This is a genomic window from Jeongeupia naejangsanensis (assembly GCF_016865585.1).
Lineage (GTDB): Bacteria > Pseudomonadota > Gammaproteobacteria > Burkholderiales > Chitinibacteraceae > Jeongeupia > Jeongeupia naejangsanensis.
This window is the reverse complement of record NZ_JAESND010000002.1, coordinates 169,276-226,946: the sequence shown is the minus strand read 5'-3', so window position 1 is coordinate 226,946 and position 57,671 is coordinate 169,276. Positions and strand designations below refer to the sequence as shown.

Sequence of the window (57,671 nt, the reverse complement as noted above, 5' to 3'; positions counted from 1 at the left end):
CAGCCTTCTGCCAGATCGCGTACATCGCCGCGTCGTACTTCAGGCTGGACAGCCCGCGGGAGCCGTGTCGGGCGACGAGTTCGGTGTACACCGGGCTGAAGCCGGCCGGCGGCACCTCGTAGCTCGCCGTATCCTGCTTCGGCGAATACGGCGTCTTGGTCGTGTACCAGGTTTGCGGCACCGGTGTCGGTGTCGGAACCGGGGTCGGTGCGGGCGTGGGGGCCGGGGTCGGTACCGGCGCAGGTGTCGGGCCGGCATTGTCGCTGCCGCCCCCGCAGGCGCTCAGGTTGGCCAGCAGTGCGCCGGCAAACGCGGTTGCTACGATCTTCCTCACCTTGCTGCTCTCTTGTCGTGATCGGTCAAGGAGCGGCAGCCTACGAGCCCGAGGTGACGTTGCTATGACACGCTGATTGCCGCCTGCAACGCCGGCAGGCCGTGGCGCGCGCGGGCATCGTTACAGCGCTCGTCGCCCTCGCTGAACTCGTGGCAGGTGCTGGAGCGCTGCGAGTAGATGCTGCAGCCGACCGAGACACCGACCTCGCCCAGCAAGGCGATGCACTTCACCGGCGCGACCTCGGTGCCGCGCATCGCCACGCGCCATGGATTGATCGGCGTCGTCAGATCCGCGGGTACCGTCCCGCCCGGACAGGCGTCGGTTTCGCCCCAGTAGAACGAAACGCGAAAACTGGCGCAGCAGGCGCCGCAGGACTGGCAGGCGGAGGACATTTCGGAACACCGGTGAGCGGTGCACCACGCACCGCGGCGGCGATCATAGCCAGCGTGTGTCCATCCCAGCCATTGCAATCGGTATGGCATCATTCAGTGTTGCGTGTTTGCAGCACCGGGGCTGACGCGACCGCCCTGTGCCCCTTATCCAGCCACCGCCACCGTACAGGATTTCCCATGGCGTACCTTCATCACCTCACCATCGTCGTCCCGCCGGGCGGGACCGACGCGGTCGTCGCCTTCTACGCCGAGGTGCTCGGTTTTGCCCGCATTCCCAAGAAAAGCAAAAGCGAGCACGTTACCGGCGCGTGGCTGCAGCTCACGCCGACAGTGCAACTGCACCTGTCCGAAAGCGATCTGCCTCCCCACCCCAGCGTCCACTTTGCCCTCGTGGTCGACGATCTGGCCGCCGTGCTCGACAAACTGGCAGCGCGTGGCGCGTGCTGGCACACGCAATCCGATGTGCTCGGCAGCCCGCGCGGGTTCACCATCGACCCGGCCGGCAACCGCGTCGAACTGATCCAGGCCGCCGACACGTTGCCAGCGGCTGCCGGTTAAGCCGGCCCCAGAATCTGCTCCGCCAGCCCGAACGACACGCTCATGCCGATACCGCAGGTAATCGCCACCGCGGTCACCCCGGGCGCCGGCTCCCGGACCAGGTAACCATCCGGCCCGCTGGCATACACGCCCTGCCAGCGCTCCAGCACCGTCAACGGCCGCCCGAGCAGTGACCCGGCCAGCTGCAGCAGGCGTGCGTCGATTGCCTCGCTGTTGAACGGCCCGACCGACTCGCCGTAGCGGTGCGAATCGCCGATCAGCAACTCGCCCGACGCGCCGACCTGCTGGACGATCAGGTGGATGCCCTCATTGAGCCAGACCGGGTCGGACTCGTCGAGCTGACGCCGCAACGCGGCCAGCGTCTCCAGCCCGGCAAACGAGCTGTAGCGCAGCGTCGACATCCCGGTCATGAACGCCGGCCCCAGCATCACGCCCGGATTGGCAACGCGCAGCATCTGCAGTGCGCAACGCTGCAGCGGCGGCTGGGCATAAGCGTCGGGAAACAGCGTCTGGAAATCGTGGCCGGCGCAGACGATGGCCCGCTCGGCCTGCCAGACACCACGGCTGGTCGTCACCGTCGGCAGGTCGATCGCGTTGACCTGCGCGCCGAACACGAACTCGACGCCATGCACCTCGGCCAGCCAGGCGACGATACGCGGCAGCGCCACGCGCGATTCGAACGCGATCTCGTCGCCGCTGTAGAGCCCCCCGGTCACCTGCCCGATCGGCAAACCAAACGTGCCGACCTCGGCCGGGCTCAGCAGACGCGTACCGTATTCATGACCACGCAAGGCCTGGAATTCGTCGAGCACCGCCTGCTCGACCGCGTTGCGCGCCACGGTCACGCTGCCCTGCGTCTTGTGCCAGCAGCCGGCCTTCGGCAGGACGTCGAGCCAGATCTCGCGGCTGGTACGCGCCAGCGCGTGCATCTCGCCCTGCGCCTGTCCGAGGACGAGACCGAGGCCGAAGTTGCGGACCGACGCACCGAGCGGCTGGCTGTCGCGCTCGAACACCGTCACGGTGTGGCCGCGCTTGACCGCGGCCAGCGCGTGCGCCAGTCCGACGATGCCGGCGCCGACGATGGCAATATCGCACCGCTTTGCCGTGTTCATGGGCGCTCGCCGCGGGCGAGGCGCGCATTGATCTCGTCGATCACGGCCGGCAGATCGGCAATGCTGTCGACGACGAAATGCGCGCCGGCAGCGTAGAGCTTGGCTTCGGCCGGTGCCCGACGGGCAGCCTGTTCCGCCGGACTCAGCGCTGTCCATTCCTCGTGCGTCAGCCCGACTTCGTTGCCCGACGCAGACAGACCGATCGTCCACATCCCGGCCGCGAGTCCTTCGGCAATGCCCGGCACTGTGTCGTCAACCTTGACGCAGGCGGCGACGTCGGCGATAGCCAGCCGGTTGACGTTCTCCAGCGCCATCCAGGGGCCCGGCCGGCCGCCGGCCGGCAAATCGTCGGTCGCGATGGTGCAATCGGGCGAATAGCCGCGCTCGCGGGCGATCGGCAGCAGCGTGTCCATCACGATGCGCGGATAGCCCGAGCACGAACCGATCCTGATGCCCTGCGCCCGCAGCACGGCGATCGTCTCGAGCGCACCGGGGATCAGTTGCGAGTACTGGCCGACACGCGCCACCTGCAGCGGCATGAAAGCTTCGTACACCGCATCGACATCGCCGTTGCTCATCGCGCGGCCGTACCTGGTCTGCCAGCGTGCGGCGACCTGCGGCATGTCGCCCAGCGCGCGGATGTGGTCCCACTTTGCCAGTCCCATCGGCACGCGGGCTTCGGCCAGATGGACGTCGATGCCGAAGCCGGCCAGTGCATCGATCAGCACCTGCGTCGGTGCAAACGAGCCGAAATCGACGACGGTGCCGGCCCAGTCGAAGATAACGGCCTGCAGCTTGCCGGCGTAGCGGCGGGTATAGCGGTAGTTCATGGTGTGCTCCTGTTGGAGGGTGGGACACAGTACGGCGACGACGCGCACTGGCCTGAATCTGACTTGTGGGCGCGGATCGGAGCTGCTGACACAACCCGGCGCAGCGGTGCTGGCAATGCATCCGCACACGTCCCACAGGGACTCCCTGCGGTCGCAGCAGTGCGAGCAGTAAGGCAAGCGAGCACAACGCAGCCAGCAGGGTTTTGTTGGTCGCTGTTAGTGGATCCAGCCGAGTTCGGCGAGTGCATCGGCGATCGCAGCGACGGCCTGACCGATCTCGGCCGAGTCGATGGCGCCAATGCAGCCGACGCGGAAGGTCTCGACCTCGGTGAGCTTGCCCGGATAGAGCACGAAGCCGCGAGCGCGCACCGCCTCGTAGAAGCGCTTGAACTCGTAGTCGGGATGGTTCGGCGCATGAACGGTAACGATGATCGGTGCCTGCAGCGAGGGCTCGAGAAGCGGCCGCAGCCCGAGCCGGGCCAGCCCCGAGACCAGCTGACGGCAATTGGCTGCATAGCGCCCCAGCCGCGCGGGCTGGCCCCCCTCAAGCCGGTACTGTTCAAGGGCCGACGCCAGCGCGGCGACGACGTGGGTCGGCGGCGTGAAACGCCACTGACCGGTTTTCTGCAGGTAGAGGTACTGGTCGACAAGATCGAGCGCCAGCGAATGGCTGTTGCCGCTGGCCGCCAGCAGCGCTTCCCGCCGGGCAATGACGAAGCCGACACCGGGCACGCCTTCGAGGCACTTGTTGCTGGTTGCGATCAGCGCATCGAAACGGAGTTCGCGTGCATCGACCGGCAGCGCACCGAAGGCGCTCATCGCGTCGATGATCAGCCGGCGTCCGGCCCGTTCGACCACGTCGGCAATCGCCGCCAGCGGATTGAGGATGCCGGTGCTGGTTTCGCAATGGATCGCCCCGACGTGGGTGATCGCCGGATCGGCTGCCAGCCGGGCTGCAATTTCGGCCGGATCGGCGGGCTGATCGTCGGCGGTTTCGTACACCTCGACCTGACGGCCAATGACCCGGGTCAGTTGTGCCATCCGGCGGCCATATGCACCGTTGACGAGCACCAGCAGCTTGCCGTCCTTGGGCACCAGCGTGCCGATCGTGGCTTCGACGGCAAACGTGCCCGAACCCTGCAGCGGTACGCAGACATGCGTTTCGCCGCCGTGGACGATGTTGACCAGATCGTTGCAGACACCCGCCGTCAGCGCGTTGAACGCCGAATCCCACGACCCCCAGTCGGTCAGCATTGCGGTCTTGGTCGCCAGGCTGGTCGTCAGCGGCCCCGGGGTGAGCAAAATGGCTTCTCTCATCGTTCTCTCTCAGTCATCTAGACGAATTTTTCATCACTAAAAAACCGGGGCACCGCCCCGGCCAACCCACCATCAGCGTATCCGCCACGCCTGCGTCCGGCGGCTCAGCCACCAGCTCGCCACGCTGAAAACCAGGCAGATCAGCGCCGACGCGGCGACGATCAGCGTCGCCATCGCGGCGGCGGCGGCGGTATCACCGGCGTCATCCATGTTCAGTACAGCCACCGAGGCCAGCACGGTATCGGGCGTGTAGATGAAAATCACCGCCGAGACCGTGCACATCGCCGACACGAAATAGAACCGGGCGATATCCAGCATTGCCGGCAGGCAGACCGGCAGCGTCACCCGCCACAGCGTCGTCCAGAACGGCACCTTGAGCGATGCGGCAACGGCCTCGAATTCGGCGTCGAGCTGCTTCAGCGCCGTCGTCGCGGTCAGGTTCGCCGTGGTGTAGAAGTGCATGACCGAGCACAGCACCAGCGCCGTCATCGAGCCGTAGAGGAAATGCAGCGGATTGGCCGGATTGTTGAAAAAGAGGATGTAGCCGAGGCCGAGCACCAGCCCCGGCACCGCCATCGGAATGATGGCAAGCAGTTTCAGCAGTTGCCGCGCAACCGGCGCCGCGCGGGTTTTCTCGGCCAGATAGGCCCCGCCGAACACCATCAGCGTGCCGATCACCGAGGTCGCCAGCGCCATCTTCATGCTGTTGTAGAACGCCGCCCAGCCGCCGCCATCCATATTGTCGAAGTCGAAATGCGCCAGCGTCAGGCTGAGGTTGTACGGCCACAACCTGATGAAGGCCGCCGCAACCGCCGTCGCGATAATGACCAGCAGGGCGCCGCCGATGGCCGCGCATGCCACGGTACTCAGCACGTCGACCCACGCTTGCGGCCGGACCACCAAGGGTTGCGCCCGGGCCGTGAGCAACGCGCGCTGACGGCGTTGCAGCAGGTGATCGATGACGAACGCGAGCACCGCCGGCAGCAGCAGCAGCATGCCGATCACCGCGCCCTTGGGGAAGTTCTGCTGGCCGATCACCTGCTTGTACACCTCGACCGCGAGGACGTTGTACTGGCCGCCGATCACCTTGGGCGCACCGAAATCGACGATGACCAGCGTGAACACGACCAGTGCCGACGAGATCAGGCCGTAGCGGGCCGCCGGCAGCGTCACGGTGACGAAGCGGCGGATTCGGCCGGCACCGAGTGCGGTTGCCGCTTCGTACAGGCGCGCATCGGCCACCGACAGCGCCGTCACCAGAATCATCAGCGCGTGCGGAAACGTGAAGAAGACCTCGGCAATGACGATGCCCCAGAAGCCGTAGATGCTGCCGTCCGGAAACCATGCCTTCAGCAGGCCCTGGTTGCCGAACAGGTAAACCAGCGCGATGCCGGGCAGCAGTGACGGCGCCAGCAGCGGCGTCAGCGCCAGCGCGCGGAACAGCGGCTTGGCCGGCATGCAGGTACGCGTCAGCGCTGCGGCAAACACATAAGCCAGCGGCAACACGATCATCGTAGTCGTCAGCGAGACCGCCAGACTGTTGGATACCGCATCCCAGAAGCGCGCTTCGCCGACGATCGCGGCGAACTGGGCCAGACCGGCAAAACGGCCATCGTCGCCGGTCAGCGCCTTGCCGAGAATCGCGGCCAGCGGCAGCGCGAGTCCCAGCACCAGCGCAGCCGCCAGCAACCAGAGCAGGCCGGCGGCCACCTGCTGGCTACGGTCGGCCGCGATACGCCCGCCTGCACGCAGCGCGATCATGCCGCAGCTCCGGTTGACGGACCGAAGGCCCGCAGGCGATTGGCCGGCAGCGACACCGGCACCATGCGCTCCAGCGACAGGTTCAGCCGTTCGAACTCGCTGCGCACCACGTCGGCCAGCAGCTGCTGACCGCCCCAGCCCGGTACGCTCAGCGCGATCCGGTAAAAGCCGCCGAGCAGTTCGATCTTGCGCACGTGCGCCAGCGCCGTGTTGACGATCTGGGCCTCGACCGGGCTCCAGCTCGCGTGCAGTTGCACGTCCTCGGGCCGGATGAACAGTTCGAGCGGATGGCCGTCCGGTCGTGGCGGCGTCACCGTGGCGCCGAGCAAGGCATCACCGAGCAGGACCTGGCCGATGCCGGCCGACGTCGCAGCCAGCCAGTTCGACTGTCCGACGAATTCGGCCACGAAACGGTTTGCAGGCCGCGTATAGATTTCCTCGGGCGTACCGATCTGCTCGATCACGCCGTGATTCATCACCACGATGCGGTCGGCCATCGTCAAGGCTTCTTCCTGATCGTGCGTCACCATCACCGTGGTGACACCGAGCTTTTGCTGCAGCGATTTGATTTCACGGCGCAGGTGCTCGCGCACACGGGCGTCGAGCGCCGACAGCGGCTCGTCGAGCAACAGCAACGACGGGCTCGTCGCCAGCGCTCGCGCCAGTGCGACGCGCTGCTGCTGGCCACCGGACAGCTGCGACGGATACTTGTGTTCGATGCCGGGCAGGCCGATCTGCGCCAGCAGCGCGGTAACCCGCAAGTCCTTGTCCTCGCGCCTGCCCTTGAGGCCGTAGGCAATGTTCTGTGCGACGTTCAGGTTCGGAAACAGCGCATAGCTCTGGAACACGATGCCGTAATCGCGCTGCGATGCCGGCAGGCGCGTGACGTCGCGTTCGGCATCGCCGGCGGCCATGAACAGCGCGCCGTCGCTGGCGGCTTCCAGCCCGGCGATGATGCGCAGCAAGGTCGTCTTGCCGCAGCCCGACGGGCCGAGCAGACAGAGGAACTCGCCTTTTTTCACCGACAGCGACACGCCGTCAAGTGCGGTGAACGCGCCGAAACGCTTGGCGACCCGTTCGACACGCAATGCGTCGATCACCGCGCCGGTTGCTTGCCAGTCGCGGTTCATTGCAATGCTCCAGCCGTGGTCCGCGCAGCACCACGGGCGATGGCGAGGTAGTGCCCGAGCGTCGGCGTGGTCTTGCCGACAACCTTGGCCTCGTCGTCCCAGCGTCGCAGTGCGATGGCCGCAGCAGCGTGCGGATTGCGGTCGAAACGTTCGGCTTCCGCCGTGGTCATCACCCCGCCCTGCAGTGCCAGCGACAGGCACGATGCCGGCGAGAGCTCGGCCAGATAGGTCGGCTCGACCGCGCACAGATAACGCTTGGCCGCGACATGCAGTGCGATCGGCGCCAGCACGTCGTCGCCGAACAACCCGCGCAGTGCGGCGATGCCGATCTGTTCGTGACGATCATCAATGCCGTTGGCCAGATCGTCATCCGCCTGCCCGCTCACCAGATGCCCGAGGTCATGCAGCAGGGCGGCAGTCGTCAGCGCCGCCGAGGCCCCGTCGCGCTCGGCGCACTCGGCGCTTTGCAGGGCATGTTCAAGCTGGCTGATGGCCTCGCCGCCGTACAGCGAATGGCCGGCATTACACAACAGGCTTTCCAGCCCGGCCCAGTCCAGGATCATGATGTTTCCGTCCGCTTTTGACATGGCGCCACTCTAGACGGCTAGTGTTACGCACCCATGACGTCTAGACGACTTTGATCGACCTTATCGCGGCCCCGAATGCAAACAGCCCCGCGAGTGCGGGGCTGTCTGGGGAACGGAACGCGGGCTTACTTCTTCGGCTCGGACTTGGCGTCGTAACGCTTGGTCCATTCGGCCAGGATCTTGTCGCGGTTGGTCGCCGACCACTTCAGGTCCTGCTTGATCAGCAACTGCTCGTAGTTGCCCGGAATGTGCGCATTCGGCTTGGCCACGCCCGGCATCGCGACGATGGCGAAGTTCTTCTCGTACAGCTCGTTGGCCGAGCGCGACGCCGACCAGTCGGCCAGCTTCTTCGCCGCATCGGCGTTCTTGGTGCCCTTCATGATCGCCGTGGCCTCGACGTCCCAGCCCAGACCTTCCTTCGGGAACACGAGGTCGATCGGCGCACCGCCTTCCTTGAGCTTGGCCGCACGGTACTCGAACGAGATGCCGACCGGGAACTCGCCGGCGGCCGCCTGCTTGCACGGCTTCGAGCCCGAATGCGTGTACTGGGCGATGTTGTCGTGCAGCTTGTCCATATAGGTCCAGCCGTCCTTCTCGCCGAAGACCTTGAGCCAGGCCGAGACGTCGAAGTAGCCGGTGCCGCTCGATGCCGGGTTCGGCATCACGATCCTGCCCTTGTATTCGGGCTTGGTCAGGTCATGCCAGCTTTCCGGCTTCTTCAGGCCCAGCTTGGCCGCTTCGACGGTATTGAAACAGATCGTTGCGCCCCAGACGTCCATGCCGACCCAGGCGGGCGGGTTGGCCGAGTCGACATAGGCCTTCGACAGCTTGTCGACACCCTTCGGGGCATAGCCCTGCAGCATGCCTTCCTTCTCGAGCACCAGCAGCGACGAGGCGGCAACGCCCATCACCACATCGGCCTGCGGATTGGCTTTTTCAGCCAGCAGCTTGGCGGTGATGATGCCGGTCGAATCGCGCACCCACTTGATCTTGATGCCGGGATTTTCTTCCTCGAACTTCTGCTGGTAGGCCTTGAGCTGATCGGCTTCCAGCGCGGTGTACACGGTAAGCGTGGTATCGGCGAACGCGCTGCCGGCCATTGCGCAGGCAAGGCCCAGAGCGATACGGTTGACGAGTTTCATGGCTGCGATCCTTGTGCGATCCGGTGGGTGGGAAATCGCAGCGGATTCTAGGCAGCGCTTATTACGAGGTTGTGACGTCTAGACCTATTCCGGAAGTCAGCGCCTGAATGCCCGCCGGCATTCAGGCCGACAGCACCGGCGCCATGTTCGTCACCGGCGGCGGAACGTCGAAGCCTTTTTCCAGCCAGCGGGTCAGTTCGTCGGCGGGCATCGGTCTGGCAATCAGGTAGCCCTGCGCCTCGTCACAGCCCATGACCACCAGGGCCTGCCAGATCGCAGGGGTTTCCACACCTTCGGCCACCACATCAAGGCCGAGAATGTGGCCGAGCTCGATGATCGAGCGAACGATGGAGACATTTTCGAAATTGTGTTCGAGTCGTTCGATGAAGGTCCGGTCGATTTTCAGTTCGTGCACCGGCATCTGCGCCAGATAGCCAAACGACGAATAACCGTTACCAAAGTCGTCGATCGACAATTGCACGCCCAACTGGCGCAGACGGTCCAGGTTGACGAGCAATTGTTTCGGCCGGTGCATCATGCCGGTTTCGGTAATCTCGAGGCACAGCTGCGACGGATTGATGCCATGACGTCGCAAGGCGCGATCGACGAAAGCCACAAAGGTATCGTCCTCGACGTCGCTCATGCCGACGTTCACCGACACGCACAGCGTCAGCCCTTCCTCGCGCCAGTACGCCAGCTGGCAGGTCACCGTGTCGACCACCCAGTGCGTGATGGCCCGCAGCCGCCCCGTCTGCTCGGCAAACGGGATGAATTCATCCGGGCCGATCCAGCCACGTTCGGGGTGCGCCCAGCGCACCAGCGCTTCGGCCTTGGTCACCGATCCGTCGCGCAGCAAAGCCTTGGGCTGGTAATGCACACGCAGCTGCCCCCCTTCGATCGCTTCACGCAGGTCGGCCAGCAAGGCCGTGCGATTGCGGCGGTGCGCCTCTGTCTCGGTGCAATAGACTGCATAGGCGGCATGGTCACGCTTGGCGAGATACATTGCCACTTCGGCATGGCGCAACAGCAATTCGGCACTCTCGCCGTGTTCGGGATAGGCTGCGACACCGATGCCGACACTCAGATCAAGCCGCTGGCCGCTGACAATGACGGGGTCAACCAGCGCGGACTCCAGACGCGCCAGCAGCCGCGGCAAACCGTCGATACGTGCATTCGGGAACAACAAGGCAAATTCGTCACCGGGCAGCCGGGCACACAATTCGCCGTGCAGGTGCATGAGGCTGGCCAGGCGCTTTGCCAGCGCCACCAGCATCGCGTCACCGGTTTGATAACCGAGGTAATCGTTGACGTACTTGAACTGGTTGATGTCGATCAGCAGCACGACGAATGGCGTGCCATCGGTCACGATATGCGCCTGCATCAACTCCAGCATGTGGCTCCGGTTGGGCAAGCCGGTCAGCCCGTCCTCGAAGGCCTGACGCAGGATCAGCCTTTGCCGCTCGGCCACCGCCTCGCTCATCGCGTTGAAATTGCTCGCCAGTTCCTGCAGTTCGCCGCGCCCCTTGAGTCGCAGCCTTGTGCTGTAGTCACCGCCGCGCATGCGCCGCACCGCGGCGAGCAGTTGCGTCACCGGTGCAGCCAGCCAGTAGGCGAGCAGCCAGGACAGCAGCAGCCCGGTCAGCACCATCAGCACCCCGACACCGGCGGATTCGATTCTGGCCTGCTGCAAATCCCGGTCAAGCCCCTCACCTGCGGTCATGACCGCGATGAGGTAACGATTGGCACTGTTGGGCGGTCCCGGCACAAACAGCACCCGGGCCGACCGGCCTTGAAACCGTGTTTCGACCGCTTGGCTTGTGTCTCCGGCCTGTACCGGCGCGTACAGCTCGACCGGAATGCGGCCTTGTGCAAGCGCATTGACCGTCGCGCCGGCAATCCATCGCGGCGCGTCACCCTCGAAAGCATAGAAACCCAGGCCGTCGATGCCGGCAAGGCGGCAGTAGCGCGCCATCGCGAGGCGGGCCTGAGCCGGATCGCGTGGCGCGTCGTCGACGAACAGCGCATCGTGTGAAATCAGGCTCGCGGGCAGCAGACGCTCGGCGGCAGCAGCGGCGGCTTGCATGCGGCCGTCGATACCGGCGCGAACAGCGGTGGCCTTCAGCTGGTAGACATAAGTCGCACCCGCACCGCTGATGACCAGGGAAATCAGCAGCAGTACAAGCAGCATCCGGTTGCGCAAGCTGAAAAGCCAACCCGATCCGGGCAGGGGCAGATACATGCGGACGTCCGTGTTGGGCTACCCCTTCAATTTACACACGCCCACAAGAACTTACCAAAAACTTAATTCATTCATCCAGCCACGATAAGCGTAATGGGTACGCCCCCGCCTCCCGCAGCTTCAGTCCCCATGTATCGGCCTGGGCGAGCTGCAGCGGCAAGGTACGTTCGATCAGTTCGTCACGCCGGAAAGCATGGACATGCACCTTGGCGCCTGCCGGATAACTCGCCAGCACGCCATCGAAGCTGCCCGCGCCGACACGCAGCCCGTCGAACGCGACCAGCACGTCGCCGGCAGCCAGACCGGCCGCTCTGGCCGCACCACCATCGAACACCTGGGTCAGCTTGATGCCGGCCGGATCGGCTGCGATCCGGGCACCGATGCTGATGCCGGCGGAGATGGTACCGCCCCGCCAGCCGCCCTTGTCGCTGCCGCCCAGCGGTGGCCGCTGCTGCACGTCGACACCGAATGCGTCGAGCAGGCTGACCACCGGCAAGTCCTCGGTCGAACGCAAAGCCTGATCGAAGAAGGCCTTGAGGTCGAACCCCGCAACATCGCTCGCAACGGCCTCCCATTCGGTTTCGCCAACCCCCTGCCCATCCCGGTCGAAATCGCGACCAAAACGCTGCCACAAGGCGCGCATCACGTCATCGAGGCTCCTGGCACCGTCGGTGCGCAGGCGGATCGTCAGGTCGAGGCAGAGTGCGGCCAGCGCGCCCTTGGTGTAATAGCTGACCAGCGCATTCGGGCTGTTCTCGTCCTGCCGGTAATACTTGACCCATGCATCGAGGCTGGCGTCTTCCAGCGTCTGTTGCCGGCGCCCAGGGGTGCGCTCGACACCGGTCAGCGTTTGCGCCAGCAGATCGAGGTATTGCTGCGGCGTCAGGATGCCGGCGCGCAGCAGCATCAGATCGTCGTAGTACGAGGTGATCCCCTCGAACGCCCACAACAGTCGCGTATAGGCTTCGCGGTCCAGCGGATATGGCGCGTACGCCGCAGGCTTGATCCGCTTGACGTTCCAGCTGTGGAAATACTCGTGGCTGCACAGGCCGAGGTACTGGATGTAGCCGGTCTTCCGGTCGGTTTCGTGTGCCAGCGGCAGGTCCGGGCGGCTGGTGATCAGCGCGGTCGAAGCCCGGTGTTCGAGGCCGCCGTAGCCGTCGCCGGTCACCATGGTCATGAACAGGTAGCGGTCGAACGGCGCCGGCTCGCCGAACAGCCTGATCTGCGCTTCACAGATTTTCTTCAGGTCTTTCTTCAGCCGCTTGAAATCGGTCCGGTGCCGGCCGGCGATGACGATGTCGTGCGGGACACCGCAAGCCTTGAAGGACTCCTGATCGAAAGTGCCGAGTTCGACCGGATGATCGATCAGTTCGTCGTAATTGCGTGCGCGATAGCGGCCGAATCCGCCGTCCTTGACCTTCACCGCCGGCAGCGTCGTCGCCACGCGCCAGCGCTTGGCGGCCTCGCCGCGCGGCGCGGCGATGTCGACGTCGCACGATTGCGACTCCTGGCCGGCCACGGCCAGAAAGACGCTGGTGCCGTTGAAAAAGCCCCGCGTGTCGTCCAGATACGCCCCGCGTACCGACAGATCGAAGGCGTAGACGCGGTACTCGAGTTCCAGCGGTCCGGCCACCGGCACAGCCTGCCAGCGGTGTTTGTCGAGCTTGCGCAGTTCGACCGGCTTTTTACCGCTGTACGCGGCAATACCGGTGATATTGCGCGCAAATTCACGGATCAGGTAACTGCCGGGAATCCACACCGGCAGCCAGACGATCTGGCCGTCGGCGGCCGGTTCGTCGATCGTCAGCGTGACGTCGAAATAGTGACCGGCCAGATCGGCCGGGCGGATGCGGTAGTGCAGAGCGGACATGTTTTTCCTTTTATCGCGCCAGACCGACCTGATTCCGGCCGGCCGCCTTGGCCTGGTAGAGCGCCGCATCGGCGGTTTCGATCAGTTGTTCGGTCTGCATGCCGTTGCCCAGTTGGGCAACACCGGCGCTGAACGAAATCGTCAACGGCTCGCCATTGCCGCTGATATGGCAAAGCTCGCTGAAACGCTGCCGCAGATCGTCGACCTGCTGCGCGGCACGCAACAGCGATGCGTCGGGGAAAATGATCGAGAATTCCTCGCCGCCGTAGCGACCGACGAGATCGGCGCCGGGGAAGTTCTGCCGCAGCAACCGCGCCAGACTCTTGATCACCCGGTCACCCACGGCATGGCCGTAGCGGTCGTTGACCGACTTGAAGTGATCGATGTCGATCATTGCGAATGCCAGCGGACGCACGGTCTCGTGCGCGCGCGCCACCTCCTGCAGCAATCGCTCGATCAGGTGGGTATGGTTCAGCAGCCGGGTCAGGCTGTCGCGGGTCATCAGCTCGCGCAAGCGGCGATACCGGTCGACCATCATCGCCACGATGTCGATCAGTTCGTCCGGATCGTTGTTCTTCACCAGAAAATCGTCCCCGCCCATGCGGCGTGCCGACAACTGCCTGCCCCGTTGCGTTTCGCTCGACAGGAAGACGATGGGGATGCCATCGAAGGCCGGGTTCTGCCGCAACACCTTGGCCAGCTCGTCCCCGGTACATTCGGGCATGTACATGTCGAGCAGGATCAGCTCGGGCTTCTCCAGCGCCACCAGCTGCGGCACTTTCAGCGGATTCTTGACGCTGCGCACGCGCATCCCGGCCATCGTCAGCACATTGCTCGCCCAGTGGGTCAGCGTCTCCGAGTCATCGACGATCAGCACGCGCGCCGGTTGCGGCGACTGGGCTTCGAGCATCCGGTCGATCTGGTCGATGAGCCGGTGGCTGTCGAACGGTTTGGGCAGGAAATCGGTCACGCCGGCGCGGGCCAGTTCGATCTGCTCCTGCGCAGCCATCGGCAGCGACAGGTAGACCAGCGGGCCGCTGTTCAGCCGGGCAATCATCGGCAGCACCTGCGTCAGCATCATGTCCTCACAGCCGGCCTCGTCGACCAGCACCGCCAGCGGCGCCTCGCCGTGTATCGCGGCAAGCAGCGCGCTGGCGCGCGGGAAAGCAACGGCACGCAGGCCGAACATCGCCAGTTGCTGGCTGACCGTCGCGGCGTAATCGCCATTGCGGCACAACAGGTAGATCGGGGCGGTGGATGTATCGGAAACCATCGGTCTCAGCCTTGCTGCTTGCGCGAAAAATCATGGAGTTGCCGGCGCCACTTCTTGGTCGGCCGGCCTTTGGACAGCGGATGCTCGAACGTCGGGACCAGCTCGCGATCCTGTGCCTGTTGCGCCCTTCGCGCTTCGCTTTCGGGGGTTTCCGCGTACAGCGTGCGTGCGACCTCGGCCGGACCGCGCCGGTCGGACAGCGCCTGCACGACCAGTTCGAACTCGCCGTGTGCGGCCAGCACGCGCAGCCGGTCGCCGACCTTGATGGTCCGCGCCGGCTTGGCGCGATCGCCGTTCAGATGCACGTGACCGGCGTCGATCGCCTCGGTCGCCATCGAACGGGTCTTGAAGAAACGGGCAGCCCAGAGCCATTTGTCCAGCCGGACCTTGGCCAAGGCCTCGTCATGTGCGGGCATGATGTCGTGAAGGTGGTGAGATGGCGTAAATGTTACTACGCGTTCAGCCGCACCGCCCGGGATACGCAACTGCGCCGGCCGAAAACGAGGACGATTGTCTGTTGTCGCCACAGCCGGCATGGTGCACGCTGAAAAGCCCGTTCATGCAGGAGAAAGCCATGATCGTCGTTGTCACCGGTGCCAGTGCCGGATTTGGTCAGGCCATCGCTCGCCGCTTCGTTGCCGAAGGCCACCGCGTCGTCGCCACCGCACGGCGGATCGACCGCCTCAACGCGCTTGCGGCGGAACTCGGCCCGGCGCTGCTGCCGCTGCAGCTCGACGTAACCGACCGCGATGCGGTCGCCGCCGCCTTCGCGGCTCTCCCCGCCGGCTTCGCCGCGGTCGATCTGCTGGTCAACAACGCCGGCCTCGCGCTCGGACTCGAACCGGCGCAGCGTGCCGATCTCGATGACTGGGAACGGATGATCGACACCAACATCAAGGGCCTCGTCTACTGCACCCGGGCGCTGCTGCCGGGCATGGTCGAGCGCGGCCGCGGCCACGTCGTCAACCTGGGCTCGACCGCCGGCGAATGGCCCTATCCGGGCGGCAATGTCTACGGTGCAACCAAGGCCTTCGTCCATCAGCTGAGCTACAACCTGCGCGCCGACCTGATCGGTACACCGGTACGCGTGACCAATATCGAACCCGGGCTGGCTGGCGGTACCGAGTTCTCCAACGTGCGTTTTCACGGCGACGACGCCAAGGCCGGTGCGGTGTACCAGAACGTCCAGCCGCTGACCGCCGACGATATCGCCGATACGGTCTACTGGACGGCCAGCCGGCCGGCGCACGTCAACATCAACAACATCCAGCTGATGCCGGTCTGTCAGGCCAACGGACCGCTCGCGGTGCATCGCAGCTGAGCCTGCCGCCGAAACAACAAACCCGCCGATGGCGGGTTTGTTGTTCCTGGTACCGGGTCAGAGCCAGGGCTCGCTCAGCTCGATCCATTTCTGGCCGTTGTCGAGTCGCAGTGGCGAATACACCTGGAAATACACGTCCAGCAGGCTGCCCGCGAGCGGGTCGACGTTCGTACCGATGTAGCCGCGTGCCTTGTAGTAGTGGTACACGCCACTGGCATCGACGCGGAACACCAGACTGTTCTGCGCATAGGTCTTGCCGGTCTGCCACTGGCTGTAGCCGACGATCGGATCGTTGTACGGCGGCGGCGTCTTCAGGGTGTCGACCAGCGCCAGCGGACTGGCCGTCGAGACGCGGAAGTCGTCGAAGTAAGCGTACTGGTCACTGGCCGGCGCCCAGTCGGTGCTCGAGCCGCCGAAGAAGGTATCCATCTTGATCGCCGACACGCCAACCGACGCACCATTGCGCAGCAGCAGTCCGCTTTGCTGCAGCACCAGCTTGCCGTCGACCCACTGGCGGAACTGGCCGTTGGCCTGACCTGCGTCGCCGAGCACGACCTGCTGCGTCAACGTGTACCACACGCCCGGTTTGAACTTGGTGGCCACCGCATAGTAGTCGCCGCACTCCTCCTTCTTGCCCGGGTAGTACTGGTAGCTGAAGCCGACGCCGTTCTCGCGCCACATCATCCGCGTGGTGAAGCCGTCGAATGTCCCGTTCTGGATGCAGCCGGTCGGCGTATCGCCACCGCCCAGACCCGGCAGCTTGCCGCCCTTGACCCAGGTAAAGGCATTGTCGAAACGCAGCTTGTACTGCAGCCATAGCTGGCCGTAATTGCCCCCCAGCGGCGCGTCGAAAGTCATGGCCGAGTTGCCGCCGATCTGGCCGGCCTTGTAGGTGACACGCAGCACCCTGTTCGCCTGGTTGTCCGGGTCGCCGACGATGGACAGCCGCCCCGCTGCGACACCGGTCGACTCGCCCGGCGCGATGCCCCAGTCCGACTGGAACGCCGATGCGGTGTAGAGGCCGACAGCGTCGTTCTCGAAGGTGTTCTGCAGCACCCAACCGCCCGGAACCGGTGTCGGTGTCGGTGTCGGTGTCGGTGTCGGTGTCGGTGTCGGTGTCGGTGTCGGTGTCGGCGACGGTACTGGCGTTGGCGTTGGCGTTGGCGTTGGCGTTGGCGTTGGCGTTGGCGTTGGCGTTGGCGTTGGCGTTGGCGTTGGCGTTGGCGTTGGCGTTGGCGTTGGCGAGGGTGTCGGGGTCGGCGCGGTGCCGCAAGTCCCGCCAACCGACCACAAGGTCGGCGTCGCGGCCGGATTCCAGCCGGTACCGACGTAGGCGGTGTGCGTGCTGCGCGCGGTGTAGACCGTGCCGCTGTAGACCACGGTATCGCCCGCGGTATAGGTAGTGCCTTCGGCCCAGTTACCGCGACAGGCGGCGTGGCCGAGCACACTCAGCCCCAGAAGCGCGGCGAACGCCACGCCATGCATTGTCTTCATCGCTCTCTCCATCCCAGGCGTCCGGCGCCTTGTGTGATTGCCGGCCTCAAAACCGGTCGTCGAAAACGATAAGGTTCAGCCTTGCAACGAACAAGCGGCCGGCGGCAGACGTCGTGATGGATGCGACAGACGGACAAAAAAAACGGAGCCGCTCGGGCTCCGTTCTTTTCAGGCAAGGCCGAATCAGCCTTCCGACTTGGCCGCACGGCGGCGTTCGTGTTCCTGCAGGTGACGCTTGCGGATACGAATCGACTTCGGAGTGATTTCGACCAGTTCGTCGTCGTCGATGAACTCGACCGCCGATTCCAGCGACAGCTTGATCGGGGTGGTCAGGCGAACGGCTTCGTCGGTACCCGAAGCACGAACGTTGGTCAGCTGCTTGCCCTTGATCGGGTTCACGACCAGATCGTTGTCGCGGCTGTGGATGCCGATGATCATGCCTTCGTACAGCTTGTCGCCCGGCGACACGAACATGCGGCCGCGGTCTTCCAGCTTCCACAGTGCGTAGGCCACGGCTTCGCCGTTGTCCTGCGAGATCAGCACGCCGTTGTGGCGACCCGGCATGTCCGGCTTCACCGGTGCGTAGTCATCGAACACGTGGCTCATCAGGCCGGTGCCGCGGGTCATGGTCATGAAGTCCGACTGGAAGCCGATCAGGCCGCGTGCCGGGATATGGTATTCGAGGCGGGTACGACCCTGGCCGTCGGATTCCATATTGGTCAGTTCGCCGCGACGACGACCGATTTCTTCCATGATGCCGCCCTGGTGTTCGTCTTCCAGGTCGATGGTCAGGTTTTCGTACGGCTCGCATTTCTGGCCGTCGATGTCCTTGTAAACGACGCGCGGCTTGGCCACGGCCATTTCGAAGCCTTCACGGCGCATGTTTTCCAGCAGGATCGTCAGGTGCAGCTCGCCGCGGCCCGACACGCGGAAGATGTCGGCATCGGCCGTGTCTTCGACGCGCAGCGCGACGTTGGTCAGCAGCTCCTTGGTCAGGCGATCGCGGATCTGGCGCGAAGTGACGAACTTGCCTTCGGTACCTGCCAGCGGCGAGGTGTTGACCATGAAGTCCATGTTCAGCGTCGGCTCGTCGACGCCGAGGACCGGCAGGCCGATCGGGTTTTCCTTGTCGCAGATCGTGACACCGATACCGATGTCGTCCAGACCCGAGATGATGATGATGTCACCGGCTTCGGCGCCTTCGACCGGCACGCGATCCAGACCCTTGTAACCGAGCACCTGGTTGATGCGACCGGTGGCGACTTGCTCGTCATGGTTCATCACCACGACTTGCTGGCCCGGCTTGATGCGGCCGTTGATGACCTTGCCGACGCCAAGACGGCCGGTGTAGGTCGAGTAGTCCAGTGCCGACAGCTGCATTTGCAGCGGCGCATCCGGGTCACCCGGCGGCGTCGGCACGTGCTTGAGCACCACTTCGAACAGCGGACGCATGTTGTCCGATTCTTCGGCCAGATCGAGCTTGGCGAAGCCGTTCAGGCCCGAAGCGTAGATGATCGGGAAGTCGAGCTGTTCGTCGGTTGCGCCCAGCTTGTCGAACAGGTCGAACGTCTGGTCGACGACCCAGTCCGGACGCGCGCCCGGACGGTCGACCTTGTTGATCACGACGATCGGCTTCAGACCCAGCGCCAGCGCTTTCTTGGTCACGAAGCGGGTTTGCGGCATCGGGCCTTCGACCGAGTCGACCAGCAGCAGCACGCCGTCGACCATGCCGAGCACGCGCTCGACTTCACCACCGAAGTCGGCGTGCCCCGGGGTGTCGACGATGTTGATGTGGGTGCCTTCGTATTCGATGGCGGTGTTCTTGGCCAGAATCGTGATGCCACGTTCCTTTTCAAGATCGTTCGAGTCCATCACGCGCTCGTCAACCTGCTGGTTGTCGCGGAAGGTGCCGGATTGGCGCAGGAGTTGGTCGACCAGGGTGGTTTTGCCGTGGTCGACGTGGGCAATGATGGCGATGTTGCGAAGGGCGCGTGTCATGGAATGCTGCGAAGGTTTGGGTAAACCGGGGATTCTACCACGCGATCATGACGTTACGCTTTGGGCACAATGACCGTCCGGCACAAATTGCATCCGGTTCTACCCTGCCCGCCCAGCGAGGGCGCGGGTTGCAGCCAATAAAAACGCCAGCTTCAAGCCGGCGTTTTTTTCTGCGCGTGGGCACTGGCCTAGCGGGCAGCGTCCATCTGTGCAGCCTGAATGGCCGTCAGCGCGATCGTGAACACGATGTCGTCGACCAGCGCGCCGCGCGACAGGTCGTTCACCGGCTTTCTTAGGCCCTGCAGCATCGGACCGACGCTGACGACATGGGCGCTGCGCTGCACCGCCTTGTACGTGGTATTGCCGGTATTCAGGTCCGGGAACACGAACACGGTCGCCTGACCGGCCACCTTGCTGCCCGGCGCCTTCTGCGCGGCGACGTCGGCGACCGATGCGGCGTCGTACTGCAGCGGACCGTCGAGTACCAGTTGCGGGTACTTTTCGCGCGCCAGTTCGGCCGCAGCACGCACCTTGTCGACATCGGCACCGGCGCCGGACTTGCCGGTGCTGTAGCTGATCATCGCAACCTTCGGATCGACACCGAATGCCTGGGCGCTGTCGGCACTCTGCTTGGCGATTTCGGCCAGCTGTTCGGCGGTCGGGTTCGGATTGATCGCGCAGTCGCCGTAGACCAGCACCTGGTCCGGCATCAGCATGAAGAACACCGACGAGACGATCGACGAACCCGGGGCGGTCTTGATCAGCTGCAGCGCCGGGCGGACGGTGCTGGCGGTCGTATGCACGGCGCCGGACACCAGACCGTCGACCTTGTCGACCGCCAGCATCATCGTGCCGAGCACGACGGTATCGGCCAGCTGTTCAAGCGCCTGGCCTTCGGTCAGGCCCTTGCTCTTGCGCAGTTCGACCATCGGCGCGACGTACTCCTGACGGACCAGATCCGGGTCGAGGATTTCCAGCGACGCCGGCAGCGTCACGCCCTGCGCGGCGGCGATCGATTCGATCGTGGCGCGTTTGCCCAGCAGCACGCAGCTGGCGATGCCCTTCTCTTCGCAGATCACAGCAGCCTTGATCGTGCGCGGCTCGTCGCCTTCCGGCAGTACGATGCGCTTCTTCGCTGCGCGGGCCTTGCTGATCAGCTGGTAGCGGAACGCCGGCGGCGACATCCGCCCCGAAGCCGGGACGCGCACACCGGCGGCCAGCGATTCGGCCGAGAGCTGTTCGGCCACTGCATCGAGTACGGCATTCATCCGTTCGATGTCGTCGGCCGCCACGGCCGGCGGCACCTGGGCAATGCGTGCGGCGGTGCCGAAGCTGTCGGTGTCGGTCTGCAGCACCGGAATGCCGCTGTTGAGGGCCATCGCCGCAAAATCGCGGATGCGCTGGTCCGGCAGGCTCGAGTGCGTCAGCAGCAGTCCGGCGAGCTGTACGCCGTTCTTTGCCGCCAGCGCGGTCGCCAGCATGATGTCGTCGCGATCGCCTGCACTGACGACCAGCGCGCCCGGCACCAGCCGTTCGACCACTTCGGTCACCGAACGGGCGGCGATCACGGTATCGCGGACACGGCGCTTGGCGATCTCGCCCTCGATGAGCACCTGTGCATTCAGGTGGCGCGCGACGTCGAGCGTGCGCGGCGCCAGCAGCAGCGCGTCATAGCGGACGACGCCCCAGACCGGGATGCCGTCGATGGCCGGCTGCGCGGCGGCATCGAACGTGGCCGGCGCCTTGTTGAAAATCACCCCGGCGACATTCAGTCCGTCATGCCGGAGCTGGGCGGCCAGCACCTTGACCTCGTTGACCGCGCCCGGCGCACCGGCGTTGGCCACCAGCACGGTTTCGGCCTGCATCGCGCGGGCGATGCCGGCGTTCAGGCCGGCGGTAAACGCGTTGTTCGGATCGACATGCAGACCTTCGACCACCAGCACGTCGGCGCCTTGCGATGCACGCATACACAGGCTGACGATGTCTTCCATCAGCTCGTCATTCTGCCCCGATGCAACGCGGGCGATCACCTGGCCGGTCGATAGGCCGTTCGGCGTGTCGATCTGGCAGATTTCGCGGGCGAAATGCGTCGAGCGCTCGACCTCGTGGTGATCCTGCGAGACCGGCTTGACGAAGCCGACCTTCAGCCCCTGGCGCTGCAGCGCCCGGACGACGCCGAGCGACACCGAGGTCAGGCCGACGTTCTGTCGTGTCGGCGCAATGAAGAATGTCTGCATGTGTGTTTCCTTTGCAATGGCGCCACGGCGCCTGAGCTACTGATTCGGTTCGGTCCGGATTCTGGCTTGAGCGCGCAGCACGCGGACTGAGAGCACGGAGGTCTGATGCGGGAAATGTAGTCCATCGACCTCGCCCCGTGGCGGTACTTGTTACGCCGCCAGCATGAAATTTGCGTGATGTCACAACGCTGTTTCGCGGGCATTGACACCGCCCGGATGTTTAAGTCAACAATTTTGACTATATGTCCTGCTTCTGCCGGAGACGGCGGGGCTGCTGCCGCGCCTCTATCCGTGGCAACAACCGCAGATAGATCATCGCCCCCACGCCGCAGACGAGGCAGCCCACCACGGTGTCCGCCATCCGTGCCAGCGCGAAATCGGTCGCCGACATGCTGCCGCGCAGGATGCCGAAATCGAGCAGCACCATCACCAGCGCGGTGATCGGAATCACCGCCACCCAGTAGTTGCGCGCCTGTGCCGCCGGCAGCCACGCCGCCATTGCCGTCACGCACAGTGCCAGCGCCCATTCGGCACGAACGAAATGCACAATCAGCGCGCCGAGCACCGCACCGAGCAGCGAACCGGCCAGCCGCTGGATCAGCTTGTGAATGCTGTGGCGCGGATCGTAAACGGTGACGATGACGATGGTCAGCGGCACCCAGTACGCACGGGTCAAGCCAAGCCAGTGACCGACGGCATAACCGACGACGACCAACACCATGAAATAGAAAGTGAACGCACCATTGGTGTGGCGGCGACGCAAAAGGTGCCGCGCCGCATCGCGCAACATCGGCGCACTCTGCGGCTCGGGCCGGCGCGCGATGATCAGGTCGACCAGCACCGCGAACATCCCCGCCAGACCACCGACAATCAGATATGTTCCGCACAAGGGCGGCAGATCGGGCGCGCTGTCACCGAACAGAAAGGCGATCAGCCAGTACTTGCCGATGAACTCGACCGCACTGCCGGCGCCTTGCAGCCAGCCGGCCACGGCGGTGAAACCGAGGAGCAGCACCAGCGACGCACCGGGCACATAGTGGCCGACAACGCCGGCAATCCCGGCCAGCAGCATGCCGACCGTCATGTACAGAATCGCGGCCAGTCGCTCGCCGGTATCGCCGCCACTGTCGACGAACAGCGTATAGAAGCCGGCGACCGCACCATAAACGGCAGGCAGGAACTCGCCGCGCACCAGCGCAATCGCCAGTGGCAAGCCGACCGCAATCACCGCGCGCAACATCCGTCGCCGGTTGATCGGTGCGCGCTGCAAGGTCAGGGCAGGATGAAGGAACATGACGGGTCGGGGAAGCGCAGGCTCGGAAGCGGCGAATGTACGGATAGAATAGCCAATTGGCATTGGTAATGATGACGTAGTGCTGCAAGTTCGCTTACACGGAATACCAATTTCTTGCGAATCCAGACAATCAACTGCAAGCGTACTTGCATAACCCGGTGATTAATCGAAGCACAATGCAAGAAATTGGCGCTAATTACAGCGTGCTTTGAATACCGGAATGACCATCGAGATACAACCCGGTCATTACAAGTTTGTTTAATGTGCGAAAAACGGTTTAATTGTCTCCAACCCCCTCAATGCAATCCGACCGCCAATGCCTGTTCCCCTTGCCGACCGGCGCCTCCGCGCCGCCATATTCATCCTGTTGATGCTCAGCATTGCCCTGCTTGTGTGGCAGCATCTGGGCTTGAATCGGGTGTTGCGGCTCGATGGCGAAAGCACGTATCAGATCACCGCGCTGTCCGACCGGGACGAAGGCGGGGCTTCGGTGGCCACGCTGCAACGGCAGGGCCAGCGCCTCCTTTTCGATTGCAAACTGAAGCCCGATTACGAATGGCCCTATTGCGAACTGCGCGTCTCGTTCAGCAATGATCCGCATCAGGGCATCGACTTCTCCCGTTTCTCGCACATCGCGCTCAAGGTCTCGGCCAGCGGTACCGGTGCGCAGCGACTGCGCCTGTTCCTGCGCGACTTCGATATCGGCAGCGCGAAGGCCGACGACCCTCTGACCTGGCGGCTCAACGAGCTGCAATTCGAGCCGCGTGCCGACGGCAGTGAAATCAAGGTGCCGATGCGGGCATTCAACGTGGCCTCGTGGTGGCTGAACAACAACAACATTCCGATCGAGCGCGCGGCGGTCGAAATGCAGAACGTGCCCATGCTGTTGCTGGATACGGCCGGCGTGCGCGAGAAGGCCGACTTGCAATTCAAGATCGACTACATCGAATTTCGCGGCAAATGGGTCAGCGCCGGCGAGATGGCGCTGTTCATCGTGGCCCTGTGGCTGTGTGCCGCTATTACGTATCTGGCGCACTGGCAATTGCGCATGCGCAGCACGCTGGCGCACAGCCGCGAGCGCGAAGCAGAGCTGCAGGAGCTCAACGCGGCACTGATGCTGGAAAACGCCAAGATCGGCGAAAAAGCCAAGCGCGATCCGCTGACCGGCGCGCTCAACCGCGCGGGCATCCGCGACGCCCTGCTCGACGAGGCAGCCAGAGCGCTGGACGAAGAACGGCCGCTGGCGGTCATCTTTTGCGACATCGACCATTTCAAGCGCGTCAACGACGAGCATGGTCATGCAATGGGCGACACGGTCCTGCAGCAATTTTCCGCCCTGCTGCGCAAGCGCATCCGCCAGCGCGACTATCTGGTGCGCTGGGGCGGTGAAGAGTTCGTTCTGCTTTGCCCCGACACCTCGCTCGAGCACGCGGGGCAACTGGCGCAATCGCTCCGCTACAGCACCGAGGCCAACACGTGGCCCACCGGCCAGACGATGACGGCAAGTTTCGGCGTCACGACACTCGCTACCGAGCCGCTGGCAACCTTTCTCGAACGTGCCGATCGCGCGCTCTATGAAGCCAAGCACCGCGGCCGCAACACCGTCGTCACGCTGCCGCCGCCGGTCTAAGGCTCAACACGCACAATAGTTGCCTATTACAACGTAATAAAGGTACGGAAACAAATGGAATCCGCGCTTAGTATTTCGTAGCATTACTACGAAATACCGAGCGAGGCTCCCCGCCTCCCCGGTAGGGAAGGCTGAAATGAGTACCGAACAAGCCCCATCATCGACGCGCTGGCTGCTCTGGCTGGTGGCGATCGGTTTCTTCATGGAAACGCTCGACGCCACCATCGTCAACACGGCGCTGCCGTCGATGGCGCACAGCCTCGGCGAAAATCCGCTGCGGATGCAGTCGGTCGCCATTGCCTACATCCTCACCGTGGCCATCCTGCTGCCCGCCAGCGGCTGGCTGGCAGACCGCTTCGGCGTGCGCCGCATCTTCCTTTGCGCCATCGCGCTGTTCACCACCGGCTCGCTCGCCTGCGCGCTGGCTCCCAACCTGAGCACGCTGGTGTTCGCACGGATCCTGCAAGGTGCCGGCGGCGCGATGATGGTGCCGGTCGGCCGGCTGACGGTGTTCAAGGCGGTGCCGCGCAAGGACTTCATGGCGGCGATGAACTTCGTCACCCTGCCCGGCCTGATCGGCCCGCTTGTGGGGCCGACGCTTGGCGGCTTTCTGGTCGAATACGTCTCCTGGCACTGGATTTTCCTGATCAATCTACCGATCGGGCTGCTGGGCATGCTGGCCACCTGGAAGCTGATGCCCAACTTCGCGCTCGAACGCGTGCCTCGCTTCGACTTCGGTGGATTCATCCTGATTGCCACCTCGATGGCGATGCTGACGTTGGCGCTCGAAGGCGCGGGTGAACTGCACCTGACCATGACCACGGTCGTACCGATGCTTGCCTTCGGTTTTTGCGCGCTGATGCTGTACTGGCAGCACGCCAATCGCGCCGAAGCACCACTGTTCAATCCGCGCCTGCTCAAGGTTCCCAGCTTTGCCATGGGCGCTGCGGGCAGCTTCTTCGGACGCATCGGCACCGGCGCCCTCCCGCTGCTGACGCCGCTCTTCCTGCAAATGGGCCTCGGCTTCAGTCCGATGCACGCAGGGATGATGTCGATTCCCACCGTGATCGGTTCAATGTCGATGAAGCGTGTCGTCGTCGGTACAGTGCAGCATTTCGGCTACCGGCGGGTGCTGAGCTGGACCACCGTCCTGCTTGGCCTGACCGTTGTCGGCATCGGACTGTGCGGTCTTGCCGGCTATTACCCGTTGATGATCCCACTCATGGTGCTGCAAGGCGGCCTCAACGCGACCCGGTTCTCGGCGATGAACACCTACATGCTCAAGGATCTCGACAACAGCCTTGCCGGCAGCGGCAACAGCATGATGTCGATGATCATGCAACTGACGATGAGTCTGGGGGCTGCGCTGGTCGGGCTGTTGCTGGTGGCCTTCGGTGGCCACTTTGCCACCGAAGCGCATGAGCTGCATACGATGTTCCTTGCCACCTATCTGTGCGTGGGCGCGGCGCTGATCGCACCAGCACTGCTGTTTGTCCGCATCGACGACCGCCCGGCGCCGGTAGTGGACGACCTGCCCGACACCGGCAACGCCAGAGTGCAAAGTGCAAGCAATACCCATTGAGCAGCCAAGGACTACGCGCTTGAAATGGCCCGCAGCCGCTCCATCTAGCATGCATACAGAACTTCTGCCTGCGAGGAGAACCCATGCGATTCGACAAACTCACCACCAAATTCCAGGCCGCCTTTGCCGATGCCCAAAGTCTGGCGCTCGGCCATGACGCCGGCTTCATCGAACCGGTCCACCTGTTTGCTGCACTGCTGAACGACAGCGACTCTGGTACGGCTGCGCTGCTGTCGCGCGCCGGCGTCAACGTGCCGCCACTGAAAGCCGCTGTGAACACCGCGCTCGAACGCCAGGCCAAGGTCGAAGGCAACGGCGGCGAGATCAATGTCTCGCGCGATCTGGCCAACCTGCTGAACCTGACCGACAAGGCCGCGATCAAGCGTGGCGACGCTTTCATCTCGAGCGAGCTGTTCCTGCTCGCACTGTGCGACGACAAGGGCGAAGCCGGCCGGCTACTCAAGCAGCACGGTGGCAACAAGACGGCGATCGAAGCCGCGATTGACGCCGTACGCGGCGGCGCAAACGTCAACGACGCCAATGCCGAGGAACAACGCGAAGCGCTGTCCAAGTACACGATCGACCTGACCGAGCGCGCCCGCGCCGGCAAGCTCGACCCGGTGATCGGCCGCGACGACGAAATCCGCCGCGCGATCCAGGTGCTGCAACGCCGCACCAAGAACAACCCGGTGCTGATCGGCGAACCCGGCGTCGGCAAGACCGCGATCGTCGAAGGCTTGGCGCAGCGCATCGTCAACGGCGAAGTGCCCGAGTCGCTGAAGCACAAGCGGCTGCTGGTACTCGATCTGGCCGCCCTGCTCGCCGGCGCCAAGTATCGCGGCGAGTTCGAGGAACGGCTCAAGGCCGTGCTGAACGACATCGCCAAGGATGAAGGCAACACCATCATCTTCATCGACGAGATCCACACCATGGTTGGCGCCGGCAAGGCCGAAGGCGCCATGGACGCCGGCAACATGCTCAAGCCGGCGCTGTCGCGCGGCGAGCTGCACTGCCTTGGCGCGACCACGCTCGACGAGTACCGCAAGTACATCGAGAAGGACGCCGCGCTCGAACGCCGCTTCCAGAAGGTGCTGGTCGACGAGCCGAGCGTCGAGGCGACGATCGCCATCCTGCGCGGGCTGCAGGAGAAGTACGAGATCCACCACGGTGTCGACATCACCGACCCGGCCATCGTTGCCGCGGCCGAACTTTCGCACCGCTACATCACCGACCGCTTCCTGCCCGACAAGGCAATCGACCTGATCGACGAGGCCGCGGCCAAGATCAAGATGGAAATCGACTCCAAGCCGGAATCGATGGACAAGCTCGAGCGCCGGATCATCCAGCTCAAGATCGAGCGCGAAGCGGTCAAGCGCGAGAAGGACGAAGCATCGCAGCGCCGTCTGGGCCTGATCGAGGAAGAGATCGGCACGCTGGAAAAAGAGTATTCGGATCTCGAGGAAATCTGGAAGGCCGAGAAGGCCGCCGTGCTCGGTTCGCAGTCGATCAAGGAAGAGATCGAGCAGGTGCGCAACGCGATGGACGCAGCGCAGCGCCGGGGAGAATGGGACAAGGCGAGCGAGCTGCAGTACGGCAAGCTGCCCGAGCTGGAAGCCAAGCTCAAGGCCGCCGAAGCCGCCGAAGGTCAGGACAAGCCGACCCGGCTGCTGCGTACGCAAGTCGGTGCAGAGGAAATCGCCGAGGTCGTATCGCGCGCCACCGGGATTCCGGTCAGCAAGATGATGTCGGGCGAGCGCGAGAAGCTCTTGAACATGGAGGACGCACTGCACAAGCGCGTCGTCGGTCAGGACGAGGCGATCACCGTCGTGTCGGACGCGATCCGCCGGTCGCGCTCGGGGCTGGCCGATCCGAACCGCCCGTACGGTTCCTTCCTGTTCCTCGGGCCGACCGGCGTCGGCAAGACCGAACTGACCAAGGCGCTGGCCGAGTTCCTGTTCGATACCGACGAGCACATCATCCGGCTCGACATGTCCGAGTTCATGGAGAAGCACAGCGTCGCGCGGCTGATCGGCGCGCCGCCGGGCTATGTCGGCTATGACGAAGGCGGCTATCTGACCGAGGCGGTACGGCGCAAACCGTACAGCGTGATCCTGCTCGACGAGGTCGAGAAGGCGCATCCGGACGTATTCAACGTGCTCTTGCAGGTACTCGACGACGGTCGCCTGACCGATGGCCAGGGCCGCACGGTCGACTTCAAGAACACGGTGATCGTGATGACGTCGAACCTCGGCAGCCAGCAGATCCAGATGATGGCCGGCGAGGATTACCAGCTGACCAAAATCGCCGTGCTCGCCGAAGTGAAGGCGCATTTCCGTCCGGAGTTCGTCAACCGGATCGACGAGATCGTCGTCTTCCACGCGCTGGCGGCCGAGCAGATCAAGGGCATTGCCGCGATCCAGCTCAAACGCCTCGAAGGCCGGCTGGCCGCGCTGGAGATCGGTCTGGAAGTCAGCGATGCGGCACTGGCGCAGATTTCCGAGGCCGGTTTCGATCCGGTCTACGGCGCACGGCCTCTGAAACGGGCGATCCAGAGCGAGATCGAAAACCCGCTGGCCAAGCGCATTCTGGCCGGCGAGTTCGGTGCCAAGGACGTGGTCCATGTCGACGCGGTCGACGGCAGGGTCGTATTCCAGCGCTGATCCTGCGTGCCTTCACCGACACACCCCGCTTCGGCGGGGTGTTTTTTTTCCGGCGACAGCAGGCACAATTTCCGCTTGAATCGATGCGAATGCCCCCGATGTCTGAGGGAAGACCCCGCACCCGACCGGAGACCTCATGCCCCAAGCCAGCGCCAACGGACTACAGATCGAATACGAACAATTCGGTGACGCCAGCGACCCGGCGGTGATGCTGATCATGGGTCTGGGCATGCAGTTGATCGGCTGGCCGGACGAATTCTGCCAGTCGCTGGCCGGTACCGGCTTTCGTGTCATCCGCTTCGACAACCGCGACATCGGCCTGTCGAGCTATCTGGATGATCTGGGCGCACCCAGCCTGCCGTGGAACCTGCTCAAACGACGCATGGGACTGGCGATCAGGGCACCCTACTCGCTTGACGACATGGCCACCGACACGCTGGCGCTGATGGATGCGCTCGGCATCGATGCGGCCCATGTCGCCGGCGTATCGATGGGCGGCATGATTGCCCAGCTTGTCGCCGCACGGGCACCGCAGCGCGTACTGAGCCTGACCAGCATCATGAGCACCAGCGGAGCCGGCGGCCTGCCCGGGCCGACCCGCGCGGCGCTGGCGGCGCTGGTTCGCCGGCCGCCGCGCAATGCCTACGCGCCGGACCATCGCGACACGCTGATCGACTGGATGATGCGCAATTTTGCGGTGATCCAGAGCCCCGGTTTTCCCACGCCGGCCGAAGTGCAGCGGGCACGGCTGCAACGCAGCCTCTCGCGGGCCATCCACCCGTCCGGCGTGCTGCGCCAGTTGTTCGCCGTCGCCGCCGCGCCTGACCGCAGCCCGCTGCTGGCATCCATCGAAGTACCCAGCCTGATCATTCACGGCAGCCACGATCCGCTGATCCGGCCGGCCTGCGGCCGCGATTGCGCTGCCAAGATCCCGAGCGCACGGCTGGTCGAAATCGACGGCATGGGTCACGACATGGCACCGGGCGTTTGCGCACGACTGCTCGAACTCCTGCCACCCCATTTTCACGCGGCCACGGTCGAGCTCGCGACAGCCTGAGCTGCGGGTACGTCCCGCAGCGCCGTCAGAGCGACTTTTCGAACTGCTGCAGCATCGCGTGCAGCTCGCTCGCGACGTCGGACAGCGTCTCGGCGGCACCGCTCATGCCGGCAATCGCGACGCCGTTCTCCTCGGTCAGCGTGCTGATCCGCTCCATTCTGGCCGCCACTTCGCCGGCCGCCTGCGACTGCTGACGCAGCATGCCGTCGACCTCGTGCGCGGCACGTTCGACGCCGCTGCTCGCTTCGCATATCTGCTGCAGCGTCCGTTCGCAATCGTCGATCATCGCCGTACCGTGATGAACCGCATCGACGGCCTGCGCCATGCTCGCCAGTGCCAGTCCGGAGCGTTCGGCCATCGTTGCTATCGTCGCGCTGATGTCGCCGGTGCTCCGGCTGGTCCGCTCGGCCAGCTTGCGTACCTCGTCGGCGACGACGGCAAAGCCACGCCCCTGCTCGCCGGCGCGCGCCGCCTCGATCGCCGCATTCAGCGCGAGCAGATTGGTCTGGTCGGCGATCTCGCGAATCGTCTGCGTCACGATATCGATGCTGTGGACGGCATCGGACAGCGCTTCGAGCGTGGCGCGCGCTTCGCCGACCACGCCGACCACCTGCTGCGTCGCCCCCTGCGCGGCGCGCATCTCGATGCTGCCGCGCCGGGCCAGTTCGCCTGCATGATCGGCATGCGCGGCGCTTTGCCGCGTCGAATCGTGGATTTCGTCGACCGACACGGTCAGCTGTTCGAGTGCAGCGGCCACGCCGGTCACGCCATCGGACTGGCTGCGCGCCCGTTCGGTCATCGCCACCGATGAGGCCGCGACGGCGCCAGCGCGTGTGCCCACGGTATCCGCAGCCGAAACGACGTCGGCGATCACCGCGCGCAAATTGATGCGCATGCCTTCGATCTGCAACAGCAGACGCGCGCATTCGCTCGGTGCCCGGGTCTGGGTGTCGAAACGGAAATTGCCTTCGGCCAGCTGTGCGACCGCTTCGCTCGCGGCATTCAGCGGCGCCAGCCAGCTCGACCGCATCCAGGCCCAACCGGCAAGCGCAACACCGGTTGCGGCGAGCAGACAGTAGAGCGGCTGGACCCACAGCGCAGCACAGGACAGCGCAAGCAGCGTCGCGAACACCAGCGCAAGGCGCCATTGCAGCGCGAGCGTGCTCGGCCAGCGCGTTTCGGCCAGGGTCGCTCGCCCTTCGTTCACGGCTGCGTACTGACGCTCGGCTTCGCGAATCTGCGCAGAACTGGGCGTATTGCGCACCGACATGTAGCCGGTCTTTCTGCCGCCGTTCAGCAAGGGAGTCACGAAGGCTTCGACCCAGTAATGGTCGCCGTTCTTGGCTCGGTTCTTGACGATGCCCCGCCACGGCAGGTCGGCTTTCAGCGTGCGCCACATGTCGGCAAACGCCGCTGCGGGCATCTCCGGATGGCGGACGAGATTGTGCGGACTGCCCAGCAGCTCGTCGCGATCGAAGCCGCTGATGTCAGTAAAGGCGGGATTGGCGTAGACGATCTGCCCCTTCAGATCGGTTTTGCTGACGAGGGGGCGGCGTGGATCGACCTTGATCTCGTTTCCACTGACCGGTTCGTTGCGGCGCATCTCAATACCCCTAATTTTTTTATGGTTATCTTGATGACGCGCATATTACATCAAATATTACCGAACCCTTATAGGTGAAGTCGTCAGCCAATGCATCCGCTTGCCCGACCGGTTTGCGTACTACTACTCAGGGCAGGGCCGCAGCCGAAATCAGTGATCGGGTGTAAGGATGTGCCGGCTCGGCAAACACGGCGTCCACCGTCCCCTGCTCGACCACTTCGCCCGACTTCAGGACCATGACGCGATGCGCCAGCGCGCGCACGACCGCCAGATCATGGGTGATCAACAGGTAGCCGATGCCACGGCGGCGCTGCAACTCGGCCAGCAAACCCAGCACCTGCACCGCCACGTGTGCATCCAGCGCCGATGTCGGCTCGTCGAGCACCAGGACATCGGGCGAGACGATCAGCGCCCGTGCGATGGCGACCCGTTGCCGCTGGCCACCGGAAAACGCATGCGGATAGCGATCGGCGACCTCGGCGCCGAGACCGACCTCGGCCAGCGCGGCAATCACCCGGCGTCGCCGCTCGACCGGATCGAGTTCGGGCTGGTGAACCCGCAAGCCCTCGCCGACGACGTCGCCGATCGTGAGCCGGGGTGACAGTGACGCAAACGGATCCTGCAGCACAACCTGCAAATGGCGACGCATCCGCCGCAGCGATGGGCCGGCAAGCCGCGAGAAGGCCACGGCGCCGCTGCCGGCATGGAAATCCACATCGCCCTTCGCCTCGCGCAAGAGCCGGAGCACCGCCAGGCCGAGCGTGGTTTTGCCCGAACCGGACGCACCGACGATGCCGAGTGTTTCGCCACGCGCCAGTTCGAAATCGGTCGGCTTCAGCGCATCGAAATGCTCCGCGGCGCGAAACCAGCCCCGCGAGCGCCGGTAGCGGCAATGCAAGCCACGCGCCTGCAGCAGGACGGCGCGGTCCTGCGGGAGCGGCGCCGCCAGCCGCGCACTGCGCGCCGCCAGCAAGGCACGCGTGTAGTCGTGCTTCGGCGCGCCGAACAGCGACGCGGTCTCGCCGGTCTCGACGATGCGGCCTTCGTGCATCACCGCGACCCGATCGGCGAAATCGCGCACCAGCGGCAAATCGTGCGAAATCAGCAGCAAGCCCATACCCGACTCGCGCGCCAGCGATTTGAGCAGGACGAGCACCTGAAGACGCAGATGCGCATCCAGCGCCGTCGTCGGCTCGTCGGCCACCAACAGTTTCGGCGACCCAGCCAATGCAATGGCAATCAGTACGCGCTGGCGCTGGCCACCCGAAAGCTGGTGCGGAAAACTCGCCAGCATCCGCTGCGCATCGTCGAGGCCGACCCGCTGCAGCAGGCTCGCCATTTCCGCCTGCGCGGCCTTGCCGGACAAACCGCGCTGCAGCACCAGCGCTTCAGCCAGCTGCGCGCCGACGCTCATCACCGGATTCAGTGCCGACAACGGCTCCTGGAACACCATGCCGATGCCGCCCCCCCGCAAGGCACACAACTGGCGTGCCGACATGCCCAGTACATCGTCGCCGGAGAAACGGATTGCGCCGCCGTAGCCGGCGTCGGGATCGAGCCGCATCAGTGCCCTGGCGGTCACGCTCTTGCCGGAGCCTGATCCGCCGACGATGGCCAGCGTTTCGCCTGCCGCAACGGAGAAACTGATGGCGTCGACCGCCGGCGCGGCGGAATCGGGATAACGCACGCTGAGCGCATGCACATCAAGAAGCGGGGGCTGGGTTTGCGGCATCATGGAACCATCTTATGTTACAAATCAGCATCGCCCCAGCACCGTGCCGTGCCCTGCATCACACCTGAAACGCAGTGGCCGGCCGCCGGGGAACTTTCATGCCGCCCGCTTTTCTGGTTTCCGATGGGACAACTCAATTACTGGCTGCTGCTCGGCAGCTTTCTGCTTTTGCTCGCCACCTTGTCGAGCACGATTACCGCCCGCCTCGGCCTTCCGCTGCTGCTCGTGTTTCTCGGCGTCGGCATGCTCGCCGGCGACAGCGGCCCGGGGCAGATCCAGTTCAGCAACTATCCGCTGGCGTTCGGCGTCGGCAACGTCGCGCTGGCCGTGATTCTGCTTGCCGGTGGCCTGCAGACGCGGATCGACAGCTTCCGTGTTGCGCTCAAACCGGCGCTGTCGCTGGCCACCGTCGGCGTCGTCGTATCGGCCGGGCTGGCAGGGGCGTTCGCCGCCTGGCTGCTGGGACTGCCGTGGCTGCACGCGATGCTGCTCGGCGCCATTGTCGGCTCGACCGATGCCGCGGCGGTCTTTGCGCAGCTGCGCTATGGCGGCGTCCGCCTGAACGAGCGCGTCGGCGCAACGCTGGAAATCGAATCCGGTGCCAACGATCCGATGGCGATTTTCCTCGTCATCACCCTGTTGAGCATCATGACCGGCGAGAGCCAGCCGGATACGCTCAGCATGCTGGGCGAGTTCATGCGCCAGTTCGGATTCGGCGCGGTCGGCGGGCTCGCCGGCGGCTGGCTGCTTTCGCGTGCAGCAGCACGCTTCACGCTCGCCGAAAGCCTGTATCCATTGCTGGTTCTCGGTGGTGGCCTGATGATTTTCGCCGCGGTCAACAGCGCCGGTGGCAGCGGTTTTCTGGCGATCTATCTCGCCGGCCTCGTGATCGGCAATCGCCCACTGCCAGCCAGTGAAAGCGTACGCGGCATGATGGACGGCCTCGCCTGGCTGGCGCAGGCCGGCATGTTCCTGCTGCTCGGCCTGCTGGTCACGCCAAGCCGGCTGCTGCCCGAAATCGGCCCCAGCCTCGCGTTTGCCGCTTTCCTGATGTTCATTGCCAGGCCGATTGCCGTTGCGCTCTGTCTGGTACCGCTGAAATTCAACCGGCGCGAAATCATTTTTGTCAGCTGGGTCGGCCTGCGCGGCGCCGTACCGATCGTGCTGGCCACGTTCCCGATCATGGCCGGCGTCAGCGGTGCCGTGGCGCTGTTCGACATCGCCTTTGCCGTCGTTCTGGCCTCGCTGCTCGTCCAGGGCACGCTGGTGCCGTGGATGGCCAAACGCTGCAAGGTCGAAGTGCCCGACTATCCCGAACCGCTGGCGCGGCACGGCCTGCGCCAGCCGGGTCGGGCCGACTGGCAGATCGTCCAGTATCGCGTCGCCACCGATGCCCCCGGCGAGCACAGCATCGCCCATGCCGCCCCGCATCTGGAACACGGCCGCGCCAAACCACTGGCGGTACTGCGTGGCATCCGGCTGGCGCTGCCGCGCCAAGCCGAACGCCTGCGCGCCGGGGACCTGATCGTGCTGGCGTCGACCGAGGACGCACTCCCCGAACTGGGCCGCTGGTACGGCGAGGCCCAGAACCAGCGCATGGCGTACGAGCGGCGCTTCTTCGGCGATTTCGTTCTGGATGGCGACGCGCCGCTCGTGGCACTGGCCGAACTGTACGATTTCCCGATCACCGAAAGCGAATCCGGTTTCGATGTCGCCGCACTGATCCGCTCGCGCCTGCATCGCCCGGCCGTGGTCGGCGACCAGATTGCCTTCGGCAACGTGACGCTGATCGTGCGCGAACTCGAACGCGACCGGATCACCCGCGTCGGCCTGAAACTCGACCGTTAGTACGATGTGAACCAGTACACAGCGCCATCCGGTGCCAGCTTGCTAGACTGCGTTCATTACATTTGCATGGGACAGACCCGTGAAAAAACTGCTCATCACCGGACTGCTTGCCGCCTTGCCCCTCGCGGCGCCACTCTTTGCCCACGCGTCCGACGTCAACATCGGCATTTCGGTACCGGGCGTTTCGGTCTACATCGGCGACCGCGATGACCGCGGCTACTACTGGTACGACGGCCGCTACCGCGATCCGTCCTGGTGGAACGCCCACCCGCAGTATCACCCCAAGTACGGCTACCGCAACCCGCGTGGCTATTACTGGGATGGCGGGCGCTACCGGGACGAGAAGTGGTGGAAGAAAAACGGCAAGTACGACAGCAAGCACAAGCATCACGACCATGACGATGACCGCGGTTACCACTGTCCTCCGGGGCAGGCCAAGAAAGGCAACTGCTGAACACTGTCATGATGAAAAAACCGGCCTCCGGCCGGTTTTTTCATGCGTCCGCCCGGGGATCGAGTGCGGCGCGCAACGCCTCGCCGATGAAGACCAGCAAGAGCAGCATGCCGACCAGCACCGCAAAGGTCGGCAGCGAAATCCACCATGCATCGAGGTTGGCCTTGCCCTGTGCCAGCAGCTCGCCCAGCGACGGCGTCGACGCCGGCACGCCGAGGCCGAGGAAATCGAAGCTCGTCAGCGCCAGCACCGCGCCGGACATCCGGAACGGCAGGAAGGCAATCACCGCCGTCAGCGAATTGGGCAGCAAATGGCGCCAGATGATCTGCCAGTCCGACAAACCGAGCGCCCGCGCCGCCAGCACGTATTCGAGATTCCGGTTGCGCAGGAATTCGGCGCGCACATAGTCGGCCAGACCCATCCAGCCGAACACCGATAGCAGCACCAGCAGGATCAGCAGGCTCGGTTCGAACATCGACGCGAAGATCAACAGCAGGTACAGCTCCGGCATTGAACTCCAGACTTCGATCACGCGCTGGGCGACCAGGTCGATCTTGCCGGCGAAATAGCCCTGGATCGCTCCGGCGACGATGCCGAGTGCGCAACCGATCACGGTCAGCGCCAGACCGAACAACAAGGAGATCCGGAAGCCGTAGATCAGTCTCGCCAGTACATCGCGACCGCGGTCGTCGGTACCGAGCCAGTTGGCCCGCGATGGCGGCGCCGGGTTCGGGCTGGGTGCGAAGTAGTTGATCGTGTTGGCCGCATAACGGTTCGGCGCAAACAGTGCCCAGTTGCCGTCGCTGTTCAGGCGATCGCGGATGTAGGGGTCGAGATAATCGGTCGGCGTCGGAAAATCACCCCCGAACTCTGTTTCCGGGTAGGTCTGCACCATCGGGAAGTACCACGCATCGTGGTAACGCACGACCAGCGGCTTGTCGTTCGACAGCAGCTCGGCCCCCAGACTGAGGACGAACAGCACGCTCAAGGTGACGAGGCTGAAGTAACCCAGTTTCTGCATGCGAAAGCGTCGCCATGCCCGCCGCCATGGCGACAACGGCAAATCCGGTGCATCCGGCCCCGGCGACGGCAGCACGCCTTCGAGCGCGGGTTCGAGAATGGGTTTCATGCAACGACCCCTTCGAAGCGCAAGCGCGGGTCGACCAGCACGTAGCACAGATCGGACAGCAGCTTGGTCAGCAGCCCGATCAGCGAAAACAGATAAAGCGCCCCCATCACCACCGGATAATCGCGGCGGATCACCGATTCGTACGACAGCAGCCCGAGACCGTCGAGCGAAAACAGCGTTTCGATCAGCAGGCTGCCGGTGAAGAACGCGCCGACGAAGGCGGCCGGAAAACCGGTAACGATCGGAATCATCGCGTTGCGGAACACGTGGCCCCACAGGACCCGCCGCTCGGACAGCCCTTTCGCGCGCGCGGTCAGCACATACTGCTTGCGGATTTCCTCCAGCAGGCTGTTCTTGGTCAGCAGCGTCACCGATGCGAAGCTGCCAACGACCATCGCCGAAATCGGCAGCACCAGATGCCAGAGATAATCGGTGACCTTGCCCAGCAGCGACAGGCTTTCCCAACCGTCCGACGTCAGCCCGCGCAACGGAAAGAGCTGCCAGAAGCTACCGCCGCCGAACAGCACCAGCAGCAGCACGCCCAGAACGAAGCCGGGAATCGCGTACCCGGCCATGAGGATCAGCGTCGTCACCCAGTCGAAGCGGCTGCCGTAGCGCATCGCCTTCGCCACGCCCAGCGGCAGCGAGATGGCGTAAACGATGATGAAGCTCCACACACCGAGGCTGGCCGATACCGGCAGCTTGGACTTGATCAGCGTCCAGACGTCTTCGTGGTGAAAATAGCTCTGGCCCAGATCGAAATGCAGATACTGCTTGATCATCAGCCAGAAGCGCTCGGTCACCGGTTTGTCGAAGCCGTACAGTGCACGGATTTCGGCCAGCTGCTGCGGATCCAGCCCACGATGGCCGAGCCGCGCAGCTGCACCACCACCGCCACCGCCGCTGGCCTCGGCAACCGACGATGTCCCCTTCAGTTGCTGGATCAGCTCGTCGGCAGGCCCGCCGGGGACGAACTGGATCACGACAAAAGTCAGCAGCAGGATGCCGAACAGCGTCGGCAACATCAGCAGCAGGCGTTTGGCGAGATAGAGCGGCATCGGCGGGCATCCACGGGTTTGTCCCACCTTAGCACGGCTGGCGCCGTGCCGACGGCTGCAGCGATAATGGCGGCCCGACCGTTGCCGTGGACGCCCGATGCGCCTGCCTATCCTGCTTTCCTTACTGGGTCTGACCGCCTGCGCATCGGTGCCGCACGCCGACGAAGCACGCCAGGCCTGCGCCTTCGTCGTCGCGGCCAAAACCGGCGTCGAAGTCCGCGTCGAATCGGTGTACGCGCTGGCAGAGAATACGCTCGCCGTGACCACCTATCCGAAGCTCGCCGGCGCGCAGGCCGTGCAGTGCCGTTACGACACCGCAACACAGCAAGCTCGGATCGACTGAGAAACTTGCGCTTCGTCCGCTTGTTCACTAATTTCTTAATTAACAGAAATTACCGAACAAAAAGATCATGATACTCACGCCGGTCAAGCAGAAATTCATCCTCCACTGGGGCGAAATGGGGACGCGCTGGGGCGTCAACCGCACCATCTCGCAAATCCATGCCCTGCTCTTCATCGCCGATTCACCGCTCAACGCCGAGGATATCGCCGAAACGCTGGTAATCGCCCGCTCCAACGTCAGCAACAGCCTGAAAGAATTGCAGGGCTGGGGGCTGATCCGGGTTGTCCACGTACTGGGTGACCGGCGCGACCACTTCGACACCAGCAAGGACGTCTGGCAGCTGTTCCGCACCATCGTCGACGAACGCAAGCGCCGCGAGTTCGACCCGACGCTGACGGTGCTGCGCGAATGCGTGATGGAACAGGGCGAGGCCGACGACGAAGCCGCGCTGCAGCGCATGCAGGATGTGCTCGACTTCATGGAAACGCTGACCGCGTGGATGAAGGAGATGGAACGCCTGCCGCCCGAAACGCTGATGAAAATTCTGAAGATGGGCGCAAAAGTGCAGAAGTTGCTGGGCCGCGACGCCGACTGAAAAGTCGCAGCTCCGGTTTCCGTTCACGGTATCCATGAGGAGCAAACGACGTGAAGGCGCAACGCATTCTGCTGCTCGGTGCAGACGGTTTTCTTGGCCGGCATCTGAAAACCGCGCTGCTGGCCGCCGGCCACGACGTCGTCGATGGCGTGCATCGACCGACACGGTCCGACCAGATCGCCATCGACTTCGGCCGCGACCACAGCGTCGCGGATTGGCGGCCGAGGCTGGCCGGCATCGACTCCGTCATCAATTGCGTCGGGCTGTTCCGCGAAACGCCCACCGCCTCGTTCGACGCGATCCACGTCACCGCTCCCAGGACCCTCTATGCCGCATGCCGCGAAACCGGCGCCCGCCGTGTACTGCTGGTTTCGGCACTGGGCGCCGCAGCGGATGCCAACACCCGTTACTGGCAAAGCAAGGCGGAGGGTGAAGTCGCGCTGCGCGAATCCGGCATCGACTGGTGCATCGTTCGTCCCTCGCTCGTCTACGGCGACGACGGTGCGAGCACGCGGTTGTTCGCTACGCTGGCGCAACTGCCGCTGCTCGCCTTGCCGGCGCAGTGCGGCAACGTGCAGCCGATCCACGTCGACGACTTCGCCGCCGGTTGCGTGGCCCTGCTGATGCAGTATGAACAGGCGAACCGGGCATTCGACGCCACCGGGCCGACGTCGCTTCCGTTCGCCGATTACCTGCAGTTGCTGGGCAGAAAGCAGTGGCGGTTGCGCATTCCGCAAGCCCTCTGCCGCCTCATCGCGCGTATGGCCGAAGCGTTGCCCGGCGCCCTGCTGACGCGGGACAGCCTGACGATGCTTGCCACCGGCAACACCGCCGATGGCCACGAGTTTGCGGGGCTGCTCGCACGCCCCTTGCGCGAACCGGCCAGCTTCATCAGTCCGGCGCTGCGCCTGCGCGCAAGCGTCGGCGTTGCCCGGGGCTGGCTGCGCGGCGGACTGGCGTTCGTCTGGTTTGCCACCGCCGTGGTGTCGCTGTGGGTGTATCCGGCAGAGGCCAGCCACCGGCTGTTGGCGGCCTGCCATGTGCCGCCGCTGCTGTTCGAGCCGATGCGGATCGGTGCGGCCGGGCTGGATGCCCTGTTCGGCGTGCTGACGCTCTGCAAACCTAGTCGCAGGCTGTGGCAGGCGCAGCTGGCGCTGATTGCCTTTTACAGCGTCATCATCGCCCTTTGCCTGCCCGAGTTCCTGATCCACCCGTTCGGCCCGCTGACCAAGAACGCCGGTCTTCTGGCCGCCCTGCTTGCGCTACTGGCCACCGAGGAGAAGTGACATGGACTACCTGATCATCAAGACGCTGCACATCCTCTCGGCTACGCTGATGTTCGGTACCGGCTTCGGCACGGCGTTCTACATGTTCTTCTGCAACCGAAGCAGGAACGTCCAGGCCATTGCCGTCGTGACGCGCTGGGTTGCCAAAGCCGACTGGTGGTTTACGACACCGGCAGTCATTTTCCAGCCGCTGTCGGGCATGTGGCTGCTGAAGCAGGCGGGCTGGAGCGTAGGCTGGAACTGGGTCGGACTGACGCTGGTCCTGTATGCCATCGCCGGGCTGTGCTGGCTGCCGGTGGTGTGGCTGCAGCTGCGCATGAGCGACATGGCCCGGCTCGCCGCAGCGAACGGCGACGCTGCGCTGCCGTCCCGTTACTGGCGGTTCGAGCGCTGGTGGACCGTGCTGGGCTTTCCGGCCTTTGGCGGCCTGCTGGTGGTGTACTGGCTGATGGTGGCCAAACCGTTCTGAGCCTGGCCGGATGGCTGCCGGCACGTTCGTGCCGGCGCCTCGGTGCGGATCAGAGCACCATCACCGCCACCCAGCCGAAGGCCAGCAACGGCAGATTGTAGTGCAGGAAGGTCGGCACCACGGTATCCCACATATGGTCGTGCTGGCCGTCGACGTTGAGACCCGACGTCGGCCCCAGCGTCGAATCGGCCGCCGGGCTGCCCGCATCGCCGAGTGCACCGGCAGTACCGATCATCGCCACGATCGCCGTGGCCGAGAACCCCAGGTGAATGCACAGCGGCACGTAGATCGTGGCGATGATCGGCACGGTCGAAAACGACGAGCCGATGCCCAGGGTCACGATCAGGCCGACCAGCAGCATCAGGAAGGCTGCGAGCGGCTTGTTCTCGCCAATCAACACCATCGACCCCTTGACCAGCGTGTCGACATGGCCGGTGGCCTGCAGCACCGCGGCAAAGCCGTTGGCGGCAATCATGATCAGGCCGATACCGGCCATCATCTTCATGCCTTCCTGGAACAGGCTGTCTGACTGCTTGAACGACACCGCGCCGCCAAGCACGCAGACGATGAAGCCGGCCAGCGCACCGAGGATCATCGAGTCGGCCGCAAGCTGGACCGCAAACGTCGCGACCATCGCAACCACGGCAACGATTAGCGACCGTTTCGTATAACGCCCGCCTTCGCGCTCGACCGTCGCCAGTTCATCCAGATCGTAATCGCGCGGCTTGCGGTAACTGAAGAACACCGCAATCAGCAGGCCGAACAGCATGCCGATCGCCGGAATCAGCATTGCGTGCATCACGTCGACGTGACTGGCGTCGAGACCGGCCTTGGCGATGTTGCCCAGCAGGATCTGGTTCAGGAAGATGTGGCCGAATCCGACCGGCCAGAACATGTACGGCGTGACCAGACCGAAGGTGATCACGCAGGCGATCAGCCGGCGGTCGACCCTGAACTGGCCGAGCGTATACAGCAGCGGCGGCACGACCAGCGGAATGAAGGCGATGTGGATCGGCAGGATGTTCTGCGAGGCGATCGCCAGCAGCAGCAGAGCACCGATGATGCCCCACTTGATTGCACTGCCGCGCGTGCCGCGCTCGGCCATGCGCGCCAGCCCGTCGGCCATCGCGTGCGGCAGACCCGACTCGGCCAGCGCGAGCGCGAAGGCACCGAGCAGACCGTACGACAATGCCACGCTCGCGCCGTTGCCGAGGCCGGAACCGAACGCCGTCAGCGTGTCGGCGAGCGGCATGTGGGCAACCCAGCCGGCAGTCACGACGGCAAGCAGGATACTGACGACAACGTTCACCCTCGCCAGCGAGAGCAGCAACATCAGCATCACGGAAATCAGGACGGCGTTCATGGCGTTTTTCTGGTGTGGGTTCGGACAAACCGGCGGACTCTACCGGCGAAACGGCAGGCCTGCATCGGCAATAACGCGTACAGGCCGGCACCGGACGGGCTTTCGGGCAAACTACCGGCGACCGGCGGTCGCCCACCACGTCTGGATCGCCCACTCCTCGGCGCCATAGTATTTCGGCAAAGTGGCCGGCCAGGCGTAGCCGGCGCGGAACGCAACCCGGTGCACGCGGTTGTGCCAGTTCGGCACCAGGTAGTAACCGGCACGCAGCACCCGGTCGAGTGCGCGACCGGCGTCGACCAGTGCAGCCCGGTCGGGTGCCTGAACGACGGCATCGATCAGCGCATCGACGGCCGGGTCGCTGATGCCCATTGCATTGTTCGAGCCGGGTTCGTTGGCCGAGCGCGAACCGAAGTTACCGTAAAGCTCGTTGCCCGGGCTTTGACTTGCGCCAAACGTCACGACGGTCATGTCGTAATCGAAGGCGTCGAGGCGCTTCTGCGCCAGCGCCAGATCGAGCACGCGGTAGTTGAGCGTGATACCCAGTTTCTGCAGGTTGCGCGCATACGGCGCGACCAGACGCTCGAACGCCTTCTGGTACAGCAGCATGTCGATGACGAAGGGCTCGCCCTTTTTGTTGCGCAACGCGCCGTCACGGTAGGTCCAACCGGCGTCTTCGAGCAGTTGGCGCGCCCGAAGCAGGTTCTTGCGCAGGCTGTCGGGCGGCGTGGTCGTCGGCGGCATCGTTGCGGTAACGAACACCGACGGATCGATCCTGCCGCGCAGCGGTTCGAGGTAGTGCAGCTCGCCTGGCCCGGGCTTGCCCTTCGCTTCGATCTCGCTGTTGGAGAAATAGCTGGGCGAGCGCGTGTACTGGTCGTAGAACAGCTGGCGGTTCATCCACTCGAAGTCCATCGCCAGCACCAGCGCCCGGCGCACGCGCACGTCAGTGTAGCTCGGCCGGCGCGCGTTGATCGCATAGCCCTGCATGCCGGCGCTGTTCTCGTGCGCAAAGGTCTGCTTGACGATGCGGCCGTCACGGAAGGCCGGCCCGGTATAGCCGCGCACCCACTGGCGCGCGACGTTCTCGAAAGTGAAGTCGAACTCGCCGGCCTTGAACGCTTCGAGCCGCGCCGTATCATCCTGATAGTACCGGTAGCTGATCCGGTCGAAGTTGAACGTACCGAGCCGTACCGGCAGTTTCCAGCCCCAGTAGTCGGCGCGGCGCTTGTAGACGACGCGCTTGCCCAGATCGACCGATTCAATCGCGTACGGGCCACTGCCGATCGGCGTCTGCTGCACCCACTCGTCGAACGGTTTGCCGCCGCCCCACTCCTTCGCAAACACCGGCAACTGGCCGATGGTCAGCGGCAGCTCGCGGTTGCGCTGTTTGAAGCGAAAACGCACGGTTTCCGCATCCAGCACATCGACGCCGGCAACGTCGCCCCAGTACTGACGGAACATCGGGCTGGCGCGCTTGCTTGTCAGCGTTTCGAACGAAAAGCGCACATCGTCGGCACCGACCTTCCGGCCGTTACTGAACCGCGCCTTCGGATTCAGATGGAATGTCACCGACAGGCCGTCCGGCGCGATGCGGATATCGTCGGCCAGCAGCCCGTAGGCCGACAGCGGTTCGTCCTGGCTCTGCATCGTCAGACTCTCGAACACCAGCCCGTCGCCAAGCCCGCCCAGCCCCGCCACCGAGCGCCCCTTGAGCGTGAACGGGTTCAGCTTGTCGAAATCGCCCATCGCCGCCAGCCGCAACTCGCCCCCCGTCGGCGCCTTCGGATTCACGTAATCGAAATGGGTGAATCCGGTCTGGTACTTCGGCGCATAGCCGAGCGCGACAGCGTAGTCGGCACGCGCGAACGGGAGGACGAGCAGCATCAACAAGGCAGCGGCAAGGCGCATGGAGGGTCGCTTCGGGCTAAGGTCTTGAGCAATCTTAGCAGCCGCCGCAGCCCTCCCCCGCGCGTGATAAAATCGCCGCTTGTTTCTGCACGGCTTGCCGCATGGCCTATCTCGCTCTCGATACCTCCACCGAACACCTGTCGCTCGCGCTGTCCCACGATGGCGCCGTGATCGCCCACGACTGGCATGTCGGCCAGCGTCACGCCGAGCAGACGCTACCGCGCCTCGAGGCCTTGCTGGCCGAGGCTGGCGTGGCCCGCGCCGATCTGCAGGGTGTCGCCTTCGGCATGGGGCCGGGATCGTTCACCGGTTTGCGTATCGGCTGTGGCATTGCACAGGGGCTCGGATTCGGTCTGGGGATTCCGGTGATCGGCGTGTCGACGCTCGAAGCACTGGCGCAAGGCACGAACGCAGACAAGGTATTCGCCTGTCTCGATGCGCGGATGCAGCAGGTCTACGTTGCCTGCTATCTGCGTACCGACGCAGGCTGGCAGGAAGTCGGCGAAGCGCTGGTGTGCAATCCCGATGCAGTCCCGGTACCCGACGATAAAGGCTGGATCGGCGCCGGCAGCGGCTTTGCGGCCTATGGCGACATCCTCTCCGCGCGACTTGGCGACCGGCTCGCCGGCACGGAAGCCGACCGTTTTCCGCTGGCGCGAGATGTGCTCGCGCTGGCGCTCCCACGCTTTGCCGCCGGCCTCGGTCGTCCGGCCCACGAAGCCACGCTGGTCTACCTGCGCGACAAAGTCGCGCTGAAAACCCACGAGCGCCCCGCCAAGTGATGCTTCGCCCGCTTGTTGCCGACGACCTCGACGCCCTTGTCGCGCTCGATGCCGCGACCAATCCGCACCCGTGGTCGGCCGGCTTGTGGCGCGACGCGCTGGCGCGTGATCACGGGACCGGGCTGATCGATGACGACAATCGGCTGGTCGGCTTCACCGTCAGCAGCCGCGTGCTCGACGAAGCCGAGCTGCAGCTGATCGCCGTGTCGCCGGAACGACAGCGGCAAGGCCTTGGCCGACGGCTGCTGGAAAGCCTGCTGAGCGAACTGCGCCGCGACGGCATCGCCCGGCTGCTGCTTGAAGTCCGCGCCGGCAATCATGGTGCGCAAGCCCTGTACGCCGGCTGTGGCGGGATCATCGTCGGGCGGCGCAAGGGCTACTACGACCACGGTCGCGAGGATGCGTTGCTGTATACCTTCACGCTGGGCGGAGAGGCAACATGAGCCGCCACGCGCTCGATGAGCTGGGCCTCGGCCCGATCTGGATCCGCCGCGATCAGCTTGCGGCACTTGCGCGCGACGCCGAACCGGATGAAGCCCCTGCGCCAGCAGCAAGTCCGGTGCGAGACGCGCGGCAGGCTGTCGTCGCATTGTCCGGCACCGCCACGACCGCAAGCCCGGTCGCCAAAACCAGTCGTGCTCCGGTTGTCACCGTTCCCGACCCACGCACCCGCCCTGCGCCGGTGGAATCGGCCCCACCTGGCGACAGCGCGCGCAGCCGCGACATTGCAGCAATGGACTGGGAGACGCTCGAAGCGTCGATTCGGAGCTGTACCGCGTGCGCCTTGTGCGAAAACCGCAGCCAGGCGGTGCCGGGCATCGGCGACCGGACTGCCCGGCTGCTGATTGTCGGCGAAGCACCGGGCGCCGAAGAGGACAAGCGTGGCGAACCCTTTGTCGGCGCAGCCGGCAAGCTGCTCGACAACATGCTGGCGGCAATCAACGAAAAGCGCGGCGACGGCGTCTATATCGCCAACGTGCTCAAATGCCGGCCGCCAGGCAATCGCAACCCGCAACCGGCCGAAGTGGCCGAATGCGCACCGTATCTGGCACGGCAGATCGCACTGATCCGGCCGACGGTGATTTTTGCAATCGGCCGCTTCGCGATCCAGACCCTGTTGCAGACCGATGCGCCGATCAGCGCGCTGCGCGGCAAGGTGCACCGGCACGGCGAGATTCCGGTGGTCATCAGCTACCACCCGGCCTATCTGCTCCGCAACCTGCCGGACAAGGCCAAGGCCTGGCAGGATCTGCTGCTGCTCAGCGAGCAGCTTGCAACGGCAAACCGCTGAAACAAGCCCGTTCGGCCTTCTGTTTGGGAAGGCTACGGGCGTCAGCGCAAAGCAATGGCGCCCCCGGTCGGGCGATCAGCGTGAAGGCATGTACGGCGTCGGATCGACCGCCTTGCCGTCGACACGCACTTCGAAATGCACCCGGTCGTTCGGCACCCCGGCCGAGCCACCGGCGTTGGCAATCACCTGCCCGGCCTGAACGCTGGCGCCATCCTTGACCAGCAACTCGCGGTTGTAGGCGTACACGGTAATCACCCGGGCGTTGTGTTTGACCACGATCAGGTTGCCATAGGCACGGATGCCACCGCCCACGTAGACGACCTTGCCTGCGGCGGCGGCCTTGACCGGCTCGCCAGGCTTCACCGCCAGCGCCACGCCCTTCATCGTGCTGCCGTTGTATCGCGCCACCACCTGGCCCGGTACCGGCCACGCCAGCTGCATGTCGACCGCCGGCTTGCTCGGTGCCGGCGCAGGCTTGCTGCCGGACGGCGAACCGGAGGATGGTGATCCGCCGGGCGGCGTGACGCGCAGCAGTTGCCCGGTCTGGATGTCGTTGTTGTCGAGCTTGTTCCAGCGCTTGATCTCGGCCACGCTGCGGCCGCTCTTGCTGGCGATGCGCCACAGCGTATCCCCCTGGGCGACGCGATAGAAGCCAGCCGGCGCAGGACCGGCATCGGGCGTTCCGGCGCAGGCGGTCAGCAGGAGCGCGGCCACCAGCGGCGCCACGCGAAGAAGTGAATTCAATGGAAGCATGCGGCGAATCTTACCGTTTTCATGCGCACGGCCGCCGTGATCGACTTGGTCTTGCCAAATGCAGCGAAATCGGTCGAGTCCGATGCCAGGACGGGCTTCAATGCGCCGGCTCCTGCACGGCCCGGGTCTTGACCACGAACGGTGGCAAGCCCCGTGCGACGAGGTAACTGAGCACGATGACGACGATGCAGGCCAGAAACGCCAGATGAATGCCGCTGACCAGCGACTGCCGTGCGCCTTCAAGCAACCCGGCTGCATCCAGTCCGTGACTGGCGGCCAGTTGCCCCAGTTGCGCCTGATCCTGCGCCCGGACCAGCAGCTGCGGGCTGTCGAACAGGCGCGTGACTTCGGGGACGTGGACGTCGGTCAGTACATTCGACACCTGCTGGCGATAACGCAAATCGACCGCGAGGCCGGCAGCGCTGGCGCCGATCATGCTGCCGAGCATCCGCATCATCTGGATCAGCGCCGAAGCAACGCCGACGTCGGAACGGACGACAGCGGACTGGACCTGCAGGGTCAGATTGGGCAACTGGAAGCCCAGGCTCAGGCCGCAAATCGCAAAGCCCAGCGCCATCAGCCAGTGCGGTGTCGCATCGTTCAGCGTCGCCAGCAGCGCGGCGCCGAACATCAGTACCAGCAATCCCCAGGAAATCAGTTTTTCCGGCTGCGGCAAACGCGGCACCAGTCGGCCGTTGATGATGCTGCCGATGGTGATGCTGACCAGCAGCGGTGTCACCAGCACGCCGGCCGCTTTCGGCGACAGTCCGAAACCGCCCTGCAACAGCAGCGGCGCGTAGAAAATCAGCACGAACATCACCAGACCGGTGAGGAATCCGAGCGCACACAACTGCCGCACCGCTTTTTCGGCGAACAGGCGCGGCGGAATGACCGGTGCGCGACTGCGCAGTTGATGGCGGATGAACAACCAGCAGATCAGCACGGTGCCGGCGACCATCGCCCACAGCCACGGATTGGTAAGGCCCATCGTGCCAAAACGTTCGGTCGTGTTCAAGATCGCGCAAAAGCCGACCGCCAGCAGGACAGCGCCGAGCCAGTCGATCGTCCGGTCATCCGAGTCGTGATGCACCACATGCGGGAGGAAGCGCCATACCACGGGCAGCGCCAGGATGCCGATCGGCAGATTGACGTAGAACACGCTGCGCCAGCCCAGATGCTCGGTCAGCCAGCCGCCGAGCGCCGGCCCCATCGCCGTGGCAATCCCGAAGGTCGCCGACAGCATCGCCTGCCAGCGCACCCGCTGCATCGGGTCGGGAAAAAGATCGCTGACCGAGGCGAACGCCGCACCGGCAAGCATGCCACCACCGATCCCCTGCAAGGCCCGCGCCAGCACCAGCTGCAGCATGCTCTGCGCCATGCCGCACAGCATCGACGCCAGCGTGAACAGGACGATGGCCGCCAGCACGAACGGCTTGCGACCGTAGAGGTCACCAAGCCGACCGGTGATCGCGATCATCACCGCGTTCGTCATCAGATAGGCCGACGCGACCCAAGGGTACAGCGCATAGCCCTGCAGCTCGGCAACGACACGCGGCAGGGCAGTACCGACAACCGTTTGATCGAGCGCGATCAGCATCATGACCAGACAGATGCCGCTCATGGCGGCAACCGATACCCACCGCGATCGTGTTTCCACCATGCGTTAAAGCCCGGCGGCGCGCGGCGGCAAGGCTGCGGCAAGATGGGCAATGGCACGCAGTATGTCCTGACGCGCCTCGTCGGACAGGCGATCGAGCACGTCACGCGAATGGCTGTCGAACATCGCGCCGATCTTGCGCGCATGTGCATTGCCTTCGTCGGTCAGCACGAGAATCTTGCTGCGACGGTCCTGCGGATTCGGCGTGCGCTCGACCCAGCCTTCGGCGACGAGCTGATCGACCATCCGGCTGATCCAGCTTTTCTCGAAGTTCAGGATCTGGCCCATCGTGGACTGCGTCATCGGACCGACGCGGTACATCATTTCGAGCACACGGCTGTTCTGGGACAGGTTGAGGGCTGCGAGCTGATCCCGCTCCTCGAAGACAAAGCGCCAGACCAGCTCACGCAGCAGGCGTGCATCCTTGTCGACTTTCATCATTGTGGAACTCCATTTGGTCGTGCCTAGTTTTGAATGTAATCGCCACTGTTGCACGGCGCAACGAAATCCGTGCTTTGCAACAGGGCAATTAGTTTGGATGACAAACGCAACCCAACGTTCACTCGCGCCCCGCCGGAGACACAAAAAAAAAGCGCACCCTCGGGTGCGCTTTTCTGCATCGGCAGCTTAACCGGCCTGCCGGCGCCTGAAGAGTGGCATCGGTTGTGCAACGCTGCTCTGGTACGACTCGGTAAAATCGTCGAGGCCTTTCAGCGCTTCGACGATGTCCTTGTCGTCACGCACCACGAAGGCATTGAAGCCGCAGCGGGTCAGGTAGTTCAGTGTGTCCTTGAACACGTCGCCGAAGGCGCGCAGTTCACCGGTGAAGCCGTAGCGCTCGCGCAGCAAGCGCCCGATCGAGAAGCCGCGGCCATCGGTAAACGCGGGGAATTCGATGGCGATCAGCGGCAGCCTAATAGCATCCGCACCCAGCAACTCCGGTTCGTCATCCGGCGCGAACCAGACACCGACATCACCGCGTGCATTCAGCTCGGCCTTCTGCGCCAGATACTGCGCCAGCGGCACGATCACGAGGCCTTGCGCCGGCACGGCGGCAAAGGCGCCATCCTCGGCATTGCGCAGCAAAGTCGCGGTATTGTCGACGATCTGCCGGTCGATGATCAGCTTAGGCATCGGCCACCTCCTTCGGTGCGCGCACGTTCGGTTTGCCGGCGTAGACCCTGGTCTTGAACGGCTCCATGCCGATACGGTCGAACACGTCGATGAACGGCTCCTCGCCCTCGCGGGCAGCGACGAACACGTTGATGATCTTCTCGATCACTTCGGGCATTTCGTCCTGTGCGAACGACGGGCCGATCACCTTGCCGATGCTCGCGCCAACGCCCTGACGGCCACCCAGCGAAACCTGATACCACTCGGAACCGTTCTTGTCGACACCGAGGATGCCGATATTGCCGACGTGGTGGTGACCACAGGCATTCATGCAGCCCGACATGTTCAGGTCGATTTCACCAAGGTCGTACAGATAGTCGAGGTTGTCGAAACGCTCCTGGATCGCCAGCGCGATCGGGATCGACTTGGCGTTGGCCAGCGAGCAGAAATCGCCGCCCGGGCAGCAGACGATGTCGGTCAGCAGGCCGACGGTCGGCGACGCCAGCTTCAGTGCCTTGAGCTCTTCCCACAGCGCCAGCAGATCGCGCTGCTTCACGTACGGCAGGATCAGGTTCTGTTCGTGGCTGGCGCGCAACTCGCCCAGCGAATACTTGTCGGCCAGATCGGCGATTGCATCGAGCTGATCGCCGCTGACATCACCGGGTGCAACGCCCGGATGCTTCAGCGACAAGGTCACACAGGCGTAGCCCGGCTGCTTGTGCGCGAACACATTGCGCTCTACCCAGCGGCCGAAACCCTTGTTGTCCTGGCGCGCGGCCACAAAACCGGCGTCATCGCCGGCAAACGACTCGTACGCCGGTGCGGTGAAGAACTTCGAAACGCGGTCGATCTCGCCCTGCGTCAGCGTCATCGGGCCATCCTTCAGATGCACCCACTCCTGCTCGACCTTGGCGCCGAATGCTTCCGGCGTCATCGCCTTGACCAGAATCTTGATCCGGGCCTTGTACTTGTTGTCGCGGCGGCCGTAACGGTTGTACACGCGCAGCACGGCGTCCAGGTACGACAGCAGATGCATCGGCTCGAGCCATGGCTTGATCAGGCTGCCGATGATCGGCGTGCGGCCGAGGCCACCGCCGACGTAGATCTGGAAACCGACCTGACCGGCGTCGTTCTTGATCACGTTGATGCCGATGTCGTGCACCAGGATCGCAGCACGATCTTCGACCGCGCCGTTGACGGCAATCTTGAACTTGCGCGGCAGGTGCGCAAACTCGGGGTGGAAGGTGCTCCATTCGCGGATGATTTCGCACCACGGGCGCGGGTCGACGATCTCGTCGTGGGCGACGCCGGAAAACTGGTCGGTCGTCGTGTTGCGGATGCAGTTGCCCGAAGTCTGGATCGCGTGCATCTGCACCATCGCGAGTTCGGCGAGGATCTGCGGCACGTCTTCGAGTTTGGGCCAGTTGTACTGGAGGTTCTGCCGCGTGGTGAAGTGACCGTAATCGCGGTCGTAGGTACGGGCAATCTTTGCAAGCACGCGCACCTGACGACTGGCCAGTTCGCCGTAGGGCACGGCGACGCGCAGCATCGGCGCATGGCGCTGGATGTAAAGGCCGTTCTGCAGGCGCAGCGGGCGGAATTCTTCTTCGGTCAGTTCGCCCGCGAGGTAGCGGCGCGTCTGGTCGCGGAACTGCGCAACGCGCTGGTCCACGATTTTCTGGTCAAGTTCGTCGTAAACGTACATCGCAATCCTAAAGCGGCGAAAGGAGTACAAGCGGTGCGAAAGTGCAGTAATAACCTGTACGCGCACGGCCCCATGAGGCAGGAATCATACCAGTTGCGGGCATATGGGCTGAATTACTGAGTTTTCATAAGTTGCAATGATTTGGCTATATAAGTGGCTGAGCGACGGGGAACGGCGGTCATCCCCCTCCCCCGAACCGCGACACCTCCCCCGGATTCATTGCATCCGGCATTGCTGCAATTGTGAGTCCCCGATCCCGGCGGTAAGCTGACGCCACGTGTATTGATTCATTCAAGAAGAACGCCCGCCATGTCCCTGCCGCGCCAAGCCATCCGTCGTCTCGACTACACCGCCCCCGCCTACCTGATCGACCGCGTCGATCTGACCTTCGATCTGGACGACACCGCCACGCGCGTCACCAGCCGGCTCGTGCTGCAGCGCAATGCCGGCACGGCCGCCGATGCACCACTGGTGCTGAACGGCGAGGCGCTGGTGCTCGAGTCCGTCAAACTCGACGGCGCGCCGCTGCTGCCCGATGCCTATACGCTCAGCGACGAAGCGCTGACGATTCCGGCGATGCCGGACACGGCGATCCTCGAAATCGTCACCAAGATCAATCCGGAAGCCAACACCGCGCTGTCGGGTCTCTATCTGTCGAGCGGCAACTTCATCACCCAGTGCGAGGCCGAGGGCTTCCGCCGGATCACCTTCTACCTCGACCGGCCGGACGTGATGGCCAAGTTCACCACCACGATCATCGCCGACAGGACCAAATACCCGGTATTGCTGTCGAACGGCAACCGCGTCGGCGAAGGCACGCTCGACAAGAACCGCCACTGGGTCAAATGGGTCGACCCGTTCAAGAAGCCGGCCTACCTGTTCGCCCTCGTCGCCGGCAAGTTTGTCGCGGCCACCGGCAGCCATACGACACCGTCCGGCCGCAATGTCGCCATCGAGATCTACGTTGAGCCCGGCAATGCCGACCGCTGCCACCACGCACTCTCCGCTGCACAGAAAGCGATGGCCTGGGACGAGCAGCGTTTCGGCCTCGAATACGACCTCGACGCCTACATGATCGTCGCGACCAACGACTTCAACATGGGCGCAATGGAGAACAAGGGCCTGAACGTCTTCAACAGCAAGTACGTGCTGGCCAAACCCGAAACCGCGACCGACGCCGATTTCGACGGCATCGAATCGGTGGTCGCGCACGAGTATTTCCACAACTGGACCGGCAACCGCGTCACCTGCCGCGACTGGTTCCAGCTCTCCTTGAAGGAAGGCCTGACCGTCTACCGCGATCAGGAGTTCTCGTCCGACCTCGGCAGCCGCGCGGTACAGCGCATCCAGAACGTCCGCGGCCTGCGCGAGTACCAGTTCGCCGAGGACGCCGGCCCGCAGGCGCATCCGGTCCGTCCGGACGAGTATCAGGAAATCAACAATTTCTACACGTGGACCGTATACGAGAAGGGTTCCGAAGTCGTACGGATGTACGCGACGCTGCTCGGCACCGACGGTTTCCGCAAGGGCATGGACCTGTACTTCAAGCGCCATGACGGCCAGGCGGTGAGCTGCGACGACTTCCGCGCCGCCATGGCCGATGCCAATGGCGCCGACCTCGAACAGTTCGGCCGCTGGTACAGCCAGGCCGGCACTCCGGTGCTTGATGTCGAAGGCGTGTACGACGAAGCAGCTCAAACCTATACGCTGACCGTCACGCAATCGTGCCCGGCCACGCCGGGGCAGGACACCAAGCTGCCGTTCCACATTCCGCTGGCGCTCGGCCTGCTGGATCGCCGCGGCCAGGAGCTGCCGTTGCAGCTCGAAGGCGAACCTGCTGCAACCGGCACCAGCCGCGTGCTCGCGCTGCGTGAAGCGACGCAGACGTTCACCTTCATCAACGTGCCGTATCACCCGGTCCCGTCGCTGCTGCGCGATTTCTCGGCGCCGGTGAAGCTCGACTACCCGTACAGCGACGACGACCTCGTGTTCCTGATGGCGCACGACAATGACGCGTTCGCGCGCTGGGAAGCCGCCAACCAGTACGCAACCCGCCTGCTGCTGCAACGCTACCGCAACGGCGAAACCGACACCCCGGCACCGGAGAAATTCGTCGCGGCGATGGCCGCCGTACTGAACGACACCCGGCTCGATCCGGCCTTGGCAGCGCTGATGCTGACGCTGCCAAGCGACGCTGCACTGTTCGAAGCACTGGCTGATGTCGATCCGCAGAAGCTCTGCGCGGTGCGCCAGAGCCTGAAGGAAGCGCTGGCCCGCAGCCTGCGCCCGCAACTGCTGACGACGTACCAGAAGCTCAACACCGGTGCGCCATACCGCTATGACGGCGAAGCCGTCGCCGGCCGTGCACTCAAGAACGTCTGCCTCGACTATCTGGCCGAACTCGACGAACCGCTGACCGCCGAACTGCTCGCCAATCAGTACCGCCACGCCGACAACATGACCGACCGGCTGGCTGCGCTGAAGGCGCTGGCGCAGCGCGACGACGGCGAGTCCTTCGTCGACGACTTCGGCAAGATCTGGCAGGACGACGCACTGGTGCTGGACAAGTGGTTCGCGCTGCAGGCGACGAGTAGCCGCCCGGGCGCTTTGTCGCAAGTACAGGCGCTGATGAGCCATCCGGCGTTCTCGATCAGGAATCCGAACAAGGTGCGTGCACTGATCGGCGCGTTCTGCCAGCAGAACCTGCAGCACTTCCATGCGCTCGACGGCTACGGCTATGCCTTTGCCGCCGACCGGATCATCGAGCTCGACAAGCTCAATCCGCAGATCGCCGCGCGTCTGGCGTCGTGCTTCAACCGCTGGACCCGGGTCGAACCGGTACGCCGCGCGCTGATGCGTGCCGAACTCGAGCGCATCACCCGCGAACCGGGTCTTTCCGGCGACACCTTCGAGATCGCCAGCAAGGCATTGAGCGCAGGCACCTGATTGGTGCACTAGACTCACCGGGCGCTCGAAACCACAAGGAGGACGACGTGAAAGCCATCCGCATTCACCGCTACGGCGGACCCGAAGTCCTGCAGCTGGACGAAGTCCCGGTGCCGGTGCCGGCCGCCGACGAACTGCTGGTCCGGGTCAAGGCCGCCGGGGTCAACCCGGTCGACTGGAAGATCCGCGAAGGCTGGCTGGCCGACGTGCTTCAGCACAGGTTGCCGCTGACGCTGGGCTGGGACGTCGCCGGCGTTGTCGAATCGGTCGGCGCCTCGGTCTCCGGCTTCAAGGCCGGTGATGCGGTCTATGCCCGTCCCGACGCATCGCGTGACGGCTGCTACGCCGACTATGTCGTCGTTCGCGCCAGCGAAGCGGCGATCATGCCGCCGACAATCACGTTCGACGAAGCGGCCGGCGTGCCGCTGGCCGCGCTGACCGCGTGGAAGGCGCTGTTCGACGAGGCCGGGCTCAAGGCTGGGCAACGGGTACTGATCCATGCTGGCGCCGGCGGTGTTGGCGGCTTCGGCATCCAGCTGGCAAAGCACGCCGGCGCACACGTGATCGCCACCGCGTCGACCGACAATCTGGCGCTGCTGCGCCTGCTCGGCGCCGACGTTGTCGTCGACTACACCCGTGAAAATTTCATCGTCCGTGCACCCGATGTCGACGTCGTGTTCGACACCATCGGCGGTGATACGCAGGACCGCTCGTGGGCCTGCCTCAACCCCGGCGGCGTGCTGGTGTCGGTGGTTTCGGAGCCGGACCCGGAAACCGCGCAGCAGCACCGGGCCCGTGGTGCACTGGTCGTTGTCCAGCCGAATGGAGCGCGACTGGCCGAACTGGCGAAGCTGATCGATGCCGGCGTCGTCACCGTGGTCATCGACGACGTCTATCCGCTTTCAGAAGCTCGCGAAGCGCACGAACACAGCCAGACCGGCCACGCGCGCGGCAAGATCGTGCTGCACGTGTCGGACTGAACCAGCCGGATCAGCGCGGGCACGGAAACGATGCTTCGTTGATGGCACGCTCCTGCTCGCATTCGGCGACACTGTGGTCGCAACCTCCACGGTGCCGGGCGCAACCGCCGGCCTCCGTACGCCAGACATCGATCGAGACCGGGCGGCCGAAGTAATAACCCTGTGCCGCACCGACCTTACGGTCATTCAGATAGGCAAGCTGCACCGGCGTCTCGACCTTTTCGACCACGACCTTCAGCTCCAGACTGGACGCGATGTTCAGCACGCCGTCGAGTACCCGTTCGACCTCACGGCGCTTGCCGATCCCGTCGAGAAACAGCCCGTCGATCTTGACGTAGTCGAAGCGGAAGCGGTGCAGATAGCCGAGCGAGCTGTACTCGGCGCCGAAATCGTCGAGCGCCACCTCGATGCCGTGGTCGCGCAGCCGGCCGAAGACGTCATTGATCTTGTCGGTCTGCGCAATCGTGACGAAGCTCCGTTCGGTCACCTCGATCACCGGCTGCAGCCGGTGCGCCTGCAACGTATGCCCCCAGTGCTCGATGTACGCGAACAGCGCCTCGTCGGCGAGCAGTTCCGGCGGCAGATTCAGCGCCAGCCGTGTTCCCGGCGGCAGCCGCAGCGCCGGCAGGTCGTCGATCACGCGTCCGATCAGCAGCCGGGTCAGGTCGCCGATGACGCCGGATTTTTCGGCCCGGGCAATGAAAACGTCGGGTGGCACGAAACGGCCGTCCGGCAAGGGCCAGCGCGCCAGAATCTCGACGCCGGACAGCCCTTGGCCGGGCAGGTCGAACAGCGGCTGGTAGTACGGCACGATGACCCTGCCGGCAACCGCCTTGCGCAGCACGCGGTCGAACGCGCGCTCGTTGCTGGTCAGCCGGCGACAGAGTCCCAGCAGCATCCACAGCACGCCGGCCGCGATGAGGTTCCACGTCACCACGCTGTCGCGGACGTATTGCCACCACAGCGTGCCGCTGGCCTCGACGTAGACCTGCGCGCCTCCCGGAACAGCGGCGCTGCCCCACTCGTGGGCTAAGACGGGCAGATGCGGGCCGACCTGCCGGTCGGAGCGCAGATAGGTGCTTTTCACCCGCAACACCACCTGACGGTAGCGGGCCGGATCCTGCGTGCCCAGCAGATCGAGAAAGTACTCGGCCTGCAGGACGCTCAGGACATTGAAACCGTCGGCATACGGGTAATACTGGACCAGACCCGGGCTGTTGAAATTGAGCGCCGATGCCGGCAGGTAGTTGTCGCCGACCAACAGCCGGCCGAGCATCCGGTCAACCTGCTCCTGCGCAACGTCCGGCAGCGACGTGCACGCAAGCGTCGCCCCCTGCAACAGGCTGATGCCCTTCACGTAGGGCACGCTGTCGGCCAGGTGTCTCAGCGATGCGGTGAACGCGTCGTCGCACGGGTTCGTCTGCGGCTGTTGTGCCAGCCAGCGCCGGTGGGCGTCGTCGGCCAGCGCGCGCGCGCGGCCCTGCACCGACGCGACCCGCTTCGCCAGCGTGGCGGCGGTACTGTCGAGTTCGTGCTGCACGCTGCGCTGGGCAAACAGGAACAGGCCGGCATTGGTGGCCGCAATAGCGCCAACGGCGGCCAGAATCAGCAGCAATCGTCGTTTCAACTCGTGATTGCCTGAACGGGAGACCGGCATCAGAGCAGATTCAACCGGCGCAGCTTGTCGATGGCGCCGACGCGGTTGCCGACGCCAAGCTTGCCGTAGATGCCGCTCAGATACCATTTGACCGTTTGCGTCGCCAGACAGAGCCGCAAGGCGACCTGCTCGTTGGTCATGCCCTCGGCCACGAGCCGGAGGATTTCCAGTTCCCGCTCGCCCAGACCGATTGCCGGCCGCACCACGGCCCGTTGGCCCCGGGCGGCCAGGATCAGCTCGGCATGCGCCTGCTCGGCGGCAGTCAGCACGCGCCCCCCCGGCGCCGACAGCTTCGCCAGCAGTTCGACCAGCGCCGGACCCTCGTCCAGGAAGGAGCTGACCGTGCCGTTGACGAGCGCCAGCTGCAGCGCCCGTTGCAGCGCCTTGCCGGCCGATGCCATATCGCCGTCACACAGGTGGCCGACGGCCACCAGCAGATGCAGCTTCATTCGCCGCCACGCATGGCCGATCCGGTCCGTGTCGGCGATCATTCCAGCCAGACGCTGCATGGCATCGGCGCGGACCTGACTACCGGCGTGCAGCATCAATCGCAAGACCTCCACCCCGGCGCCCTCCAGTGCTTCGGCCGGATGGATGAAGGCCTGCAGCCCCGGCAGTCCGGCAGGATCGAGCAGATCGGTGACGAACATGCGCAGGCGCATGGCGTCCTGCGTGACGATGGCAATGCGGGCCATTTCGAAACCGATCCGCCGCTGCACCGCGCCGTTCTGCGCGAACCGGTCCGCCAGCCGTTCGAGTACCAGCAAGGCCGGCCCGGCACCTTTTTCGATCAGCGTCAGGCGCGCATCGATCAGGCCGGCCAGCAGCGTGGACAGCACCGATGGCGAGCTCCTGTGCAGCCGCTGATAGCGGTCCAGCCACTCGCGCGCCAGATCGTACTCGCCCAGTTCGTACAACAGCTGCAGCCGGTAGCCGACACAGAACACGTGCATGCTGCCGGCCTGCGCCCGGGCATCGCGCGAACGGAGCATGCCGTCGGCGTTTTCCAGTACCTCCAGCGCATGCTTCAGGTCCCCTCCGGTCGCCAGGATCGCGGCTTCGAGGAAGTATGAGGTGAACAGGCCCTGCAGGTTGCCGACCTCGCGATGGATGCGCTTGGCCTGCATCAGCGCGGCCCCCGCCTCGGCCAGCTCGCCGTGGCTGATCTGGATCATCGC

At 64.6% G+C, this 57,671-nt stretch carries 47 protein-coding genes (2 of these 47 only partly in view); 17 read left to right on the top strand and 30 right to left on the bottom strand.

Annotated features, from left to right (window positions below):
• Nucleotides 1–334, bottom strand: partial view of a histidine-type phosphatase gene (locus JMJ54_RS06190; protein WP_203537079.1) — the beginning only. 1,319 nt of this gene lie to the left of the window's left edge; 334 of the gene's 1,653 nt are visible here — the first part of the coding sequence; it begins with the start codon at nt 332–334; its stop codon lies beyond the left edge, outside the window.
• 62 nt (nt 335–396) lie between these two features.
• Complete coding sequence (locus tag JMJ54_RS06185) at nt 397–726, bottom strand: YkgJ family cysteine cluster protein (RefSeq protein WP_203537078.1); 330 nt, start codon at nt 724–726, stop codon at nt 397–399.
• Between the two features lie 177 nt (nt 727–903).
• On the opposite strand from JMJ54_RS06185, the gene JMJ54_RS06180 reads away from it, so the two are divergent.
• Nucleotides 904–1,284, top strand: coding sequence for a VOC family protein (locus JMJ54_RS06180; protein ID WP_203537077.1), 381 nt, complete (start codon nt 904–906; stop codon nt 1,282–1,284).
• Here JMJ54_RS06180 and JMJ54_RS06175 read toward each other — a convergent pair.
• The 11 genes from JMJ54_RS06175 to JMJ54_RS06125 form a co-directional block, all read right to left on the bottom strand.
• Complete coding sequence (locus tag JMJ54_RS06175; protein ID WP_203537076.1) at nt 1,281–2,396, bottom strand: TIGR03364 family FAD-dependent oxidoreductase; 1,116 nt, start codon at nt 2,394–2,396, stop codon at nt 1,281–1,283. The two genes, JMJ54_RS06180 and JMJ54_RS06175, sit on opposite strands and share 4 nt — an antisense overlap.
• Entirely contained in the window at nt 2,393–3,226 is an 834-nt protein-coding gene (phnX, locus tag JMJ54_RS06170; RefSeq protein ID WP_203537075.1) for a phosphonoacetaldehyde hydrolase, read from the bottom strand. The genes JMJ54_RS06175 and phnX overlap by 4 nt, the downstream gene beginning before the upstream one ends.
• Before the next feature lie 216 nt (nt 3,227–3,442).
• Nucleotides 3,443–4,543: a 2-aminoethylphosphonate--pyruvate transaminase gene (locus JMJ54_RS06165; protein WP_203537074.1), complete on the bottom strand. Its 1,101-nt coding sequence runs from the start codon at nt 4,541–4,543 to the stop codon at nt 3,443–3,445.
• A gap of 72 nt (nt 4,544–4,615) precedes the next feature.
• Nucleotides 4,616–6,304: a putative 2-aminoethylphosphonate ABC transporter permease subunit gene (locus JMJ54_RS06160; protein WP_203537073.1), complete on the bottom strand. Its 1,689-nt coding sequence runs from the start codon at nt 6,302–6,304 to the stop codon at nt 4,616–4,618.
• Complete coding sequence (locus JMJ54_RS06155) at nt 6,301–7,434, bottom strand: putative 2-aminoethylphosphonate ABC transporter ATP-binding protein (RefSeq protein ID WP_203537072.1); 1,134 nt, start codon at nt 7,432–7,434, stop codon at nt 6,301–6,303. Before JMJ54_RS06155 ends, JMJ54_RS06160 begins: the two co-directional genes overlap by 4 nt.
• Entirely contained in the window at nt 7,431–7,997 is a 567-nt protein-coding gene (locus tag JMJ54_RS06150) for a phosphonate degradation HD-domain oxygenase (protein ID WP_203537071.1), read from the bottom strand. The genes JMJ54_RS06155 and JMJ54_RS06150 overlap by 4 nt, the downstream gene beginning before the upstream one ends.
• 149 nt (nt 7,998–8,146) lie before the next feature.
• The gene (locus JMJ54_RS06145) at nt 8,147–9,163 is read right to left on the bottom strand and encodes a putative 2-aminoethylphosphonate ABC transporter substrate-binding protein (RefSeq protein ID WP_203537070.1); all 1,017 of its coding nucleotides are present in this window, start codon (nt 9,161–9,163) and stop codon (nt 8,147–8,149) included.
• A 121-nt stretch (nt 9,164–9,284) separates the two neighbouring features.
• A complete protein-coding gene (locus tag JMJ54_RS06140; protein ID WP_203537069.1) occupies nt 9,285–11,402 on the bottom strand; it encodes a putative bifunctional diguanylate cyclase/phosphodiesterase in 2,118 nt (705 codons plus the stop codon).
• 67 nt (nt 11,403–11,469) lie between these two features.
• Nucleotides 11,470–13,275 (bottom strand): M61 family metallopeptidase, encoded by a 1,806-nt coding sequence (locus JMJ54_RS06135; protein WP_203537068.1) that lies wholly within the window; start codon nt 13,273–13,275, stop codon nt 11,470–11,472.
• Between the two features lie 10 nt (nt 13,276–13,285).
• A complete protein-coding gene (locus JMJ54_RS06130; RefSeq protein ID WP_203537067.1) occupies nt 13,286–14,548 on the bottom strand; it encodes a GGDEF domain-containing protein in 1,263 nt (420 codons plus the stop codon).
• A 5-nt stretch (nt 14,549–14,553) separates the two neighbouring features.
• The gene (locus tag JMJ54_RS06125; protein WP_203537066.1) at nt 14,554–14,964 is read right to left on the bottom strand and encodes an RNA-binding S4 domain-containing protein; all 411 of its coding nucleotides are present in this window, start codon (nt 14,962–14,964) and stop codon (nt 14,554–14,556) included.
• A 158-nt stretch (nt 14,965–15,122) separates the two neighbouring features.
• On the opposite strand from JMJ54_RS06125, the gene JMJ54_RS06120 reads away from it, so the two are divergent.
• Complete coding sequence (locus JMJ54_RS06120; RefSeq protein WP_203537065.1) at nt 15,123–15,869, top strand: SDR family NAD(P)-dependent oxidoreductase; 747 nt, start codon at nt 15,123–15,125, stop codon at nt 15,867–15,869.
• Nucleotides 15,870–15,926: 57 nt separating this feature from the next.
• On the opposite strand, the gene JMJ54_RS19140 is transcribed toward JMJ54_RS06120, so the two are convergent.
• The 4 genes from JMJ54_RS19140 to JMJ54_RS06100 all read right to left on the bottom strand — a co-directional run bounded on the left by JMJ54_RS19140 (nt 15,927) and on the right by JMJ54_RS06100 (nt 22,892).
• Nucleotides 15,927–17,363, bottom strand: coding sequence for a polysaccharide lyase (locus JMJ54_RS19140; protein WP_373310134.1), 1,437 nt, complete (start codon nt 17,361–17,363; stop codon nt 15,927–15,929).
• 183 nt (nt 17,364–17,546) lie between these two features.
• Entirely contained in the window at nt 17,547–19,361 is a 1,815-nt protein-coding gene (typA, locus tag JMJ54_RS06110) for a translational GTPase TypA (protein ID WP_203537064.1), read from the bottom strand.
• 188 nt (nt 19,362–19,549) lie between these two features.
• The gene (gene pta, locus JMJ54_RS06105; RefSeq protein ID WP_203537063.1) at nt 19,550–21,598 is read right to left on the bottom strand and encodes a phosphate acetyltransferase; all 2,049 of its coding nucleotides are present in this window, start codon (nt 21,596–21,598) and stop codon (nt 19,550–19,552) included.
• A gap of 238 nt (nt 21,599–21,836) precedes the next feature.
• Entirely contained in the window at nt 21,837–22,892 is a 1,056-nt protein-coding gene (locus JMJ54_RS06100) for an FUSC family protein (protein WP_203537062.1), read from the bottom strand.
• Between the two features lie 316 nt (nt 22,893–23,208).
• On the opposite strand from JMJ54_RS06100, the gene JMJ54_RS06095 reads away from it, so the two are divergent.
• The 4 genes from JMJ54_RS06095 (at nt 23,209) to JMJ54_RS06080 (ending at nt 29,821) form a co-directional block, all read left to right on the top strand.
• Complete coding sequence (locus tag JMJ54_RS06095) at nt 23,209–24,522, top strand: GGDEF domain-containing protein (RefSeq protein ID WP_203537061.1); 1,314 nt, start codon at nt 23,209–23,211, stop codon at nt 24,520–24,522.
• A gap of 136 nt (nt 24,523–24,658) precedes the next feature.
• Complete coding sequence (mdtD, locus tag JMJ54_RS06090) at nt 24,659–26,104, top strand: multidrug transporter subunit MdtD (RefSeq protein WP_203537060.1); 1,446 nt, start codon at nt 24,659–24,661, stop codon at nt 26,102–26,104.
• 83 nt (nt 26,105–26,187) lie between these two features.
• On the top strand, nt 26,188–28,764 hold the full coding sequence (gene clpB / locus JMJ54_RS06085; protein ID WP_203537059.1) for an ATP-dependent chaperone ClpB: 2,577 nt from the start codon (nt 26,188–26,190) through the stop codon (nt 28,762–28,764).
• A 136-nt stretch (nt 28,765–28,900) separates the two neighbouring features.
• Nucleotides 28,901–29,821 carry an alpha/beta fold hydrolase gene (locus JMJ54_RS06080; protein ID WP_203537058.1) on the top strand — a complete coding sequence of 307 codons (921 nt, stop codon included), beginning with the start codon at nt 28,901–28,903 and terminating at the stop codon, nt 29,819–29,821.
• Nucleotides 29,822–29,846: 25 nt separating this feature from the next.
• Here JMJ54_RS06080 and JMJ54_RS06075 read toward each other — a convergent pair whose 3' ends face one another.
• A complete protein-coding gene (locus tag JMJ54_RS06075) occupies nt 29,847–31,424 on the bottom strand; it encodes a methyl-accepting chemotaxis protein (protein ID WP_203537057.1) in 1,578 nt (525 codons plus the stop codon).
• A gap of 127 nt (nt 31,425–31,551) precedes the next feature.
• Nucleotides 31,552–33,159: an ABC transporter ATP-binding protein gene (locus tag JMJ54_RS06070; protein ID WP_238999922.1), complete on the bottom strand. Its 1,608-nt coding sequence runs from the start codon at nt 33,157–33,159 to the stop codon at nt 31,552–31,554.
• Nucleotides 33,160–33,279: 120 nt separating this feature from the next.
• Between JMJ54_RS06070 and JMJ54_RS06065 the strand changes: the two genes are divergently transcribed.
• Both JMJ54_RS06065 and JMJ54_RS06060 read left to right on the top strand, forming a co-directional pair.
• Nucleotides 33,280–35,004, top strand: coding sequence for a potassium/proton antiporter (locus tag JMJ54_RS06065; protein ID WP_203537056.1), 1,725 nt, complete (start codon nt 33,280–33,282; stop codon nt 35,002–35,004).
• Nucleotides 35,005–35,083: 79 nt separating this feature from the next.
• The gene (locus JMJ54_RS06060; protein WP_203537055.1) at nt 35,084–35,458 is read left to right on the top strand and encodes a DUF2502 domain-containing protein; all 375 of its coding nucleotides are present in this window, start codon (nt 35,084–35,086) and stop codon (nt 35,456–35,458) included.
• Nucleotides 35,459–35,498: 40 nt separating this feature from the next.
• Here the strand turns inward: JMJ54_RS06060 and JMJ54_RS06055 are convergent, their stop codons facing one another.
• Together JMJ54_RS06055 and JMJ54_RS06050 are read right to left on the bottom strand one after the other, a co-directional pair.
• Nucleotides 35,499–36,521 (bottom strand): ABC transporter permease, encoded by a 1,023-nt coding sequence (locus tag JMJ54_RS06055; protein ID WP_275411077.1) that lies wholly within the window; start codon nt 36,519–36,521, stop codon nt 35,499–35,501.
• A 62-nt stretch (nt 36,522–36,583) separates the two neighbouring features.
• Nucleotides 36,584–37,645, bottom strand: coding sequence for a microcin C ABC transporter permease YejB (locus tag JMJ54_RS06050; protein ID WP_203537053.1), 1,062 nt, complete (start codon nt 37,643–37,645; stop codon nt 36,584–36,586).
• 97 nt (nt 37,646–37,742) lie between these two features.
• Here JMJ54_RS06050 and JMJ54_RS06045 point away from each other — a divergent pair, with 97 nt between their 5' ends.
• From JMJ54_RS06045 to JMJ54_RS06030, 4 genes are all read left to right on the top strand, one after another.
• Nucleotides 37,743–37,988, top strand: coding sequence for a hypothetical protein (locus JMJ54_RS06045; protein ID WP_203537052.1), 246 nt, complete (start codon nt 37,743–37,745; stop codon nt 37,986–37,988).
• A 67-nt stretch (nt 37,989–38,055) separates the two neighbouring features.
• Complete coding sequence (locus JMJ54_RS06040; RefSeq protein WP_203537051.1) at nt 38,056–38,583, top strand: GbsR/MarR family transcriptional regulator; 528 nt, start codon at nt 38,056–38,058, stop codon at nt 38,581–38,583.
• A 50-nt stretch (nt 38,584–38,633) separates the two neighbouring features.
• Nucleotides 38,634–39,869, top strand: a complete 1,236-nt coding sequence (locus JMJ54_RS06035; RefSeq protein WP_203537050.1) for an SDR family oxidoreductase — start codon at nt 38,634–38,636, stop codon at nt 39,867–39,869.
• Between the two features lies 1 nt (nt 39,870).
• Nucleotides 39,871–40,338: a DUF2269 family protein gene (locus JMJ54_RS06030; RefSeq protein WP_203537049.1), complete on the top strand. Its 468-nt coding sequence runs from the start codon at nt 39,871–39,873 to the stop codon at nt 40,336–40,338.
• 49 nt (nt 40,339–40,387) lie between these two features.
• Here JMJ54_RS06030 and JMJ54_RS06025 read toward each other — a convergent pair whose 3' ends face one another.
• Nucleotides 40,388–41,701 (bottom strand): Na+/H+ antiporter family protein, encoded by a 1,314-nt coding sequence (locus JMJ54_RS06025; RefSeq protein WP_203537048.1) that lies wholly within the window; start codon nt 41,699–41,701, stop codon nt 40,388–40,390.
• Nucleotides 41,702–41,812: 111 nt separating this feature from the next.
• Entirely contained in the window at nt 41,813–43,609 is a 1,797-nt protein-coding gene (locus JMJ54_RS06020; RefSeq protein WP_203537047.1) for an extracellular solute-binding protein, read from the bottom strand.
• Between the two features lie 101 nt (nt 43,610–43,710).
• Between JMJ54_RS06020 and tsaB the strand changes: the two genes are divergently transcribed.
• The 3 genes from tsaB to JMJ54_RS06005 are packed head-to-tail and all read left to right on the top strand — an operon-like array spanning nt 43,711 to nt 45,682.
• Nucleotides 43,711–44,391: a tRNA (adenosine(37)-N6)-threonylcarbamoyltransferase complex dimerization subunit type 1 TsaB gene (gene tsaB, locus JMJ54_RS06015; RefSeq protein ID WP_203537046.1), complete on the top strand. Its 681-nt coding sequence runs from the start codon at nt 43,711–43,713 to the stop codon at nt 44,389–44,391.
• A complete protein-coding gene (gene rimI, locus JMJ54_RS06010; RefSeq protein WP_203537045.1) occupies nt 44,391–44,834 on the top strand; it encodes a ribosomal protein S18-alanine N-acetyltransferase in 444 nt (147 codons plus the stop codon). The genes tsaB and rimI overlap by 1 nt, the downstream gene beginning before the upstream one ends.
• Complete coding sequence (locus tag JMJ54_RS06005; protein WP_203537044.1) at nt 44,831–45,682, top strand: uracil-DNA glycosylase; 852 nt, start codon at nt 44,831–44,833, stop codon at nt 45,680–45,682. The genes rimI and JMJ54_RS06005 overlap by 4 nt, the downstream gene beginning before the upstream one ends.
• A gap of 75 nt (nt 45,683–45,757) precedes the next feature.
• Here the strand turns inward: JMJ54_RS06005 and JMJ54_RS06000 are convergent, their stop codons facing one another.
• The 5 genes from JMJ54_RS06000 to JMJ54_RS05980 form a co-directional block, all read right to left on the bottom strand.
• The gene (locus tag JMJ54_RS06000) at nt 45,758–46,426 is read right to left on the bottom strand and encodes a M23 family metallopeptidase (protein ID WP_238999921.1); all 669 of its coding nucleotides are present in this window, start codon (nt 46,424–46,426) and stop codon (nt 45,758–45,760) included.
• Nucleotides 46,427–46,532: 106 nt separating this feature from the next.
• Entirely contained in the window at nt 46,533–48,056 is a 1,524-nt protein-coding gene (locus JMJ54_RS05995; protein ID WP_203537042.1) for an MDR family MFS transporter, read from the bottom strand.
• A gap of 42 nt (nt 48,057–48,098) precedes the next feature.
• A complete protein-coding gene (locus JMJ54_RS05990) occupies nt 48,099–48,533 on the bottom strand; it encodes a MarR family winged helix-turn-helix transcriptional regulator (protein WP_203537041.1) in 435 nt (144 codons plus the stop codon).
• Between the two features lie 186 nt (nt 48,534–48,719).
• Nucleotides 48,720–49,226 (bottom strand): DUF934 domain-containing protein, encoded by a 507-nt coding sequence (locus JMJ54_RS05985; protein WP_203537040.1) that lies wholly within the window; start codon nt 49,224–49,226, stop codon nt 48,720–48,722.
• The gene (locus JMJ54_RS05980) at nt 49,219–50,910 is read right to left on the bottom strand and encodes a nitrite/sulfite reductase (RefSeq protein ID WP_203537039.1); all 1,692 of its coding nucleotides are present in this window, start codon (nt 50,908–50,910) and stop codon (nt 49,219–49,221) included. Before JMJ54_RS05980 ends, JMJ54_RS05985 begins: the two co-directional genes overlap by 8 nt.
• Nucleotides 50,911–51,219: 309 nt before the next feature.
• Between JMJ54_RS05980 and pepN the strand changes: the two genes are divergently transcribed.
• Nucleotides 51,220–53,856, top strand: coding sequence for an aminopeptidase N (pepN, locus tag JMJ54_RS05975; protein WP_203537038.1), 2,637 nt, complete (start codon nt 51,220–51,222; stop codon nt 53,854–53,856).
• A gap of 47 nt (nt 53,857–53,903) precedes the next feature.
• The gene (locus tag JMJ54_RS05970; RefSeq protein ID WP_203537037.1) at nt 53,904–54,836 is read left to right on the top strand and encodes an NADP-dependent oxidoreductase; all 933 of its coding nucleotides are present in this window, start codon (nt 53,904–53,906) and stop codon (nt 54,834–54,836) included.
• Nucleotides 54,837–54,846: 10 nt separating this feature from the next.
• Here JMJ54_RS05970 and JMJ54_RS05965 read toward each other — a convergent pair whose 3' ends face one another.
• Nucleotides 54,847–56,463 carry an EAL domain-containing protein gene (locus tag JMJ54_RS05965; RefSeq protein WP_203537036.1) on the bottom strand — a complete coding sequence of 539 codons (1,617 nt, stop codon included), beginning with the start codon at nt 56,461–56,463 and terminating at the stop codon, nt 54,847–54,849.
• Nucleotides 56,464–56,492: 29 nt separating this feature from the next.
• On the bottom strand, nt 56,493–57,671 hold the end of the coding sequence (locus JMJ54_RS05960; RefSeq protein ID WP_203537035.1) for a LuxR C-terminal-related transcriptional regulator. Its footprint extends 1,359 nt past the window's final position; only the last 1,179 of its 2,538 coding nucleotides appear in the window; its start codon lies beyond the right edge, outside the window; it ends in the stop codon at nt 56,493–56,495.

Excerpts from the sequence above, each read along its gene's own strand:
- JMJ54_RS06185 (WP_203537078.1), bottom strand. The coding sequence starts at position 726 with ATGTCCTCCGCCTGCCAGTCCTGCGGCGCCTGCTGCGCCAGTTTTCGC.
- JMJ54_RS06180 (WP_203537077.1), top strand. The coding sequence starts at position 904 with ATGGCGTACCTTCATCACCTCACCATCGTCGTCCCGCCGGGCGGGACC.
- JMJ54_RS06175 (WP_203537076.1), bottom strand. The coding sequence starts at position 2,396 with ATGAACACGGCAAAGCGGTGCGATATTGCCATCGTCGGCGCCGGCATC.
- phnX (WP_203537075.1), bottom strand. The coding sequence starts at position 3,226 with ATGAACTACCGCTATACCCGCCGCTACGCCGGCAAGCTGCAGGCCGTT.
- JMJ54_RS06165 (WP_203537074.1), bottom strand. The coding sequence starts at position 4,543 with ATGAGAGAAGCCATTTTGCTCACCCCGGGGCCGCTGACGACCAGCCTG.
- JMJ54_RS06160 (WP_203537073.1), bottom strand. The coding sequence starts at position 6,304 with ATGATCGCGCTGCGTGCAGGCGGGCGTATCGCGGCCGACCGTAGCCAG.
- JMJ54_RS06155 (WP_203537072.1), bottom strand. The coding sequence starts at position 7,434 with ATGAACCGCGACTGGCAAGCAACCGGCGCGGTGATCGACGCATTGCGT.
- JMJ54_RS06150 (WP_203537071.1), bottom strand. The coding sequence starts at position 7,997 with ATGATCCTGGACTGGGCCGGGCTGGAAAGCCTGTTGTGTAATGCCGGC.
- JMJ54_RS06145 (WP_203537070.1), bottom strand. The coding sequence starts at position 9,163 with ATGAAACTCGTCAACCGTATCGCTCTGGGCCTTGCCTGCGCAATGGCC.
- JMJ54_RS06140 (WP_203537069.1), bottom strand. The coding sequence starts at position 11,402 with ATGTATCTGCCCCTGCCCGGATCGGGTTGGCTTTTCAGCTTGCGCAAC.
- JMJ54_RS06135 (WP_203537068.1), bottom strand. The coding sequence starts at position 13,275 with ATGTCCGCTCTGCACTACCGCATCCGCCCGGCCGATCTGGCCGGTCAC.
- JMJ54_RS06130 (WP_203537067.1), bottom strand. The coding sequence starts at position 14,548 with ATGGTTTCCGATACATCCACCGCCCCGATCTACCTGTTGTGCCGCAAT.
- JMJ54_RS06125 (WP_203537066.1), bottom strand. The coding sequence starts at position 14,964 with ATGCCCGCACATGACGAGGCCTTGGCCAAGGTCCGGCTGGACAAATGG.
- JMJ54_RS06120 (WP_203537065.1), top strand. The coding sequence starts at position 15,123 with ATGATCGTCGTTGTCACCGGTGCCAGTGCCGGATTTGGTCAGGCCATC.
- JMJ54_RS19140 (WP_373310134.1), bottom strand. The coding sequence starts at position 17,363 with ATGAAGACAATGCATGGCGTGGCGTTCGCCGCGCTTCTGGGGCTGAGT.
- typA (WP_203537064.1), bottom strand. The coding sequence starts at position 19,361 with ATGACACGCGCCCTTCGCAACATCGCCATCATTGCCCACGTCGACCAC.
- pta (WP_203537063.1), bottom strand. The coding sequence starts at position 21,598 with ATGCAGACATTCTTCATTGCGCCGACACGACAGAACGTCGGCCTGACC.
- JMJ54_RS06100 (WP_203537062.1), bottom strand. The coding sequence starts at position 22,892 with ATGTTCCTTCATCCTGCCCTGACCTTGCAGCGCGCACCGATCAACCGG.
- JMJ54_RS06095 (WP_203537061.1), top strand. The coding sequence starts at position 23,209 with ATGCCTGTTCCCCTTGCCGACCGGCGCCTCCGCGCCGCCATATTCATC.
- mdtD (WP_203537060.1), top strand. The coding sequence starts at position 24,659 with ATGAGTACCGAACAAGCCCCATCATCGACGCGCTGGCTGCTCTGGCTG.
- clpB (WP_203537059.1), top strand. The coding sequence starts at position 26,188 with ATGCGATTCGACAAACTCACCACCAAATTCCAGGCCGCCTTTGCCGAT.
- JMJ54_RS06080 (WP_203537058.1), top strand. The coding sequence starts at position 28,901 with ATGCCCCAAGCCAGCGCCAACGGACTACAGATCGAATACGAACAATTC.
- JMJ54_RS06075 (WP_203537057.1), bottom strand. The coding sequence starts at position 31,424 with ATGCGCCGCAACGAACCGGTCAGTGGAAACGAGATCAAGGTCGATCCA.
- JMJ54_RS06070 (WP_238999922.1), bottom strand. The coding sequence starts at position 33,159 with ATGATGCCGCAAACCCAGCCCCCGCTTCTTGATGTGCATGCGCTCAGC.
- JMJ54_RS06065 (WP_203537056.1), top strand. The coding sequence starts at position 33,280 with ATGGGACAACTCAATTACTGGCTGCTGCTCGGCAGCTTTCTGCTTTTG.
- JMJ54_RS06050 (WP_203537053.1), bottom strand. The coding sequence starts at position 37,645 with ATGCCGCTCTATCTCGCCAAACGCCTGCTGCTGATGTTGCCGACGCTG.
- JMJ54_RS06045 (WP_203537052.1), top strand. The coding sequence starts at position 37,743 with ATGCGCCTGCCTATCCTGCTTTCCTTACTGGGTCTGACCGCCTGCGCA.
- JMJ54_RS06040 (WP_203537051.1), top strand. The coding sequence starts at position 38,056 with ATGATACTCACGCCGGTCAAGCAGAAATTCATCCTCCACTGGGGCGAA.
- JMJ54_RS06030 (WP_203537049.1), top strand. The coding sequence starts at position 39,871 with ATGGACTACCTGATCATCAAGACGCTGCACATCCTCTCGGCTACGCTG.
- JMJ54_RS06025 (WP_203537048.1), bottom strand. The coding sequence starts at position 41,701 with ATGAACGCCGTCCTGATTTCCGTGATGCTGATGTTGCTGCTCTCGCTG.
- JMJ54_RS06020 (WP_203537047.1), bottom strand. The coding sequence starts at position 43,609 with ATGCGCCTTGCCGCTGCCTTGTTGATGCTGCTCGTCCTCCCGTTCGCG.
- tsaB (WP_203537046.1), top strand. The coding sequence starts at position 43,711 with ATGGCCTATCTCGCTCTCGATACCTCCACCGAACACCTGTCGCTCGCG.
- rimI (WP_203537045.1), top strand. The coding sequence starts at position 44,391 with ATGCTTCGCCCGCTTGTTGCCGACGACCTCGACGCCCTTGTCGCGCTC.
- JMJ54_RS06005 (WP_203537044.1), top strand. The coding sequence starts at position 44,831 with ATGAGCCGCCACGCGCTCGATGAGCTGGGCCTCGGCCCGATCTGGATC.
- JMJ54_RS05995 (WP_203537042.1), bottom strand. The coding sequence starts at position 48,056 with ATGAGCGGCATCTGTCTGGTCATGATGCTGATCGCGCTCGATCAAACG.
- JMJ54_RS05990 (WP_203537041.1), bottom strand. The coding sequence starts at position 48,533 with ATGATGAAAGTCGACAAGGATGCACGCCTGCTGCGTGAGCTGGTCTGG.
- JMJ54_RS05985 (WP_203537040.1), bottom strand. The coding sequence starts at position 49,226 with ATGCCTAAGCTGATCATCGACCGGCAGATCGTCGACAATACCGCGACT.
- JMJ54_RS05980 (WP_203537039.1), bottom strand. The coding sequence starts at position 50,910 with ATGTACGTTTACGACGAACTTGACCAGAAAATCGTGGACCAGCGCGTT.
- pepN (WP_203537038.1), top strand. The coding sequence starts at position 51,220 with ATGTCCCTGCCGCGCCAAGCCATCCGTCGTCTCGACTACACCGCCCCC.